The sequence below is a fragment of the Cloacibacterium rupense genome (genome assembly GCF_014645495.1).
Taxonomy (GTDB): domain Bacteria; phylum Bacteroidota; class Bacteroidia; order Flavobacteriales; family Weeksellaceae; genus Cloacibacterium; species Cloacibacterium rupense.
Genome location: NZ_BMLV01000002.1, coordinates 403,546 through 461,216 on the forward strand (window position 1 = coordinate 403,546; position 57,671 = coordinate 461,216).

Annotated in this window: 52 protein-coding genes (2 of these 52 only partly in view); 29 read left to right on the forward strand and 23 right to left on the reverse strand. The window is 32.0% G+C overall.

Going from position 1 to position 57,671, the window contains the following annotated elements; all coding sequences use genetic code 11:
- The 6 genes from IEW40_RS05835 to IEW40_RS05860 form a co-directional block, all read left to right on the forward strand.
- Positions 1-207: the final stretch of a DMT family transporter gene (locus tag IEW40_RS05835; protein ID WP_188617138.1), read on the forward strand. It extends 669 nt beyond the left edge of the window; the window shows 207 of its 876 coding nt (coding positions 670-876); the start codon falls outside the window, past its left edge; it ends in the stop codon at positions 205-207.
- 176 nt (positions 208-383) lie between these two features.
- A complete protein-coding gene (locus IEW40_RS05840) occupies positions 384-1,037 on the forward strand; it encodes a CBS domain-containing protein (RefSeq protein WP_188617139.1) in 654 nt (217 codons plus the stop codon).
- Between the two features lie 33 nt (positions 1,038-1,070).
- Positions 1,071-1,937 (forward strand): NAD kinase, encoded by an 867-nt coding sequence (locus IEW40_RS05845; RefSeq protein WP_188617140.1) that lies wholly within the window; start codon positions 1,071-1,073, stop codon positions 1,935-1,937.
- A gap of 72 nt (positions 1,938-2,009) precedes the next feature.
- A complete protein-coding gene (fbaA, locus tag IEW40_RS05850; protein ID WP_188617141.1) occupies positions 2,010-3,080 on the forward strand; it encodes a class II fructose-bisphosphate aldolase in 1,071 nt (356 codons plus the stop codon).
- A gap of 68 nt (positions 3,081-3,148) precedes the next feature.
- On the forward strand, positions 3,149-4,000 hold the full coding sequence (gene accD / locus IEW40_RS05855; RefSeq protein ID WP_188617142.1) for an acetyl-CoA carboxylase, carboxyltransferase subunit beta: 852 nt from the start codon (positions 3,149-3,151) through the stop codon (positions 3,998-4,000).
- Between the two features lie 106 nt (positions 4,001-4,106).
- Entirely contained in the window at positions 4,107-4,646 is a 540-nt protein-coding gene (locus tag IEW40_RS05860) for a DUF6973 domain-containing protein (protein WP_308421285.1), read from the forward strand.
- Between the two features lie 15 nt (positions 4,647-4,661).
- On the opposite strand, the gene IEW40_RS05865 is transcribed toward IEW40_RS05860, so the two are convergent.
- The 5 genes from IEW40_RS05865 to IEW40_RS05885 all read right to left on the reverse strand — a co-directional run bounded on the left by IEW40_RS05865 (position 4,662) and on the right by IEW40_RS05885 (position 10,987).
- Positions 4,662-5,738, reverse strand: coding sequence for a mannose-1-phosphate guanylyltransferase (locus IEW40_RS05865; protein WP_229663390.1), 1,077 nt, complete (start codon positions 5,736-5,738; stop codon positions 4,662-4,664).
- Between the two features lie 6 nt (positions 5,739-5,744).
- Positions 5,745-6,326 carry a SprT-like domain-containing protein gene (locus tag IEW40_RS05870; RefSeq protein WP_188617143.1) on the reverse strand — a complete coding sequence of 194 codons (582 nt, stop codon included), beginning with the start codon at positions 6,324-6,326 and terminating at the stop codon, positions 5,745-5,747.
- Between the two features lie 86 nt (positions 6,327-6,412).
- Positions 6,413-7,759, reverse strand: a complete 1,347-nt coding sequence (locus IEW40_RS05875; RefSeq protein WP_188617144.1) for a TolC family protein — start codon at positions 7,757-7,759, stop codon at positions 6,413-6,415.
- 117 nt (positions 7,760-7,876) lie between these two features.
- Positions 7,877-9,484, reverse strand: a complete 1,608-nt coding sequence (locus IEW40_RS05880) for an NADP-dependent glyceraldehyde-3-phosphate dehydrogenase (RefSeq protein WP_188617145.1) — start codon at positions 9,482-9,484, stop codon at positions 7,877-7,879.
- Positions 9,485-9,586: 102 nt separating this feature from the next.
- Positions 9,587-10,987, reverse strand: coding sequence for a spore maturation protein (locus tag IEW40_RS05885; RefSeq protein ID WP_188617146.1), 1,401 nt, complete (start codon positions 10,985-10,987; stop codon positions 9,587-9,589).
- Between the two features lie 331 nt (positions 10,988-11,318).
- On the opposite strand from IEW40_RS05885, the gene IEW40_RS05890 reads away from it, so the two are divergent.
- Positions 11,319-13,445, forward strand: a complete 2,127-nt coding sequence (locus IEW40_RS05890) for an elongation factor G (protein ID WP_188617147.1) — start codon at positions 11,319-11,321, stop codon at positions 13,443-13,445.
- Positions 13,446-13,479: 34 nt separating this feature from the next.
- Here IEW40_RS05890 and IEW40_RS05895 read toward each other — a convergent pair whose 3' ends face one another.
- The 3 genes from IEW40_RS05895 to glmM all read right to left on the reverse strand — a co-directional run bounded on the left by IEW40_RS05895 (position 13,480) and on the right by glmM (position 16,866).
- On the reverse strand, positions 13,480-13,989 hold the full coding sequence (locus tag IEW40_RS05895; protein WP_188617148.1) for a hypothetical protein: 510 nt from the start codon (positions 13,987-13,989) through the stop codon (positions 13,480-13,482).
- Between the two features lie 23 nt (positions 13,990-14,012).
- Complete coding sequence (locus IEW40_RS05900; protein ID WP_188617149.1) at positions 14,013-15,383, reverse strand: tetratricopeptide repeat protein; 1,371 nt, start codon at positions 15,381-15,383, stop codon at positions 14,013-14,015.
- A 100-nt stretch (positions 15,384-15,483) separates the two neighbouring features.
- Positions 15,484-16,866 (reverse strand): phosphoglucosamine mutase, encoded by a 1,383-nt coding sequence (gene glmM, locus IEW40_RS05905; protein WP_188617150.1) that lies wholly within the window; start codon positions 16,864-16,866, stop codon positions 15,484-15,486.
- A 503-nt stretch (positions 16,867-17,369) separates the two neighbouring features.
- Here glmM and IEW40_RS05910 point away from each other — a divergent pair.
- Positions 17,370-17,873, forward strand: coding sequence for a ferritin (locus IEW40_RS05910; protein ID WP_188617151.1), 504 nt, complete (start codon positions 17,370-17,372; stop codon positions 17,871-17,873).
- A gap of 38 nt (positions 17,874-17,911) precedes the next feature.
- Here IEW40_RS05910 and feoB read toward each other — a convergent pair whose 3' ends face one another.
- Entirely contained in the window at positions 17,912-19,954 is a 2,043-nt protein-coding gene (gene feoB, locus IEW40_RS05915; protein WP_188617152.1) for a ferrous iron transport protein B, read from the reverse strand.
- Positions 19,955-19,984: 30 nt separating this feature from the next.
- Entirely contained in the window at positions 19,985-20,215 is a 231-nt protein-coding gene (locus tag IEW40_RS05920; protein WP_188617495.1) for a FeoA family protein, read from the reverse strand.
- A gap of 155 nt (positions 20,216-20,370) precedes the next feature.
- Between IEW40_RS05920 and IEW40_RS05925 the strand changes: the two genes are divergently transcribed.
- The gene (locus IEW40_RS05925; protein WP_188617153.1) at positions 20,371-20,883 is read left to right on the forward strand and encodes a methylated-DNA--[protein]-cysteine S-methyltransferase; all 513 of its coding nucleotides are present in this window, start codon (positions 20,371-20,373) and stop codon (positions 20,881-20,883) included.
- Between the two features lie 50 nt (positions 20,884-20,933).
- On the opposite strand, the gene IEW40_RS05930 is transcribed toward IEW40_RS05925, so the two are convergent.
- On the reverse strand, positions 20,934-23,048 hold the full coding sequence (locus IEW40_RS05930; protein WP_229663391.1) for a carboxy terminal-processing peptidase: 2,115 nt from the start codon (positions 23,046-23,048) through the stop codon (positions 20,934-20,936).
- A gap of 150 nt (positions 23,049-23,198) precedes the next feature.
- A complete protein-coding gene (locus tag IEW40_RS05935; RefSeq protein WP_188617154.1) occupies positions 23,199-25,478 on the reverse strand; it encodes a DUF5686 family protein in 2,280 nt (759 codons plus the stop codon).
- Between the two features lie 177 nt (positions 25,479-25,655).
- On the opposite strand from IEW40_RS05935, the gene surE reads away from it, so the two are divergent.
- The 3 genes from surE (at position 25,656) to guaC (ending at position 29,213) form a co-directional block, all read left to right on the forward strand.
- Positions 25,656-26,426, forward strand: a complete 771-nt coding sequence (gene surE, locus IEW40_RS05940) for a 5'/3'-nucleotidase SurE (protein ID WP_188617155.1) — start codon at positions 25,656-25,658, stop codon at positions 26,424-26,426.
- Between the two features lie 609 nt (positions 26,427-27,035).
- Positions 27,036-28,100 carry a hypothetical protein gene (locus IEW40_RS05945; protein ID WP_188617156.1) on the forward strand — a complete coding sequence of 355 codons (1,065 nt, stop codon included), beginning with the start codon at positions 27,036-27,038 and terminating at the stop codon, positions 28,098-28,100.
- A gap of 69 nt (positions 28,101-28,169) precedes the next feature.
- Complete coding sequence (gene guaC / locus IEW40_RS05950) at positions 28,170-29,213, forward strand: GMP reductase (protein ID WP_188617157.1); 1,044 nt, start codon at positions 28,170-28,172, stop codon at positions 29,211-29,213.
- Between the two features lie 386 nt (positions 29,214-29,599).
- Here the strand turns inward: guaC and IEW40_RS05955 are convergent, their stop codons facing one another.
- The 10 genes from IEW40_RS05955 to IEW40_RS06000 form a co-directional block, all read right to left on the reverse strand.
- The gene (locus IEW40_RS05955; protein WP_188617158.1) at positions 29,600-30,166 is read right to left on the reverse strand and encodes a 5'-methylthioadenosine/S-adenosylhomocysteine nucleosidase family protein; all 567 of its coding nucleotides are present in this window, start codon (positions 30,164-30,166) and stop codon (positions 29,600-29,602) included.
- A 244-nt stretch (positions 30,167-30,410) separates the two neighbouring features.
- The gene (fabG, locus tag IEW40_RS05960; protein ID WP_188617159.1) at positions 30,411-31,154 is read right to left on the reverse strand and encodes a 3-oxoacyl-[acyl-carrier-protein] reductase; all 744 of its coding nucleotides are present in this window, start codon (positions 31,152-31,154) and stop codon (positions 30,411-30,413) included.
- A 109-nt stretch (positions 31,155-31,263) separates the two neighbouring features.
- The gene (locus IEW40_RS05965; protein WP_188617160.1) at positions 31,264-31,842 is read right to left on the reverse strand and encodes a YdeI/OmpD-associated family protein; all 579 of its coding nucleotides are present in this window, start codon (positions 31,840-31,842) and stop codon (positions 31,264-31,266) included.
- Positions 31,843-31,848: 6 nt separating this feature from the next.
- Positions 31,849-33,690, reverse strand: a complete 1,842-nt coding sequence (locus tag IEW40_RS05970; RefSeq protein ID WP_188617161.1) for an ATP-binding protein — start codon at positions 33,688-33,690, stop codon at positions 31,849-31,851.
- Positions 33,691-33,692: 2 nt separating this feature from the next.
- Positions 33,693-34,367, reverse strand: coding sequence for a 16S rRNA (cytidine(1402)-2'-O)-methyltransferase (gene rsmI / locus IEW40_RS05975; RefSeq protein WP_188617497.1), 675 nt, complete (start codon positions 34,365-34,367; stop codon positions 33,693-33,695).
- 194 nt (positions 34,368-34,561) lie between these two features.
- Positions 34,562-35,023, reverse strand: coding sequence for an IS200/IS605 family transposase (gene tnpA / locus IEW40_RS05980; protein WP_188617162.1), 462 nt, complete (start codon positions 35,021-35,023; stop codon positions 34,562-34,564).
- Positions 35,024-35,158: 135 nt separating this feature from the next.
- Complete coding sequence (locus tag IEW40_RS05985) at positions 35,159-35,803, reverse strand: DUF4395 domain-containing protein (RefSeq protein WP_188617163.1); 645 nt, start codon at positions 35,801-35,803, stop codon at positions 35,159-35,161.
- A 75-nt stretch (positions 35,804-35,878) separates the two neighbouring features.
- On the reverse strand, positions 35,879-36,337 hold the full coding sequence (locus IEW40_RS05990; RefSeq protein WP_188617164.1) for a hypothetical protein: 459 nt from the start codon (positions 36,335-36,337) through the stop codon (positions 35,879-35,881).
- A 112-nt stretch (positions 36,338-36,449) separates the two neighbouring features.
- On the reverse strand, positions 36,450-37,820 hold the full coding sequence (locus IEW40_RS05995) for a UDP-N-acetylmuramate--L-alanine ligase (RefSeq protein WP_188617165.1): 1,371 nt from the start codon (positions 37,818-37,820) through the stop codon (positions 36,450-36,452).
- A 71-nt stretch (positions 37,821-37,891) separates the two neighbouring features.
- A complete protein-coding gene (locus IEW40_RS06000) occupies positions 37,892-38,863 on the reverse strand; it encodes a DUF8457 domain-containing protein (RefSeq protein ID WP_188617166.1) in 972 nt (323 codons plus the stop codon).
- A gap of 56 nt (positions 38,864-38,919) precedes the next feature.
- Between IEW40_RS06000 and IEW40_RS06005 the strand changes: the two genes are divergently transcribed.
- The 6 genes from IEW40_RS06005 (at position 38,920) to IEW40_RS06030 (ending at position 47,594) form a co-directional block, all read left to right on the forward strand.
- Positions 38,920-39,507, forward strand: a complete 588-nt coding sequence (locus IEW40_RS06005) for a thymidine kinase (RefSeq protein WP_188617167.1) — start codon at positions 38,920-38,922, stop codon at positions 39,505-39,507.
- Entirely contained in the window at positions 39,504-41,954 is a 2,451-nt protein-coding gene (locus IEW40_RS06010) for a bifunctional UDP-N-acetylmuramoyl-tripeptide:D-alanyl-D-alanine ligase/alanine racemase (protein WP_188617168.1), read from the forward strand. Before IEW40_RS06005 ends, IEW40_RS06010 begins: the two co-directional genes overlap by 4 nt.
- A gap of 19 nt (positions 41,955-41,973) precedes the next feature.
- Positions 41,974-44,127, forward strand: a complete 2,154-nt coding sequence (locus IEW40_RS06015; protein WP_188617169.1) for a patatin-like phospholipase family protein — start codon at positions 41,974-41,976, stop codon at positions 44,125-44,127.
- 41 nt (positions 44,128-44,168) lie between these two features.
- Positions 44,169-44,579 carry an rRNA maturation RNase YbeY gene (gene ybeY, locus IEW40_RS06020; RefSeq protein WP_188617170.1) on the forward strand — a complete coding sequence of 137 codons (411 nt, stop codon included), beginning with the start codon at positions 44,169-44,171 and terminating at the stop codon, positions 44,577-44,579.
- 239 nt (positions 44,580-44,818) lie between these two features.
- A complete protein-coding gene (mnmG, locus tag IEW40_RS06025) occupies positions 44,819-46,681 on the forward strand; it encodes a tRNA uridine-5-carboxymethylaminomethyl(34) synthesis enzyme MnmG (protein ID WP_188617171.1) in 1,863 nt (620 codons plus the stop codon).
- A gap of 94 nt (positions 46,682-46,775) precedes the next feature.
- A complete protein-coding gene (locus IEW40_RS06030; protein ID WP_188617172.1) occupies positions 46,776-47,594 on the forward strand; it encodes a class I SAM-dependent methyltransferase in 819 nt (272 codons plus the stop codon).
- Positions 47,595-47,769: 175 nt separating this feature from the next.
- Here the strand turns inward: IEW40_RS06030 and IEW40_RS06035 are convergent, their stop codons facing one another.
- Positions 47,770-48,960 (reverse strand): phosphoglycerate kinase, encoded by a 1,191-nt coding sequence (locus tag IEW40_RS06035; protein ID WP_188617173.1) that lies wholly within the window; start codon positions 48,958-48,960, stop codon positions 47,770-47,772.
- Between the two features lie 660 nt (positions 48,961-49,620).
- Here IEW40_RS06035 and rpiB point away from each other — a divergent pair.
- From rpiB to IEW40_RS06090, 11 genes are all read left to right on the forward strand, one after another.
- The gene (gene rpiB / locus IEW40_RS06040) at positions 49,621-50,052 is read left to right on the forward strand and encodes a ribose 5-phosphate isomerase B (RefSeq protein WP_188617174.1); all 432 of its coding nucleotides are present in this window, start codon (positions 49,621-49,623) and stop codon (positions 50,050-50,052) included.
- A gap of 68 nt (positions 50,053-50,120) precedes the next feature.
- Positions 50,121-52,268 carry a ribonuclease R gene (gene rnr / locus IEW40_RS06045; protein WP_188617175.1) on the forward strand — a complete coding sequence of 716 codons (2,148 nt, stop codon included), beginning with the start codon at positions 50,121-50,123 and terminating at the stop codon, positions 52,266-52,268.
- A gap of 42 nt (positions 52,269-52,310) precedes the next feature.
- Positions 52,311-53,000: a LysE family translocator gene (locus tag IEW40_RS06050; protein ID WP_188617176.1), complete on the forward strand. Its 690-nt coding sequence runs from the start codon at positions 52,311-52,313 to the stop codon at positions 52,998-53,000.
- A gap of 51 nt (positions 53,001-53,051) precedes the next feature.
- Positions 53,052-53,981, forward strand: coding sequence for a S66 peptidase family protein (locus IEW40_RS06055; protein WP_188617177.1), 930 nt, complete (start codon positions 53,052-53,054; stop codon positions 53,979-53,981).
- Between the two features lie 39 nt (positions 53,982-54,020).
- Entirely contained in the window at positions 54,021-54,392 is a 372-nt protein-coding gene (locus tag IEW40_RS06060) for a YraN family protein (protein ID WP_188617178.1), read from the forward strand.
- A gap of 3 nt (positions 54,393-54,395) precedes the next feature.
- The gene (locus tag IEW40_RS06065) at positions 54,396-55,154 is read left to right on the forward strand and encodes a prolipoprotein diacylglyceryl transferase family protein (RefSeq protein WP_188617179.1); all 759 of its coding nucleotides are present in this window, start codon (positions 54,396-54,398) and stop codon (positions 55,152-55,154) included.
- Positions 55,155-56,567 (forward strand): radical SAM protein, encoded by a 1,413-nt coding sequence (locus IEW40_RS06070; RefSeq protein WP_188617180.1) that lies wholly within the window; start codon positions 55,155-55,157, stop codon positions 56,565-56,567. It begins immediately after the preceding gene.
- Positions 56,555-56,755, forward strand: coding sequence for a hypothetical protein (locus tag IEW40_RS06075; RefSeq protein ID WP_188617181.1), 201 nt, complete (start codon positions 56,555-56,557; stop codon positions 56,753-56,755). The genes IEW40_RS06070 and IEW40_RS06075 overlap by 13 nt, the downstream gene beginning before the upstream one ends.
- A gap of 16 nt (positions 56,756-56,771) precedes the next feature.
- Positions 56,772-57,131, forward strand: a complete 360-nt coding sequence (locus tag IEW40_RS06080) for a hypothetical protein (protein ID WP_188617182.1) — start codon at positions 56,772-56,774, stop codon at positions 57,129-57,131.
- A gap of 7 nt (positions 57,132-57,138) precedes the next feature.
- Entirely contained in the window at positions 57,139-57,336 is a 198-nt protein-coding gene (locus IEW40_RS06085; RefSeq protein WP_188617183.1) for a hypothetical protein, read from the forward strand.
- Positions 57,337-57,427: 91 nt separating this feature from the next.
- Positions 57,428-57,671: the start of an SDR family NAD(P)-dependent oxidoreductase gene (locus tag IEW40_RS06090; RefSeq protein WP_188617184.1), read on the forward strand. It continues 506 nt past the right edge of the window; 244 of the gene's 750 nt are visible here — the first part of the coding sequence; the start codon lies at positions 57,428-57,430; the stop codon falls past the right edge of the window.

The following is a 57,671-nucleotide window of genomic DNA, read 5'->3' on the forward strand; positions in this document are numbered from 1 at the left end:
GTACTGGGAACAGGTCTTGCGATGATGCTGCATTACAGATTGATGAGTGTTTCTAATCCTCTTTTTGCTTCTACAGTAACTTTGTTAATGCCAGTAGTAGCGGTAATGTGGGGCGTAATAGATGGTGAGAGTTTTACTTTTTTGCAAGCTATAGGTGCGGTAATTATTTTCGCGGGATTAATTTTCTTGAGAAAGAAAAAGGTCTAAAAAAAGAAAACTGCAAAACTCTAATGAGCTGTGCAGTTTGAAATAAATCTAATAAAAAGTAAAAATGAAAGGCTACAAAGATAGAAATAATTTTCAATCATTTGCAAAATTTTTTGTAAAATTTGTATGATTTTCATCATTTTTTTGTTTTCATCAGAATTGAGTACCTTTGCAAAATGTTAATTCAAGAATATATTTCTAAGGATTTCCCTGCTTTTGAGATAGATGCTCCTGTAGAAGAAGCACTCTTGCAAGTGGAAGAGTTTGGTTTCACGCATGTTTTCGTGAAAAAGAAGAACGTTTTCTTAGGCGGAATCTGCAAAGAATTTTTAGAAGAAAACTTGGATAAAACACTTGAAGCATTAGAAATGCATTTAGAAAAATTTGCTATTTTAGAAGAAAACACCATACTAGACAGCGTAAAGCTTTTCTATACTTTTAACTCTAATATTATCCCTATAATCAACAACAAAGAAAAATACTTGGGGTATATTGCATATGATGATGTTTTCGGAGATTTGTCAAAATATCCTTTGTTTTCTGAAAGAGGAGCCGTTTTAACTGTAGAAACAAGTCTGAAATCTTATTCAATGACAGAGATTGCCAAAATAGTAGAAAGCAACAATGCAAAATTTTATGGTTCTTTTATTAGTCATATCAATGATGAAATAGTACAAATTACCATGAAAATAAGCAATGATAACCTAAGCTCTATAAACGAAACCTTCGAAAGGTATGGGTATCATGTCGTTAGAAAGTTTTATAAAGACGATAAAGAAGATTTGATAAAAGACAGATATCAATATTTTCAAAAATATTTAGAATTTTAGCGTATTTTTGAATAAACAAAAAAGATAATTATTTTGAAAGCTGCCATATATTCCCAGAAAAAAGACCTAGATACTTTTCTTTATCTAAGTAAGTTTATTTCGGAGCTTACCAATAAGGGAGTAAAACCAATTTTATATGAGCAACTGCACAAAGACCTAGAATTTTCTAAAGATTTTGCCACTTTTAAAGACAAAAAAGATTTAGAAGCAGACGTGGTAGATTTCTTTTTTAGTTTCGGTGGAGATGGTACTATTCTCAATGCACTGCAATTTATCCAAGAATTAGAAGTTCCTGTAATTGGTGTAAATACAGGTAGATTAGGCTTTTTGGCAAGTTTTTCAAAAGAAGAAATTTTCGACCATATCGATGAAATCATCAACAAAGACATGAATTTCAGCAGAAGAAGTGTTCTAAAGGTTACCTCATCTGGCACGCCTTTTTCTCTTCCTTACGCTCTTAATGACGTCTGTGTTTCTAGAAACGAAACTACTTCTATGATTACCATAGAAACGCATATCAACGACCAATTTCTTACTTATTATTGGGGAGATGGTCTTATTGTTTCTACACCTACAGGTTCTACCGCTTACTCTCTTAGTTGTGGCGGACCAATCATCTCACCAGGAAACGGAATTCTAGCTCTTACACCTATTGCACCACATAACTTGAATGTAAGACCCATAGTTTTAAGAGACGATATAGAAATCACCTTAAAAGTAGAAAGTAGAGTTCCTCAATTTTCGGTTTCTCTGGATTCTAGACTGTATCACATGAAAACAGGTGATGTAATTACTATCAATAAAGCACCATTTCAATTGATTCTTATGCACCCTAAAGATTTAAGTTTTTTTGGAACGCTAAGACAGAAATTACTCTGGGGCAAGGACAAGAGGAATTAGTATTTAATGCATAAATTCATTAACTTTACAAATTATAAATTAACTGATTATCAACAATAAAATAAAAGCAAAATGAGTAGAATTTTCCCGGCAGGAGTTGCCACAGGTTCTTTAGTTTCAGAAATTTTTGCACACGCAAAAGAGAATAAATATGCGCTTCCAGCAGTAAACGTTATTGGTTCTAGTACCATTAATGCAACCATGGAAACCGCTGTAAAACTTAACGCTCCTGTAATCATTCAGTTTTCAAATGGAGGTGCCGCTTTTAACGCAGGTAAGAGCATGAGCTCAGAAAATCAAAAATCTGCTATCTTCGGTGGTATAGCAGGAGCTAAGCATATCCACGCATTGGCAGAAGCATACGGTGCTACTGTAATTTTACACACAGACCACTGTGCTAAAAAACTTTTACCTTGGGTAGATGGTTTATTAGACGCGAGCGAAGCTCACTACAAAGCTTATGGCAAATCTCTTTTCTCTTCTCATATGCTAGATTTATCTGAAGAGCCTATTGAAGAAAATTTAGATATTTCTACCAAATATTTCGAGAGAATGGCTAAAATGGGCATGACTTTAGAAATAGAATTAGGAGTAACAGGAGGTGAAGAAGATGGTGTAGACAATTCAGATGTAGACTCTTCTAAACTATACACACAACCAGACGAAGTAGCTTATGCTTATGAAAGATTAAAAGCAATTTCTCCAGACTTTACAGTTGCAGCAGCATTTGGTAATGTACACGGTGTTTACAAACCAGGAAACGTAAAATTAACTCCGAAAATCTTAGATAATTCTCAGAAATTTGTTCAAGAAAAATTCGGTGTTGGAGAAAAACCAGTGAATTTTGTATTCCACGGTGGTTCTGGTTCTACTTTAGAGGAAATTAGAGAAGCTATTTCTTATGGAGTTATCAAAATGAATATTGATACTGACCTTCAATTTGCTTATACAGAAGGTATTAGAGATTACATGGTAAACAATATAGAATATTTAAAATCTCAAATTGGTAATCCTGAAGGCGAAGAAAAGCCAAACAAAAAATTCTACGACCCTAGAGTTTGGGTAAGAAAAGGTGAAGAAACTTTTGTTACAAGATTAACTCAAGCTTTCGAAGATTTAAATAATATTGATACTTTGAAATAATTTTAATTTGAGGTTTCGAAATTTATTCTTAGTTTCGAGGCTTCAAATTTTAATTAAAATTATAAACAATGGCTTTCGATTGGTTTAAAAGAAGTAAAAAGAACATCACAACCTCTACTGAAGAGAAAAAAGATGTTCCAAAAGGACTTTGGCACCAGACACCATCTGGAAAAATAGTAGAGCACGACGAGCTCAAAAGAAATAATTTTGTTTCTCCCGAAGATGGTTTCCACGTAAGAATTGGCAGTGCTGAGTTTTATGATATTCTTTTTGATAATGGTAAGTTTACAGAGTTAGACGCAAACGTAGAAAGCATTGACATGCTGAAATTTGTAGATTCCAAGCCCTATGCAGACCGTTTAAAAGAGGTAAAAAGCAAAACCAAATTGAAAGATTCTATCAGAAACGCAAGAGGTACGGTAAATGGTGTAGATATGGTAGTCTCTTGTATGGACTTTGCATTTATTGGTGGTTCACTAGGCTCTGTAATGGGAGAAAAAATAAGAAGAGCTGTAGATTATTGTATAAAAAACAACCTTCCGTATATGATTATTTGTCAGTCTGGAGGTGCTAGAATGCAAGAAGCAGCTTATTCTCTAATGCAGTTGGCCAAAGTACAGTCTAAACTGGCTCAGCTTTCTGATAAAAAGTTACCTTACATTGCTTATCTGTGCGACCCTACTTTTGGTGGAATTACCGCATCATTTGCAATGACAGCAGATATCATCATGGCAGAACCGGGTGCTTTAATCGGCTTTGCTGGCCCTAGAGTAATCCGCGAAACCATAGGTAAAGATTTGCCAGAAGGTTTCCAAACTTCTGAATTTATTCAGGAAAAAGGATTTGTAGATTTCATTGTAAAAAGAACTGAAATTAAAGAAACCGTTTCTAATACGGTAAAACTTTTGATGAATAAGTAATCTGAAAAACAACTTTATATCCTTAAAATCGTAAAATCTTCTTGATTTTACGATTTTTATTTGACATCTTTAGAAACAATTCAAGAGAAAAAACGACCTATAGAAAGTGAAAAAGCTGTTTTCAACCATTAGAATCATTTTTTTAAATCTGAAAAGATTAAGTTTTAAAAATCTTTTCAAGTTATTCTCTATGGTGCTATCTCATCCTCTTTTTTCAATTCTTACGTTTTGGGCAACTGTGAAAACTTACGCCATTTCTGAGAAATTATTTCCCATTACACACAGCACAGACGGTGCAGGAAACGCCTTTAGACATGCTCTTTGGAACTGCTTAATTATGATGTATTGTTGTAAGATTTCTTCCGTTGAAAAATCTCTACAATGGGCTGAAAAAATAACAGGCCTGCACGAAGACCTATTCCCGAATGAGCCTTTGCAAACCAAAATGGATTTGCATAACAATGAAATCGGAAGACAGTATTTTATGAGTTTACTGCCTGGTATTCATCGTCAGTTTTTTGAAACCAGTTTTTTTGTAGATCATCTTTTAGAGCTTACTAAAAAAAGTGTCATTTTAGAAAGCGAGGGTCAAGAAATTGGTTTTAATTTAGTAAGATTAAAAGAAAAAAGAGAAACTTTGGGCTAAGTCTCTCTTCTTTATTTACATATATTTATCCCCTTTTTTGAAATTTTTGAGGTCTAGTACATAGTCCTTTATCATTTGGTCATTTTTCCTAGGACAGATTAAAAGTGCTTTGTCTGTATCTACAATGATATAATCTTCTAAACCATCAATAATTGCCGCTTTTCCTTTTTTCAGCCTTACAATATTATTTTTAGCATTATAGGTAAGTACAGATTTAGAATCAAGAGAATTATTGTTGTCATTCTTTTCAGAATTTTCGTATACAGAGGTCCAAGTTCCTAAATCACTCCATCCTAAATCTGATGGAATTACGTAAACATTCTGAGCTCTTTCTAAAATCCCATTATCAATAGAAATTTTTTCTACTTTAGGATAAATGGTTTCTATGCACACTTTCTCTTGATCAGAATTGTACTCGCATGCAACAAATTCTTGAGTCATTTCTGGCAAATACTTTTCAAATGCTTTATGAATAGCATTAACATTCCAAACGAAAATGCCTGCATTCCAAAGGAAATCACCAGTTTCTAAAAATGATTTTGCTATTTCTAGACTAGGTTTTTCTGTAAAAGTTTTCACTTTATAAAAATCCTCACCATTTTTCTCTGCAAATTGTATATAACCATAGCCTGTGTCTGGCCTTGTAGGAGTTATTCCTAAGGTAATTAACACCTCATTTTTACTAGCAAAATCGAAAGCAAGATTAACTTTTTCTATAAATGCACTTTCTTTTAAAATAAGGTGGTCTGCTGGCAAAACAATCACATTTGCGTCTTTATTGACATCAGCAATTTTATTGATCATATAGATGTTGCAGGCTGCAGTGTTCTTCATCACTGGTTCTCCTACAATATTCTGAAAAGGAATATCTGGCAATTGCTGATGAGTAAGCTCTACATATTCTTGATTGGTGATTACGTATATGTTTTCTGCTGAAACCGCTTTTTGTATTCTATCATAGGTCTGTTGAATCATGGTTCTTCCAGTTCCTAAAATATCTTGAAATTGCTTAGGGAATTTTTGGGTAGACATTGGCCAAAATCTGCTACCAATTCCACCTGCCATTATTACACAGTAGTTGTTCTTGTTCATAAATTTTTATAATTTCTCAACTTTACTAACGGATTTAAAGAGATATTGTTTTCCGCTAGAAAGATTTTTGCAAAGATAACGTTTTTTAATTTTTTCTTTTATGATATATGTTTCCTCTCTGAAGATAAATTTTTCACCTATTTCAAGATTTTCAATATAATAAAACCCTTCTTCCTCTTTATGGAAATACTTTACCAATTCTGGGCTGGCCATAAAATTGGCTTTCGGTGATTTAGAAAACTTTTTAATAATTAATTTTAAATCTTCCTGATAAACTTCTAAGCTTTCTAAAAGCATTTCTCTGAAGGTTTGTTTCCACTCTTGTCCGTGTGGTGAAATTCTTCTTCCATATTTCTCAAAAGCCAGAAGATGCGCCAATTCATGGGTTAATACAAAGAAAAACAATTGTGGTTCTAATGTTCCGTTAACGGTAATTTGATGAGAATTATCGGGCATTTTTCGGTAATCTCCTAGTTTAGAGTTTCTATTTCTAGTTATTTTTAGATGACAATTGTAATGACCAAACCATTCCTTAAGAAAAGGAAGTGCGTTTTCTGGTAAAAATTTTTCTAGAATATGGGCTGGCATTATATCATTTATAAGTATTGCTTTACGAAAATAAAAAATCTCCATTATAAAATGAAGATTTTTGAATAAAGTCTTAATTAAAAATTTTAAAGATTTTCAGTTAAAGGAATTCCTGCATAGAAATTAAGCAACTTCATACTGAAAATATAGTTGTATTTGGCTTGCGAAACAGTGCTTTGTGCGTTTACATAGTTGTTTCTTGCATTGTTTAGGTCATAAATGGTAGATCTACCCGCTTCATAACTTTTTTCTGCAAAATCCAGAGCTAATTTGGTGGATTTTTCAGCTTCTACAGCCGCCATAAAGTTTTCATAATTGGCATTGGCATCAAAATAGGCTTTCTGCACATCTTGCTTTACAGAAAGTTTTTGTTGTTCTAATGTGTTTTTGGCGATATTTTCAGAGATTTTAGCTTGTTCTACTTGGAGTTTTGTATTTCCTTTATTAAAAATTGGAATATTTAAACTTAATCCTAAATTTTGTCCAAAATTGTCTTTGTATTGTTTCATGAAATCATCCTGAGAAAGTCTATTTCCTTGACCATCAAAAACCCCTGAAAGTCTATTAAAATAAAAAGATCCAATTCCTGCACTTGCTGTAACTGTAGGCTGAAAAAGTGTTTTGGCAATTTCAATTTGTTTCTGCGCAGAAAGAATTCTGGTTTCAGCTGCTTTTACTTGCGGTTGATTTTCATAGGCCTTTTCAATAATATTGTCTGTAGAACTTAATGGAGCTGCTAACATACTTGGAAGTGGCACTTCTTGTATATCAAAATCTTTAAAATCTGTTAATTGAAGCACCATGGCTAAATTAAACAACGACCTTTCTATATCTATTTCTGCAGATTTTTGTCTTTGTTTTTCTCTAGCTAAACTTGCAGCAGCTTCTGCTTCTACTGTTTTGGCGGTAGAGCCTACTTCTGTAGTAATTTTAGCTCTTTTCAATACCTTTTCGGCATTACTTACGGATTCATCGGTAATTTTTTTAACTTCTCTATTGAGCAAAATCTGCAAATAAAGCTGCGCTACTTGCAAAGAAATATCATTCTTTGTCTTTTCGGTGTCTAAAAGAGAGGCATCTAGGTCAAACTGAGATTTCTCTGCAGTTTTTCTAATTCTACCTCCGTTGTAGACTTGCATATTTGCACCTATATTAGCACTATTATTGAAATTATCATTACGCCCAATACTTCCGGTAAAACCTTGGGTTTGCCCAAAGCTAGCGCTGTTATTTACGTTTGCTGAAACAGTAGGCAAATAATCATTTTTAGCGATTGCTAGATTTTTGCTCTGGATATCGTTATTGTATTGATTATTGATTACCTGAAGGTTATTCTTCACCGCGTAATCTACACACTCTCTAAGAGTCCATTTTTTTTGTGAAAAAACGAAAGTGCTTGCTAATAAAATTGATAGTAAAAAAAGACGTCTCATTGTTTGCTTTTGAGTGATAAGTAATGTTAATAGATAAAATGTTACAATTCTCAACAAAAAAATCAGAATAAAATTGCTTTTACTCTGATTTCAGTTTCTAATTGAATTAAAAAAACATTAAAACAAGAACTTTGTGCTTAAGAAACTAGATTCTTGTTCAGACACTATATTGTTAAAAATATCTTTGTTTAGTTCGCTGTCTTTGGTGGCAACCATGGTTCTGATAGAGAAAGAGCGCAGTGCATCTGGAACAGAAAGAGTACCTTCGGCAGAGTCTTTTCTCCCTGTAAAAGGAAAAACATCTGGCCCTCTTTGTGATTGGGTATTTACGTTTACTCTAGAAACCAAATTTACAAAACCATCTACCATTTTGGCAATTTCTAAATGATTTTTACTGAAAATACTTACCTGTTGCCCAAAGTCGCTTTCAATCATATAATCTATAGGTTCTTGTAAATTTTTAAAAGGAACTATTGGAACTATTGGCCCAAATTGCTCTATATGATAAACCTTCATTTTTTCACTTACAGGATACAAAACCGTAGGCGCAAAAAGATTTCCTACAGATTGACCACCGGTTTCATTTACAATTTTTGCTCCGAAACTTTCGGCATCTTTGATTAATCCATTTAGGAATTCTACTTTCCCTTCTTCTGGAAGTGGCGTAATAATAGGGTTATTCCAAGGCATTCCCACTTTTAGAGCATCTACTTTTGCGCTAAACTTTTTGATAAATTCATCTGCAATATCTTCGTGTACAAAAAGAATTTTAAGCGCAGTACATCTTTGTCCATTAAAAGAAAGCGAACCCGCTACACATTCTTCAACTGTAAGGTCTAAATCTGCATCTTTTAAAATAATTCCAGGATTTTTAGCATCAAGACCTAAAATAGAACGCAATCTGTTTACTTTCGGGTGTGCTTTTTTTAATTGGTCTGCCACTCTACTAGAAGCGATTAAGGTAAGAACATTTATTTTCCCTGTATTCATCATAGGTTCTATTACTTCTGCTCCTTTTCCGTAGATGTAATTTACTACTCCTTTAGGGAAACTTTTTTGTAAAGCCTTACTTAGCGCATAGTGCAAAAGACAACCATATTTTGGTGGTTTGAAAAGCACCACATTACCCATAATCAGTGCCGGAATAAGCAAGGTATACGTTTCATTAAGAGGATAATTATATGGGCCAATACAAAGTGTAATTCCTAAAGGAGAACGACGGATTTGCCCAATAATTCCGCCTTCTATGGTAAATCTAGAACTTCTACGGTCTAGTTCTTTTAAGGCATTGATGGTATCATAAATATAGGCGATGGTTCTGTCAAATTCTTTTTCAGAATCGGCTCTGTTTTTCCCGATTTCCCACATCAGCAATTGTACCACCTCTTCACGAAGACCAATCATTTCCTTAATGAAATTTTCTACATGTTTTATTCTTTCTTCTACAGAAAGTGTAGGCCAATAACCGAAACCGTTGTCGTAAGCTTTTTCTGCTGCATCTAAGCATTCCATCGCTTCATTGAGACCTCCATTTGGGATTTTTCCTAAGTAAATATCTTCCAAAACGCCGTTATTATTAACTTTGATTGCGGAATATACTTTCTTGAAATCACCATCCCATTGCTTAAATTCACCATCCACCAAATACTCAGTTTGCTCTACTACAGGATGGTTTAGCCATTCCGTTCCCGGAAATAGCGAAATGTTTTCAGAAAATTGTTGCATAATTTTATTATTTGAAGAATCAAAGGTAAAAATTATCAACTTAGAATTTGTAATAAAAGAATGAATTTTTTGATAGATAGAATGAATAAAGAAGCTTTTTTCCTAACCGAAAAATAAATACGCCATCAAAACAGAAACCGTAATTCCAACTAAATCTGCCAAAAGCATTGCACCAACAGTATAACGCGTATTTTTGATACCCACTGCTCCGAAATATACCGCAATTACATAAAAAGTAGTATCTGAACTGCCTTGTAAAATCCCAGAAAGTCTCGCAGGAAAAGAATCTACCCCAAAAGTAGTCATTGTATCTACCATCATTCCTCTTGCGCCAGAACCTGACAATGGTTTGATGAGCGCAGTTGGTAATCCGTCAACAAATCTGGTATCTAAATTGGCAATTTGAGCAAACCATTTCATTCCATCTATAATCACATCAAAAACGCCAGAAGTTCTAAGGAGTGAAATCGCAATCAACATTCCTACTAAGTAAGGAATAATCTTAACACAGACATTAAAACCTTCTTTAGCACCATCAATAAAAGCATCAAAAACATTTATTTTTTTGTAAACCGCACCAGCAATGATAGCAAAAAATATCAAAAGAATCATTCCGTTGCTGATGAATTTACTGGCATTGTCTAATTCTTCTTTGTTGAGTTTTACCAAGTACCAAACCAAAAGCGCGATTAAAGCAGAAACACCCCCAATAAAAGCCAAAAGTCTAGGCTGAAAAAGATTAATTTTCTGTTTGAAGGAAACAATAATCATCGCCGCCATTGTAGCACAAAATGTAGCAATCATCGTTGGTAAGAAAATATCTGTTGGCGTTGCAGAATCCATAGAAGCTCTAATGGCAATGATAGAAACCGGAATCAGCGTAAGACCACTTGCGTGCAAACAAAGAAACATAATTTGTGCATTAGAAGCTCTGTCTTTGTCGGGATTTAGGGTTTGTAAACTTTCCATCGCTTTTAGTCCAAATGGAGTTGCCGCATTGTCTAAACCTAATAAATTGGCGGCAAAATTAAGCGTCATATGCCCGAAAGAAGGATGGTTTTTAGGAATTTCGGGGAATAATTTTGAAAAAAATGGTTGAATCATTCTTGACAAGAAATTAATTCCTCCTGCTTTTTCAGCAATGCTCATAAAACCCATAAAAAGCGTCATAATTCCTATTAATCCTAGAGAAATTTCCACGGCAGTTTTACTGGTAGAAATTACACCATCTGCTTTTTGCACACGGTAAACAGAAACGGTATTGGTAGAATCTTTTTTGTAGTTAATTCTAGAAATTTCGGCTTCAGGTTTTTCAGAAAGAGATTTTTGAATTTCCGCAGAAAGAGATTGTAAGGGTGCTTTGGTAATTTGTACGGTGTCTCCACTTTTACCAACCACCAAATCATTGTAAATTGCTTTGTAGTTATCGCTGAACAAATATTTAATACTTGCCACCACAATCGCTACAATAATAAATGCGCTCCAAATTCTGCTTAAAACCATTTCCTTGAAAATTTTGGATAAAAGTAAGATTTTTTGTTGGATGTTGGAAGTCTGGAATTTTTTACGACTATATTTTTCCTATTTTTTAACATCAAGCATCCAACTTCCATCATCCCGCTAATGCAAACCTTTCAAAAATCATATCAGACTTATTATATCGTATTAAAAAACTTTGTAACTTTAGATTCCTAAATTTTTATACAGAAGTGCCTTTTAAGACATTTTTGGTTTTAAAAATTTTCGCCTTATAAGGAATTGCAGTATGCATTCAGTCTGAATTTTAGTTAAATCAGACTTAATAGATGAAAATAATTTTAAAAAATCAAAAGATATGAGCACTAACACCAAAGACCTTCGCAACGTAGTTTTACTCGGACATTCAGGAAGCGGTAAAACTACCTTTATAGAGACTATGCTTTTTGAAGGCGGCGCTATCAAAAGACGTGGAACTATAGAAGCACACAACACCGTTTCCGACAACACAGACCTAGAACATCAGCGCGAAAACACCCTATTTTCTCACCAAATGTTTGTAAACTGGAGAAAAAACAAAATCAACGTTTTAGACACTCCAGGTTTTGATGATTTCGTGGGCGAAGTAATCGCTTCTCTTAAAGTAGCAGATACCGCACTTATCCTCGTTAATGCTTCTGCTGGTGTAGAAGTAGGTACAGAATTGGTTTGGGAATATGTAGAAAAATACCAAACTCCTACCCTATTTGTTGTCAACCAAATAGACCATCCAAAGGCAGATTTCGAAGCGTCTTTGGAACAAATTAAAAATAGATTTGGAGCAAAAGCATTGCCAATTCAGTATCCATTAAATTCTGGAGAAGGATTCAATCAAATTATTGATGCCTTGAGAATGGTAATGTATGAATTTCCTGCAACTGGTGGTAAGCCAGAGAAAAAACCAATCCCAGAATCTGAACTGGCAAGAGCTAATGAAATGCACAACGCATTGGTAGAAATAGCCGCAGAAAACGAGGAAGGTCTAATGGAAAAATATTTCGAAGAAGGAAATCTTTCAGAAGAAGAATTGGCTCAAGGTCTTAATATTGCCTTAGCAAAACACGATTTTTTCCCAGTTTTTGTAGCTTCAGGACTTAAAGATATGGGTTCTGGTAGAATTATGGGCTTTATAGATGATATTGCTCCGTCTCCTGCCGATAGAGCTGGCGAAAAATTAGAAAACGGCGAATTGCTAAAATGTGACTCTAACGATAAAACCACCTTATTTATTTACAAAACCCAAAGTGAACCACAAGTAGGAATTGTTTCTTATTTCAAAGTTTATTCTGGTGAATTAAAACCTGGTGATGAATTGGTAAATGCAGAAAACGGCGAAACAGAAAGAATTTCTCAGATTTTCTTAGCCGAAGGTAAAGACAGAACTCCTGTAGATAAATTAGTTGCTGGTGATCTGGGCGTTACCGTAAAATTGAAATACGGACATTCTAATAACACCCTGAATACAAAAGGTGTAGATAGAAAAATAGAGCCAATGCAGTTCCCTGAAAGCAGAATCAGAAAAGCCATTTTTACTGAAAACGCTGCCGAAATGGAAAAACTTATTTCTTCTTTACACAAAATTCAAGAAGAAGACCCTACGCTACAAGTTTTGCAATCTAACGAAACCAAAGAAACCATCTTGAGCGGACAAGGACAATTGCACCTAGATTTGGTAAAATTCCGTTTAGAAAAAGAATTTGGGGTAAAAATGGAAATGAAAAACCCTAAAGTCTCTTACCGCGAAACCATCACCGGAAAAGCAGATGCAGATTACCGACACAAAAAACAATCTGGCGGCGCAGGACAATTTGGTGAAATACATATGAGAGTAGAAAATTACTACGAAGGAATGCCAGAACCAGAAGGTTTCAACATTAGAAATAAAGAATTTGAAGATTTATCTTGGGGCGGAAAATTTGCTTTCTACTGGTGCATTGTAGGCGGAGCTATCGATTCTAGATACATTGGCGCTATTAAAAAAGGAATAATGCAACAGATGAAAGAAGGGCCATTAACAGGTTCTCATTGTCAAAACATTAGAGTTTCTGTCTATGACGGAAAAATGCACAGCGTAGATTCTAATGATATTTCTTTCCAATTGGCAGCTTCTGGAGCTTTCAAAGAAGCTTTTCACAATGCAAGACCTCAATTGTTAGAACCAATGTACCACGTAGAAATTCTTTGCCCAGACGAATGTACTGGTGATGTGATGGGAGATTTACAAACCAGACGTGCAATGATTTCTGGAATGGATACCGAAGGTCATTATCAAAAAATTATGGCAGAAGTTCCACTAGCCGAAATGAATGATTATGGTTCTACCTTGCGTTCTTTAACTGGTGGTAGAGCTAAATTTACGATGAAATTTAGTGACTATCAATTGGTTCCTGCCAACGTACAACAAGAATTGGTAAAACAACATTCTCTAGAAAAAGCAGAAGCTTAGTTTAAATAAGAAAATCAATTTAAAACCTCAACTTTTAGGGTTGAGGTTTTGTTATTTTTAAAAGATTATCAACTCTTTCTTTCCAAATTTTTTGTTTTTCAATATTAGTCCCATAGCTAGTTTCTTCTTCAAATAAGTTTTGAAAATCAATATACTCTTGATAAACCTTGTCATATAATATTTGAAAGTCCCTATTGAATTTTTCTACTGTATCAACCCTCTCTAATAATACCTTTGACAATTTCCGTGAAAAAAATTCAGCAATATCAAAATGAATTTGCTCATGTTCCAATAATCCATTTTGATTTAAATATTGTAGACTAACCCAAGACTTTTCAGAATCAAAAGTTGCAAAAATTTTAATCTTAATTTTTCCTGTCCAAATTGATTTTGATAAAACTTTATAGTTTATGCTTATCATTGAATTAGCGGCAAAATTACTAATAGCAGGAGGTTTTCCCTTAAAATCAGAAAACTCTATTTTTCTTGTCTCTTGCCATTCTATCTCTTGAGAAAAAAGAAAAGAATTTAAAAGTAATGACAATATAAAAACAAAATTCCTCAACTTTACTTCTTCTTACTTTTCACTTTTTTTACTTGATCTTTGATGTAAGGATACTTTTGCTCCATATCATCTGCAATTGAAGAATCTAGTTCTAGTGCCATTGTAAGGGCGTTTTGTCCGTGTTCTTCTTCACCAATGTTAAAGAAAGAATTACTCATTTGGTAATACAATTCTGCTCTTTTGTGTAATTTCAGGGCTTTCTCTAAGACCGTAATTGCATCTTCGTAATCACCAATCAACATTAAAACTTCGGTGTAAGCATACCAATTGTAGAATCTTTTGGGTTCTGCTTCTACCAATTTTTTAAGACAAGTAAGAGATTCTTCGAATCTGCCAGAATCTATATATAAAAATGCTAATTTCTTCTGAAAATCAAGGTTATTTTCGTTCAAAGCTACCGCCTCTTTAGCGAAATGTAGTGCTTCTCTATTACTGCCCATTTCTAGATAAATATCACTTTGCTCCATCATCGAAAGATAAAATTGAGGGTCTTCTTTCAGAGATTTTTGAAAAGCTCTCAGTGCTTCCAGATTCTTTTTATCTTCCTTGTAGCACAACCCTATTTTGTAATAGGTAAAAGCCTTGGTATATTCTAATTCTAACTGTTCTTCATACACTTCTATTGCTTTTTGCCATTGTTCTAAAGCTTCGTAACATGCTGCTTTATTGGCATAAACGCCCGTTGCATCAGAATTGATGGCAAGTAAATAATCAAACGCAAGAATTGCTTTTTCGTAGTTTTTTCTATTGAAATAAAACTGTCCCATTTCGAACCAAGCGGTTTCTGAAAAAGGAAACTGATTGATGTAATTTTGGGCAAATTCTTCTGCTTCTTCGTGTCTGTTAAGTTGTTGGTAACACATCATCGCACTTTCCAGAGAATAATCATCTTGAGGATCGTGCTTAAGTGCTAATTTATAATGCTTTAGCGCATTAAAAGGATCGTCTAGATTATGATATTCGTCTGCAATAAAATTATGAAGGAAATTTTCTTCTTCTTCTAATTCTAAAGCTTTGAGACAATAATCTATAGACTTTCTAGGATTTCCGTTGTTAGAAAAATATTTAGCACAACAAACCAAATAATCTGTGGTTTCTGAACACGCTGGTTCTAGCTCATTGATTAACTGACGAGCCTGTACATATCTTTCTAAATCCAAAAGAACTTCTAGTTGTTTTACTTTAAGTTCAAGAGAATTAGGGTGGAGTTTTAATCCGTAATTTACGGCAGTTTCCGCAAAGTGCGTATCTCCCATTTCTAGGTAAAAAATAACCAAATCTTCTATTTCTTCTGAATCGAAATAGTAATTCTCGTTATTCTCTATCATTTCTTCGAACTTTTTAGAAAGTTCATTTTCAAAAAATTCTTCCAAATTCTTTATTTTTTGTTTGAAGGTTTGAAAAAGTTTGATTTTGTTTGAAATAGTTAAAAGTAGTCAATCAAACCACTTCAAACGTTCAAACCTTATCAAACTAGATAAAACTCTTAATTTTTTCTATCATTTTATCTGCCAAATCATCTGCTTCTTGCTGAGAAAAGGCTTCTGTATAAATTCTAATAATTGGTTCGGTGTTAGATTTTCTTAAATGCACCCAATTTTCTGGGAAATCTATTTTCACACCGTCAATCGTAGAAATTTCTTCGTTTTTATATTCTTCTTGCATCTTTACCAAAAGTGCATCTACATCAATTTCTGGAGTAAGCTCTATCTTCTTTTTGCCCATATAATATGCTGGATATGTAGCTCTTAACTCAGAAACAGTTTTGTTTTCTTTTGCTAAATGGGTCAAAAACAATGCAGCACCAACCAAAGAATCTCTTCCGTAATGCAAATCTGGATAAATAATTCCGCCGTTTCCTTCACCGCCAATTACTGCATTTTTTTCTTTCATTAAAGTTACTACATTTACTTCTCCAACTGCACTTGCAAAATATTCAGAATCTAGATTTCTAGCAACATCTCTCAAAGCTCTGCTCGAAGAAAGGTTAGAAATCGCAACTCCTTTCTTATGTCTCAGCAAATAGTCTGCCACCGCAACTAAAGTGTATTCTTCGCCGAACATTTCGCCATTTTCGTCAATCAATGCCAATCTGTCAACATCAGGATCTACCACAATTCCTACATCTGCTCCTTCTTTTTTGATTAAATCACAAATGTCCGTCAAATGCTCTTTCAAAGGTTCTGGATTGTGCGGAAATTGTCCGTTTGGTTCGCAATATAATTTCACGACTTCGCAACCTAATTTTTCTAAAAGTGGCGGAAGCGAAATTCCTCCTGTAGAATTTACAGCATCTAAAACCACTTTGAATTTTTTAGCTTTCACGGCTTCTACATCTACCATTGGTAAATCTAGAATTTTTTGAATATGAATATCAAAAGCATCTGTTCTGGTTTCATATTTCCCTAAATCATCTACTTCAGCAAAGTTGAAATCTTCCTTTTCGGCAATTTCCAGCATTTCTGCACCATCTTTTCCACTGATGAATTCTCCTTTTTCGTTAAGCAATTTCAGCGCATTCCATTGTTTTGGGTTATGAGAAGCAGTGAGGATAATTCCACCGTCAGCATTTAACTCTGGAACCATTACTTCTACAGTTGGTGTAGTTGATAAACCTAAATCTACTACATTAATTCCCAGGCCTTGTAAAGTAGCGGTAACCAATGAATTAACCATTGCGCCAGAAATTCTAGCATCTCTACCAATGACTAAAGTTAAATCTTTTTTATTTTGAGTTTTTTGAAGCCAAGTTCCGAAAGCTGCGGTAAATTTTACTACATCTACTGGTGTAAGATTATCATCTACTTTACCACCTATTGTTCCTCGGATTCCTGATATACTTTTGATTAAAGACATCTTTTGATTAAAGTTTAAGGTTTAAAATCTAAATTTCTGCAAAATTACTGAAATTAACAAGAGGAAATTGTTTTCTGTGGATAAATAATAGAATCTAAAAAAACTAACTGCAACCGCAATCTTTATCACAATGTGTTCTTTTGCTATCAAATTTTTTTTGTGTGAAGTTTTTCTTCAGAATAATAAACAATGAATAGCAAGACGCTAACACAACGACAAAAATGATAATATACTGAATAACAAGTGAATTCATGTTGCAAAGATACAAATATTATTTTTAATTTTATTTGTATTTATTCTAAATAAACGTTAATTTTGCCAAATGAATGAATTTAGAGCTAACCCATATTTTAATTTGATTGTTCCAGCGATAGATACCAACGCCAATCAAGAATTATATTGTGGCAAAAAGAAATGCTGCAAAAAATTCAAAAAGGGAAAAAGGTGTAAAAAATGCCCAGGAAGAGATAAAATTTCATAATTTTGAGTAAAATATATTCAAGATGAACAGAGACATAATCTATAATTTGCTCAACTCACAAATAGCAAAAGAACAATATGCCGCGCAATTATACTTATCTATGAGCGCTTGGTTTTACGAAAGAGATTTAGACGGAATCGCTAATTATTTTAGAATTCAATCTAAAGAAGAATTAATGCACGCTGAAAAATTCTTTGATTTTCTGAATGACCTTGGCGGAAAAATTGTTTTACAAAGTGTAGAACAACCTCCACACGATTTCACAGATGCACAAGCTATCTTTGAAAAAGCTCTAGAACATGAAAAACTGGTTACTCAAAGTATTTTTGCCATCGTAAAAGCTGCCAATGAAATTGGTGATTATTCTACTGCTTCATTTCTTCAATGGTTTGTAAACGAACAAGTAGAGGAAGAAGCTACCGCATCTCAATTAATTACAAAAATTAAATTGGTGAAAGATAATCCTTCAGCGCTTTATCTATTCGACCAAGAATTAGCACAAAGGGTTTTAACTCCTGGAGAATAAAAACAAAAACTGCTTTCTGAAGCAGTTTTTTTATGGATCTATTTCAAAATCTGATAGGCTATCATGGAAACAAAATACGCTAAACCAGACATAAACACCAGTTGTATTGCCGTCCATTTCCAAGATTTGGTTTCTCTGTAAACTACTGCAATGGTAGAGATACACTGCATCGCAAAAGCATAAAAAATAAGGATGGAAATTCCTGTAGCAAAGTTAAAAACCTTTTCGCCATTTGGTTTTACATCTGCCCTCATTTTTTCTATTACCGTCTGTTCTTCTGCTTCGTCGTCTAAACTGTAAAGCGTTGACATTGTGCCAACAAACACTTCTCTTGCCGCAAAACTAGATAAAATTCCTACTCCCATTTTCCAATCGTAACCTAATGGTGCAATGGCAGGTTCCATTTGCCTTCCGATTTTTGCTAAATAAGAGTTTTCTAGTTTTACTTCGCTTTGAACTTGAAATAATTGTTTCCCATCTTTCGGGCCGAAATAACTTAATACCCAAAGAATAACACTTACAGCCAGAATAATTTTACCAGCTCCTGTGATGAATTCCCAAACTTTACCCAAAACCAATTTAAAATCATACGCCCAAAGTGGCATTTTATACGCTGGCAAATCCATTACTAAAAATGTTTTCCCTTTATTTTTAATGAAATATTTGAGTATAAATGCAGAAATAAGAGCGGTAGCAAAACCTAAGAAATACATCGCAAAAAGAGCTAAAGCTTTATACTGAATTCCCCAAATAGTTTCATTCGAAAAGATAAGTGCAATAATGATGCTGTACACCGGAAGTCTGGCAGAACAGGTCATAAAAGGAGTGATTAAGATGGTGATTAATCTTTCTTTTACGTTTTCTATGTTTCGGGTGCTCATAATAGCAGGAATAGCACACGCCGTTCCAGAAACCAAAGGAACTATACTTTTTCCGTTTAAGCCAAAAGGTCGTAAGAATCTGTCCATCAAGAAAATAACTCTCGCCATATATCCAGAATCTTCTAGCAAATAGAGAAAATACAAGAGAATCCCAATTTGCGGCGCAAAAATGACAATTCCACCAATTCCGGGGATTATTCCGTCTGAAAGTAGAGAATTGATAGGCCCTTCCGGAAGATGTGTTTTGCTAAACTGTGATAGCCAAGCAAAAGAACCATCAATCCAATTCATAGGATATTCTGCAATGAAAAAAACGCTTTGAAAAATAATCAACAAAATCAAGGCAAACACCAAGTATCCTAAAATAGGGTGAACCAATACTTTGTCTAGTTTCTCTGTCAATAATTCTTTAAACTGAGGCTTTTTAGAAATTATTTGAGACATATAACCATCTATCTGCTGATATCTTCTAATGGTTTCTTGCACTTGTAATCTCTTCGGAACCATACATTTTCGGTCTTCTTGGTTCAGTTGAGTTTTTACACTTTCTAGTTTTCCTAAATAGGTGTCCGCTGCAATCAGTGTCCAAACTTTGTAAAAGTTTTTCTCATTAATTTGTCTCGAAATTTTGAAAACTAAACCTAAATTCTCTGAAGGAATATCAAAAAAAGGCTTTTCTGAAACCGAAAATTCATTGTTTTTGATGGCATTTCTAATTTCATCGATGCCAATATTAGCTTTGGCATTCGTTTCTAAAATTCTATTACCAATGAGGGTTTCTAGTTTTTTAGAATCGATGTGTAAACCTCTTTTCTCTGCCAAATCCATTTGATTAAGAACCACCAAAACTGGAATTCCTAAATCTTTGATTTGCTGAAAAAGCAATAAACTTCTCTTTAGATTAAGCGCATCTGCGATGTAAATTACACCACTATATTTCTCTTGCTCTTCAATTAAATATTTGGTAAAAATAGCTTCGTCTTCCGAAGTAGGATAAATGCTGTAAGAACCTGGCAAATCTACAATTTCAACTTCTTCGCCTTGGTGTATGTAAGTTCCTTGGTGAGAAGCTACCGTTACGCCCGCATAATTTCCTGTTTTTTGATTTTTATTACAAAGCAAATTAAAAATGGTAGATTTCCCCACATTAGGATTACCTACCAATAGAATATGTTTTACTTTTTGAGGTTCAGTTTGCATTATATTTTCCAAAATTTTTAAAAATTCTGGTTATTTTTCGGGTTCTACGAAAATAAATCTTGCCTCTTCTTCTCTTAGTGCCACTCTGGTTTTTTCTTCACCATATTCTATATAAAGAGGCCCTCTGAAAGGCGCCTGATGCAGAATTACAAAAGAGGTTTCTGGCAACAATCCCATTTCTATAATCTTGTTGGGCATTTGCAGGTTTTCGTTATCATAACCACAAATTTTTCCCTTCAATTTTTTGGGGAAGCAGCACATTTTATTTGAGTTGATATTTTTCAAGATTTTTCTAAAAAATTATGAGTTGCAAATATACTTTATTTATTTTAATTCTAAATAATATGCTCGCTTTTTTTACCTTTTGTTCTCTATAAAACCTAAAACTTGATTAAATTTGTAGAAAACAATACATTATGAAGCTATTGTACACCAAATCTTACGACACTCCATTAGGAAAAATGGTCGCTTTTGCCAATCAAGACGCACTTCTGATGTTAGATTTCGAAGATAGTAAGTATTTTGAGAAACATTTTGAGGAAATTTCTTCTCAATATGGAGTCATCAAGAAAACAGGAAATAAAGTCCTTTCTCTTTTAGATAAAGAGTTAAAGCAGTATTTTAAGGGAAAACTCAAGGGTTTTACAGTTCCTGTAGAATTTTCTGGAACAGATTTTCAAAAAAAAGTGTGGCAAGAACTTCAGAATATCCATTTCGGAGAATACAGAAGTTACCAATCTCAAGCTGACACAATGAAAAGACCAAAATCTGTGCGTGCAGTAGCAAATGCCAATTCTAGAAACAAACTCTGCTTGGTAATACCTTGTCATAGAGTGATTGGTAAAAACCTTTCATTAACTGGCTATGCAGGCGGAATCGAAAGAAAAGCGGCCTTATTGAAATTAGAAGGTATAGAGCTGGAGTTTTAAAACAAAAAACCACCGAAAATTTCGGTGGCTTCTTTGTGTATTTTACTATTTTATTTCATTTCAGAGATGATATTTACGGTTTCTTGAAGGTAAATATCTCTTTTTAGATTCTTTAACCAGTTTTCAGATTTTTTAGCAAAAACCTCATCTGTTTTACCTCTTTTGGCTTCGTCTGCGTGTAGTGTAAAATTAAGTCCATTGTTAAATTTAACCAATGATTTGAATTTTTCTATTTGCTCTTTTCTAGCTTTCATTAAACTTTCGAAGTCTTTAAGATTAAGAGTTACTTTCTCTTCTTTGTCTAGTTTTTCTTTCCACTGTGCAGATTCTAGCAACAATTGGTAATTTTTATTCTGGGTCAATCTTTTTGCACTATTGCTTACCAATTCAGACATATTAAGAGTATTCAAAGGTGCAAAACCAGAAGTAGAAACTTGGTCCCAAGGCAATGCATAATTATCATAACGCTCCCCTACTTCTTCATAAGAAAAAAGGTCTTTCATAGGAATATCAGAATCTACCCCTTTTAGCTGAGTAGATTTACCGTTTACTCTATAGAATTTTTGTATGGTTAATTTCAGAGCTCCAAAATCATCGCTGGTATTTAAGAATCTGTTTAATTCTACAAAAGTCTGTACAGTTCCTTTACCAAAAGATTGCGGAGAACCTACAATTACCGCTCTACCATAATCTTGCATGGCACCTGCCAAAATCTCTGAAGCAGAAGCAGAAAGCTCGTTTTGCATGATTACCAATGGGCCGGTCCAGATAGGTTCGTCTTGTTTGTTTTTTAGCACTTGTATTTTACCATTTCCATCTTTCACTTGTACTACAGGGCCGTTTTTCATAAATAAACCCATAATATCTACTACTTCAGTTAGAGAACCTCCACCGTTATTTCTAAGGTCTAGGATAATTCCTTCTACATTTTGTGCTTTTAACTTAATCAGTTCAGCTTTTATGTCATCAGAAGCGTTTCTGCCTTTGGCATCTTCAAAATCTGCATTGAAACTAGGTAAATTAATGAAACCGTATTTTTTACCATTTGGTGTATTTACAATAATACTTCTAGCAAAAGTATCTTCTATGGCAACTTCTTCACGAATCATTTTCACTTCTTTGATGCTTCCGTCTTTTTTTCTAAGCGTAAGAACTACTTCTGTACCTTTCTCACCACGGATAAAACGCACTGCTTCATCTACCAACATTCCACTTACATTAATAGGTTCTTCGCCCTTTTTAGACTGAACTTTTAAAATTTCATCACCTTCAGAAACTTGTTTTGATTTCCAAGCTGGAGCGCCCACCACTAAAGTTCCTATCAATATTTTACCTTTCTTTTCTTGAATAGTAGCACCTATTCCTATAACTTTTCCTTTAAAATTAACATCAAAATCTTCTTTGTCTTGTGGTGAAAAATAATTGGTATGTGGATCAAAAACTTCTGTGTAGGCATTCATATAGAGAGAGAACCAGTCCATTTTTTTTCTCTTTTCATATCTTTTGAACATCGAAGTCAAAAGATCTTTCACTTCTTCTGTAGCTTTGGCTTGTTTCTGTTGAGGAGTTAAAATATTTAATTTTATCGTGTCCTTCAATTTAAATTTAGTAACGCTATCTTTTTTCTCTTTCTGCGTTTCTTCTTTAGCATTAAGCGTTTCTATTTCTTGCAAAATATTATACTTGATGAATTTTTTCCATTCTGTTCTAAGTTCTTCTTGGTTTTTAGGATAAGTTTTTAACTTTGGTTCAAGAATAAGTTCCTCTTTTTCATCAAAATTAATAGGCTTACTTAAGATATCTTGAGAAAGTTTTTCCACTTCTTTGGTTCTAGCATTCAATCTATCTACGGTAAGATTAAAGAAAGTTAAATCTCCTTTGTTTAGATAATCGTCAAGCTTTGTTCTATGCTTTGTAAACTCATCTACATCTGACTGCAAAAGAAATTTTTTCGCAGGGTCCATCATTTCTAGATACTTATCATATACATCTGCAGAATATGCGTCATTAATTGGCTTTGGAGAATAATGTAGATATGACAAGGTGTTCTTTACACTAATCATAATGGTTTGCATCTTTTCCTCATCATTTTGAGGAGAATTGAAGCAAAACATCAGCGTCATCAAGGGTGCAAAAAACAACAATTTTTTTAGATTGAATTTCATATTAGTATGTAATATTTTTAGAATTAGTTTTATAAAATATCCGTTTTGTTACAAGTTTAAGAAAACTTTAGCAAAAGTACTATCTTATTCTGTTTAAATAATGAATTTTTCTATATTTTTCAATAAAAGCAAAAAATTATTTCAAAGAAATTAGAAATTATACTGAAAGCCGAATTTAATGCCGAATTTTCTAGTATCTATATTTTCTAGATAATTACCTCTCCAATTAAAGTCTATTCTAAGGATTCTAATATTCCCAAAGCCAATATTTTCTATACCAAAACCATATTCATAATAAGGTTTATTGGGTGCTTTAAGCAATATATTGGTGGAATTGATATTTTTAGAATAATCACTAAGACTACCGATAGCTGTTCTATAAAAAGCGACTTCCCTTAATTTCAACTTTTTAATCAAGGGAATGTAAGATAAAAGTTTCCCATTAAAATGATGCTCTGCATGGAAAGTGGCATATTGGTCTGTAACAAATTCATAATAATCTAGCAACGCAAAGGTATTGGGGATTAAAGAATAAGATTGGTTGCCCGGAATTACATTTTGCAAAGCTAGTGGAACTGTACTGAAGTTTTTTCCGGCTTCTACATTTAGCAATAATCTACCAAAACTCTTCAACATAATCGGTTGGAAATAATAAAACTGAAGTTTGCTGTAATTAAAATCAGACCCGAAAACACCTTTTAAACCTTGGGTATATTTCAAAACTAAAGTTGGTGCTAGTGTGCTATGCTCATATCTGTCTACTCCATATTGTGAAAACTTAGCACCTGGTCTTGCCGTGATACTAAAAGCCATTTTAGTGTCTTCTAATTCAGAAAATAGTTGTCCGTTTTTGTAATAATCAAGAGAAAATTTTTCTGGATTGGCAGATTTTATGGTTTGATAAGTGGCGTCTAATCTTAACGTAAAATTTTTCAATGGGTCTATCGCTGCAAAAGCACTGGTCTGATTTACGGAACTCAAATTAAAATTGTTTCCCACGTTGAGAACGCCAGATGAAGCAAAAGAACGGGTCATAATTCCTTCGTCTGTGGTTAATTGTGCGCCTAGCTGCATTACGTCTCTTCTAGTACCAGCGCCAATGGTAAATCTATTGTCTCTGTCAAACATTTTTCTAGCTTCGAAGCCATATTTTAACTGCCTGTCTTTGAAACCATAAGCTGTATAAAATGCAGCCCTCCACATATCATTTGGAGTGAAATAAGTTCTAGCTCCTAGTCTTAGCCTAAAGCCTTCTACATCATTAAAACCTACAATAGAATATATATCTCCGATATCTACAGAATTAAAAACATTAAAATATCCTGAAGCCAACGTTTCATAGAGTTTTACTGCTTTTTTAAACTTCGGAACTTTATTAAGCTCGTCAATCATTTTATAGATATTCTGTTCAGATTCTGTAAGGGGTTCTTTTCTTTCTAATTCCCAGTAATCATCACTTTTTTGAACGCTTGCATCGCTTAGAGATTCTGTACTTCTCTCAAAAATATCGTCTTCTAAATTTTGGTCAAAAGAATATTTAGAAAAAAGAGTCGTTTTCTTTGCCAAAAGACTTTTAGATTTCTCATTTTTCCCGAAAATAGACATTTGAATTTCCTGATAATTTCTCCTTGGGAGAAAAATAGAGTCACTAGGATTGTAGTATTCTAGTTCGTAATAAAAATTATTAACAAAATTGACATTGATGTTTCGGGTAGACTTCAATGTAGAACGCACCACGGCATAATTTTCTTTAGAAATATAAACAACTCCATAAATAGACAAAACATCTTTTCTTTTTGGGGTATATTTAATTTTATAACAATCTGTTCCAGAGATATTTTCGTCATTCAACAGCACATAGTCATAACTCGCAAAACCATCTCTGGCAATAGGACTGGTAAAACCTATATTAAAGAAATTTAAGGTGTTGTCATAAATATTAATTTCTTTATAAAGATTCTTGGCGGTATTGGCTACAACTTCATTATTAGAAAAGCCAGATGATTTATTGGCAATAACGTCTCTTTTCTCTTTTTTAGGATTGTTTTTTCCAAAATTTTTATAAACAGATTCATTGAAATAGATAGGAAGCGTAAGATTATTCCCGTTATCAGTAGAGTCTGCATATTGAAAAACAAAATCTAATCCTTTGAAAATCTTTTTCTTAGTAAATGCACTATCAATATTGGTAACATCTACTTCTATTTTTTCATATTCATTAAATTGATAGTCCTTAAATCCGCCCAAGCCATTGCTTTTTTTGCGTTTCCATACTTCCTGCAAAATTTCGTAAGCAGGATTTTCTTTTTTCTTCAGTTTCTTTTTGGTAGATTTCAACTCAACGCTTTCTATAGATTTTTCTTTAATCTGGGCAGTCAAAACAGTTGAAAACAATATAATAAACAAAAATATTATTCTTCTTAAATTCATTTTTCATCGGCATTTAAAGAGCAATTGTTGCCCCAAACAAACTCGCAATATACTACAAATATTGTTCCTATTGTGTAACCTTCATCTCAAAAAACAATTTTTAGCATTACTTAATATTAACGCAGAAAAAAACCAAATCTTGCTAAAAAGAAGTAATTTTGTGTAAAATGAAAAAAAATGACAAACAGACCTTTGATTTTAGTTACCAATGATGATGGAATTACCGCACCGGGAATTAGAAATCTCGTAAGTTTTATGAACGAAATAGGAGATGTAGTAGTGGTAGCGCCTAACTCTCCACAATCTGGAAAAGGACACGCCATTACCATTAATTCTACCCTTACTTTTGAAGAAATCAATTTAGAAGGACCTCAACGTGATTATTCATTAAGCGGAACGCCAGTAGACTGCGTAAAATTTGCATTAGATAAAGTGCTAGACAGAAAACCAGATTTGGTGGTTTCAGGAATTAATCACGGTGCTAATTCTTCTATCAATGTAATCTATTCTGGCACCATGAGTGCTGCTGTAGAAGCAGGTGTAGAAGGATTGCAAGCCATAGGTTTTTCTTTACTAGATTTTGCATGGGATGCAGATTTTTCTCAAAGTAAAGAATTTATACAAAATATTGTAAAAAAAGTTTTAGAAAATCCTCTGCCTAAAGGAATTGTACTCAATGTAAACATCCCAAAACTTAAAAAAGAAGAAATAAAAGGCATTAAAGTTTGCCGACAAGCCCACGCAAAATGGGAAGAAAGTTTTGATGAGCGTGTAAATCCTCACGGGAAAAAATATTATTGGCTTACTGGTTATTTTAACAATATGGATTCTGGTGATGATGCAGACGAAAGAGCTCTAGCCGATGGTTATGTTTCTGTAGTTCCAGTGAAATTTGACCTGACCGCTCATGAATATTTGAAAGAATTGGGAGAGGTTTTGAATGGGTAGAATATCATTAATTCATCAATTGACAAATAACTTTCATATTCTTTTTTTAAATAAATTTCGAAATCCGCTTTTTGAGGATTTTTTCATTCCAAAACTTCCAAAATTTTTCCCTAATTTTACCACAGAAGCGCTCAGAATAATAGATAAAATCAAATTGAAAAGATAAATAGTTCTTAAGTGTATATTGTACAAATTCTAAAAATGTTAATAAAAAAATATAATTATCAAGCATTTTTTTTTCTAGTTGTTTTTATGACTTTCTTATTAGGAAGTCTTGTAAAAAACAATATTTTATTAACAGATGATCTTGCATTTGTAGACAATGCTAGATTTGCAAAACATAAAAATTTTTTTGAATATATTTATTCTTTCATGAATACAGAAACTATGACGTCTAGACCGGTTTCTGCTTTTATCACTGCACTTATAACTTATGCCAGTAGTTATTATGAACGTTTTTATTATGTAGCTTACCTTTTTTTTATCATATCTGTCTTCTTTGTTTTCAAAATCACACAGATTTTTACCAAAAATTTTTTCTTCTCTATTGCTACCGTCTTTTTATATGTTTTCTTGCCTGTAGGAAATGCTCTTGTTTTTTCACCGATAATGCTGAATTCTGCACTAGCAACTATTTTTTATTGTAGTAGTTTAATTTTCCTTTTAAAAGAACAAAAACATAAATATGATGTCATTTATAGTGCTTTATTTTTTCTTTTATCAATTTTATCATACGAGATTTTTTTGCCTCTTATATTATCTAATCTTTTTTTGATCAAAAAAAGAAAAATATCATATTTGGCAGGTATCATAATCACCTATCTTATCTATAAAAAAATTATTGAACCAAGCCTTTTTGAAAATTATTATCATAGAGAACAAGTAAATATTTTATTAAATATCAAAAGAGATTTTAAAATTTTATTAAAATCAATAAAAGTTATAATATATGATTTGTCCATAAGCGTTATTCGTGCAATAAAAGCAATTAGATATTATTCTTTCCAAGATTTTATATCCCTTATTTTAATAAGTACTTCATTTTTATATTTCATTTCTAGAAACAAAATTGAAGGGAAGCCTTTTGAAAAAACTCCTAATCTTATTCATTTCCTAATTTCTTCCTTAATACTTAGTTTTACCATTTTTTTAGTCTCTAACTACGAACCATCTATCAAAGGTTTTTCAAGTAGGACCATGGGAGGAATCAGATTATATTTCTCATTTTTTTTAATGTACATTTTTATAAAATATAGGTTAAAAACATTATTTAGTATCACTATTATTATTTTTATCATAAATTCTATCAGTGTAAAAAATGCATGGCAATATAGCTCTGAAATAAACAATGAAATTTTTAAAAAAATTTCTTTAAAAAAAATAACGACTAAAAAAGCTCCTTATCTTTACATTGTTTTTAATAAAGAAAATATCAATTTAAAAAAAGAATTTTCTGATAAACAAAAAGAAGATAGAAATTATTTTTTTAGAAGAGACCAATTTGTAGCAGAAGAGCCCTTGTTTTATGCTCCTTGGGAATCAGACTACTTGAAACATAAATTTAATATAGAAAAAAAAATAAATATTGAATATTATTTTTATAACGATAAAGTAAAAACAAAACCATATTATTTATTTGATTTCCATAGAAATAATTTACTTTTAATAAAATAGAGTTAACCTTATTTAAAAATTTCTTTTTTTTATCTTTTAATTTTATTTAATTTTATAAAAAATACCAAAATGCGCATAGAATACGAAATAAAATTAGGTTTCAAAGATGTAATGTTTCGCCCAAAACGTTCTACACTTAAGTCTCGTTCTCAAGTAAGTCTTGAAAGAGTTTTTACTTTCAGAAATTCTAAAAAAACTTGGACTGGCGTTCCTATTATTGCCGCAAATATGGATACCGTAGGAACTTTTGAAATGGCAACTGCTTTATCTTCTGAAAAAATAATGACGGCAATTCATAAACATTATTCTATAGAAGAATGGACAGCTTTTCTAGAGAACTCGCCAGAAAGCATTTATCAATACATTGCCATAAGCTCTGGAACTGGCAGTGCAGACGAAGAAAAAATAAAACAAATCATCGGTAAATTCCCTAAAATAGATTTTATCTGCATCGATGTGGCCAACGGTTATTCTGAACATTTTGTGAATTTTGTGAAAAAAGTAAGAGCAGATTTTCCAGATAAAACCATTATCGCAGGAAATGTGGTAACTGGTGAAATGGTAGAAGAACTTATTTTGGCAGGTGCAGATATTATAAAAGTAGGAATTGGGCCTGGTTCTGTTTGTACTACCAGAGTAAAAACGGGTGTTGGTTATCCTCAACTTTCTGCCATTATAGAATGTGCAGATGCGGCTCACGGTTTGGGTGGTCATATTATTGGAGATGGTGGTTGCAAAGTTCCGGGAGATGTTGCAAAAGCGTTTGGTGGCGGTGCAGATTTCGTAATGCTTGGAGGAATGCTAGCTGGTCACGATGAAAGTGGAGGAGAATTGATAGAAGAAAATGGTAAAAAATATAGACTTTTCTACGGAATGAGTTCTAAAACAGCCATGGATAAACACAGCGGTGGTGTTGCAGAATACCGTGCTTCTGAAGGAAAGACTGTGAAAGTAAAATACAAAGGTCCAGTTTCTGAAACCGTGAAAGATATAACAGGTGGTGTGCGCTCTACTTGCACTTATGTAGGTGCTTCTCAATTAAAAGAGCTTTCCAAAAGAACAACTTTTATAAGAGTTCAAGAACAACACAACGAAGTGTTTGGAAATGAATAATTTATATAAAAAACGTAGAAAAAGCTCATCAATTGGGCTTTTTTGGTCTTTATATCTTATTTCTTAGTTAATTTTAAATTAATCATAATATCAAAATTATTGATTTTCAAGAAAATAATTAAGCAAAGGCATTGTGTATTCTAAATTTTATTTTTATTTTTGCAACCACAAAACACAAATGCTAACATATATTATAATTCTCTGAATTATACTATTTTAAATCCTCTCTCATGAGGATTTTTTTATTCTATTATATAAGATTCTTTACTTTTAATATTTTCTATAACTAGATTCATTTTGTTACTTAGTTTAGCAAATTCATAAAAAAAAATTGATTTTTTGAAAATTTAACAATAACTTTTTTGTTAATTTTTTTTCAAAAATTCCTAAAATAAAATCTCTCTAAAAGCTGAAGCAGCAAATTTCACTTGTTCTACCCAATCTTCTGCTGCGCCACCATCTGCACCATCTGAAATATATTTTAAACAAAGAAAAGGGATGTTTTCTTCTTTAGAAACTTTAGCTAAAGCAAAAGCTTCCATTTCTATTACATTATATTCTGGATTTTTATGTTCCATTTCGAATTGGTCTCCGCTTCCGCAGATTCCTTTTGGTAAATTTTCTATTTCTATACCGTAATTTAAAATGACTGGGTCTGTAGAAAATGGTGTCTCAAATTTTTGGAAACCCAATGCAGTAACTTCCATATCACGTTGTATAAATTCTGTGCAACAAACTACACATCCTTTGTTAAATTCTGTACTTCCTGCTGTTCCTAGGTTGATGATAAGGTCTGGCTGGTGTTTTTGGATGGCTTTCAATAGATTGTAGGTTGCATTTATTTTCCCTACGCCTACAAAAGCTACATTTTCTTGTGAAAATTCTGTTCCGGCTTCTTTTTCTAGCGCAAAAACAAAAAGTGGATTTTTATAGGTGACATTATTGATTTTCATTGATGGAGATTTTTCTAAATTTTCTAAAAAAGTAATTCTAAAGCCCGCGCGTATCTGCGTGAGGGATGCGGAAGGTGCGACCGTAGGGAGCAGTGCGGAGCGAAGCGGAGCACCGAAACGAAGTGTAGCCTGTAGAAGCCCGACCCGAAGTTTTTGGAATGGAAAACCTCATAGATTTCTGGAAAATCTATGAGGTTTATGCTGCTGGGAAAACGTAGGGACACGCCCAAAATATTTTAAATTTTTAAGTCAACATTCCGCCATCTACGTTGAGCACTTGCCCTGTAATGTAGGCAGACATCTCTGAACCAAAATAAACGCAAGCATTAGCCACGTCTTCTGGTTGACCACCACGTTTTAGAGGAATAGCGTCTCTCCAACCTTGAACTGTTTTTTCATCTAAAACTGCCGTCATTTCTGTTTCTATAAAACCTGGAGCGATTGCATTACAACGGATGTTTCTAGAGCCCAATTCTAGCGCTACAGATTTTGTAAAACCGATAACTCCCGCTTTAGAAGCCGCATAATTGGCTTGTCCGGCATTTCCTTTTACACCAACCACCGAAGTCATATTGATAATAGAGCCATTTCTTGCTTTCATCATTGGTTTAATCACGGCTTTGGTAAGGTTAAAAACGGAATCTAAGTTTACTTTGATAATGGTATCCCAGTCTTCTTTTGACATTCTAAGCATTAAATTATCTCTGGTAATTCCGGCGTTGTTTACCAAAATATCAATTTTACCAAATTCTGCTAAAACATCTTCTACCAACTTCTGAGCGGCATCATAATCTGAAGCGTCTGATTGATAACCTTTGATTTGGGTAACGGCGGATAGTTCTTCTTCTAAAGCCTTGGCTTTATCTACAGAACCTGCATAAGTAAATGCGATTTTGGCACCTTGAGCTGCAAAAACTTCTGCAATTCCTCTACCAATTCCTCTGGTTGCTCCGGTAATGATGGCAACTTTTCCTTCGAGTAGTTTCATAACAATGTATTGTTTTTTATTTGTGTTATGAATTGCGCTTTCGCTTAATTCATTATACTTTATTTATTATTCTCTAAATAACTTTTGCAAATTTAAAAGAAATTATTAACTATTCATTCAAACCTTTTCCTGCAAAAATTTGGGGTTTTGCTTTTTCTATTCTAGCAATTCTGGTTGATGATTGTTTAGCAGACGAAAAGTGCAATAAATAAGCGCGTTGTCTTCCTGGAGTTAATGATTTAAAAGCTTTTTCAAAATCTTTATCTTGTTTAAAAAATTCTTCTAATTCTTCAGGAAGTTTTTGTTCTTCGATTTTTTTAAAAGTTACTTTTGCGCCAGATTTTTCTAGCTCAATCATTTCTTTGATGTAGTCTTTCAAAACCGACTCTAAATCATTGATTTTTTGAAGATTAGTAAATTTTACAATTTTTGCAGACTGGGTATTTTCGCCAGCAAATTCTAGAATTTTTTGCTCATCTTTCAGCAAAACTCCTTTGAAGAAACTCAGTGTGCAAAATTCTTTGAAACTTCCAAGAATAATGAGATTTTTACCGTTGTAAGAATAGCACGGTTGATACCATTTTACTTCTTCGGCTAAACCACAATCAAGAACGATGGAACGAAGTTTTGTGAGTTCTTCTCTCCAATTTTTAGATTTTTCGATAAGTTCTTCTACGGTTGGTTTCATTTTGTTTTAATATCTCTCGCAGAATTTACTTTTTATAAAATTTAAAAAAGTATTATTTCTTGAATCAGCATCATTAACAACAGCATCTAAATCCCATACATAAATTCCTATAGGAACCTTTACAATTGGATTTTTAGAAATTGCTACTTCTGTATCTCGATAAAACATTTTACCTGTCGAATATAGCTCATTATATGAACCTAACAAAGATAATTCAGTTTCTTCATCGATTTCAATAATTGCATAATACCAAATCCTTTGGATTTTATTATTATAATATTTCATCAATTTTTGTGCTCTAGTCTCAAGTTGATTTATAGCTTTTAAATTTTCATATTTTCCAACTCCCCTCTTTTTTAGTTCCACTATAACAATATCAAAAGGAACATTTTCTTCTGGATTATTTGAAAAAACAAATGCTAAATCAGGTCTATCAATATCTTTTTCTATATTTTCATTTTCAGTAATGATTTTCAATAAGTCTGTTGTTTCTCTATTACTCAATACAAATTCGTATGTCATATACTTATCATCCAAAAGCCAAGAATTGTTTTTATATATATCATTTGTTTGATTATCCTTTGAAAAAAAACCATCTTTTCCCATAGTTGCAAACAACTTATGTAACTCAGACTCGCTATTGTCTTTTGTAGATTTTTTTAACTTATTAATTGTTAACTGTCTAAATAAAATATACTCTGTTAAAGCTCTTGAAGAAAGTTCTAAAGATTTCTTAAATTGTTCATCATTTAAACTTGATGCTTCTAATAATTCCTTTTGCTCTTTAAAGAATTCGTCTTGAGCTTCTTTTAAAACATCGTTCTTCTTTAAATATCCTACATTATCAGTATTAAAATATCCTCCAAGATGCGGGTAAGTATTAAACAAATCTTTTCTAATATTTTCGTTCCTTTTTTTTATTTTTGGAACGTTTTGTTCAATTATTTCAGCAACTTCTTTTCTAAAAACGTTTTGAATAATGTATAAGTCTTGTTTTGTTAAAGCTAAATTTTGGCGGTTGGCATCTACTTTTCCAATAAAAAAATCAGATAATAAAAGAAATACCATCTTGTAACCTGTAGGTGTATTTTCTTGGGCAATTAAGTCAATCTTATAAGTCCTATTGTCGACCGAAATAGCAGCTATTAAATTACTTTCGAGTGGATTTTCAGTCTTTTCAATTGAATAAAATAGCTCAAATTTATCATATAAATTTATTGGGCTTTCTATATCTTTTTCATAAAATTGCGGAATATCACTTGCATCCAATATTTGAGAAGTAGCTTTATCACTTACTAAAGTTTCTATATTAATTCTAAATTCTTGTTTACTTCTTTTTTTATTAAATAGTAATGTGTAAAACTCTTCTAATATTCTGTTTTTTAAAAATGCAGGATTAATGTATTCTCTTTTTGCAATTTTCTGCAAAGTGCACCCAGAAAACAAAAATTTACTTCCGTTACTTTCCGTTGTTTCTTCTATATTTGAAATACTTTCATCAAAATTTTCTGAAAAAATAAACCTTCTTTTTTTATTTTCGAATATACTTTCAACCTCTACTTTTTCAAAATAACATAAATAAACTAATCGTCCTAATCCTTTGTGTGAGCTTTCTTCAACATCAAATAAGTTTGAAAATTTTTTATATCTTTCATTTGTAAAACCGTCACCATTATCTTCAATTGTAAATTTCAAGGTATCTATCTTATTAATTTCATCAAGAGAAATTCTTATATTAATTTCTGAGGCATTTGCATCAAAAGCATTCGCTATAGCCTCAAAAAATACCATTTCCAAAGAAGAGTTTGTAAAAAACATTTTTACTGCCTGAGCTAGTTTTACTTTCATATTCAAATACAATTATTAATTATCAAAACAATCTCTCCTTTCAAGGTCTTGCTTTTAGAAAAAGCAATGAGTTCATCGATAGTTCCTCGTTTGGTTTCTTCGAACTTTTTAGAAATTTCTCGACTTAAACTTACTTTAGTATGTTCCCCAAAAAATTCTTTGATTTGTTCTAAAGTGGTATTGATTTTATGTGGACTTTCATACAAAACAATGGTTTTTTTCTCTTCGGCAAGTTGCTTCAGTTTGGTTTGTCTGCCTTTTTTTTGAGGCAAAAATCCTGCAAAATAAAAATCGTGATTGGGCAAACCAGAAACTACCAAAGCTGGAACAAAAGCAGTTGCACCAGGAAGACAAATCATTTCCACATCTTCATCTGCACACGCTTTCCCAAGTAAATAACCTGGATCTGAAATTCCGGGAGTTCCTGCATCGGTAATTATGGCGATGCTTTGTCCGGATTTTAAATCGGTGATTACTTTTTCTGTTGCAGTATGTTCATTATGAAGGTGATACGATTTTAAAGGTTTTGAAATTTCGTAATGTTTCAATAAAATTCCCGAAGTTCTGGTGTCTTCACAAAGGATATAATCTACTTCTTTCAAAACTTTTATCGCTCTGAAAGTCATATCTTCTAGGTTTCCAATCGGAGTTGGAACAAAGTATAGGATTCCGCTCATTATGAATAAATTCATAACTTCTAATATCAGTCGTTCCTACGGAACTCCCTATAAAAGCTATGTTTGTTTTTTTCTTTTTTCTATGAATAAATTCATAGGTTCTAAAATCGTTCGTTCCTACGGAACTCTCTAATGTTTCAGAGTCGCAGAGCGACGAAAGATTTCAAAGCCTGAGATTTTAATCTTAGGCAAATTTAAGTTAATTCTTCAAACCAATAATCTTCATCGTATTTCACTTCAAATTTCTGCAAAAGTTTTAAATATTCATCTTTAAAGTTTTCTTTTTGATGATGTTCTTCTTGGTTTTCAATGTATTTATAAACTCTATCTATTGAATTTTGATTATAACTAAAACCACCAAATCCACGTTGCCATTCAAATCTTTCTTCTAAAAATTGATTTTCATTAATCCATTTTGAAGATTTTGCTTTTACACTTTTCATTACTTCCGAAAGAGAAAGTGTAGTTTTTAAAGTTAAAAAACAATGAACATGGTCTTCTACTCCATTTACAATAATGGTTTTACAACCTGTTTCATTAATTAAATTTCCTATTACGGCAAACAACTCTTTTCTGAAACTTTCTTTAATAAGTGCATTTCTATATTTTACGGCAAAAACAGTTTGCACGTATAATTTTACATAAGTATTTGGCATCGTTATTAGTTTTTTATGAATAAATTTATAACTTTTAATATCGTTCGTTCCTACGGAACTCTCTAATACTTAGAGTCGCATCACGACGACCGATTTCTAAGCCTGAGATTTCAATCTTAGGCAAATTATAAATATTTAAAGTTTCTTAAACAAATCTGTCGGCATTATTTTAAAAGCATCATTAAAAACGAAAGCTAAAATTACCACAAAAACAACAAATCCTAAAAATATAAACCATTGATTTACAGAAATTTTCTGAATATCTTGCTTCTGGTTTACTTCACAGATTTCTCCTGGACAATATTGCGCTTTTTCTTTATTTATCCATCCGTATAATTTACAGCCGATACAAACTCCGAAAGCAGATTCGAAGAACATCAAAATCAGGCAAACAAAACAAGTAAGCCCTGTAATTACACTATAAGTGTTAAGCAAAACCAATAAAAGAAACATCAGAATTGAAAGAAATAAACCAATTCCCCAGGCAAATTTTTTCTGTGGCGCTCCTACATATTCTGGATTTTGATTTCTCACGAAAAATCTTCCCAAAATAAGAAGTGGTGAAAATTTCGGGCTAACAAATAATCTGATAGAAAAATCTATCATAAAAATAATAATGACGTATTTTATAGGTACAAAATCATGATTATGTATAATTAAAAAAAAGGAAATAAGCGTTGCCAGAAACATAATTCCTGCAGTTGCTCTTATTTCTCTTTCGTTTACTACGGGAATATTATAACCTGAGACTGTTTCACCAAATTGTAGTTTGTTTTTCATATTTTTAAAGTTTAAATTTTGAGATAAGTCTCACTTTTTCAGAAATTTGTTACAATTGTATATCAATTACTGGTTTTAGTCTATTTTAATTTTAAAAATTTGTTTGTTATTATCTTCAACAAAAACAAAACTTATATTTATACAAACAATTCGGAATATAAAATGCTCCGAAATGTTTTCTAATTTTTTTATCAAACTTATTTTATCGAAATCATAGGAATATATTTCTATTATTTGTTTTTCATCGGTATAAGGAATATTTACCGTCGCAAAATATTTATAATCAGAACTAAATATCGGAAAACCATTTAATTTATATTTTTTCCCAGATTCCTTGCTGATAAGAAAATAATATTCGCCATTATACTCTGTAACTTTAATTAAATCAAAATTATGATAAAATTGAAAAGTTCCTTCAAATTCATATTGAATATAATTCTCGTCTGAATTGTTATTTACAAACTTTAAAGTTCCTTTATTTGTTTTGATGACAAAACCATTTTCAATCTTTTTAACAAATTGTTTATTTACCAATTTATTTAAGTAAGAATGACAAGTATCTCTCTTTTCAGTTTTAATAAATTCTGCACTTTCAGTCTTTTGGCAGAAAATAAAAATTGAAAAGAATAAAAAGGGGATTGATAAACTATAATTTCTCATACAAATCCTTACAAAATTCCTCCAAACTAGGATCTCTCGCTCCCATCAAAAGAAGCACAGAACTTTCTGATAATGAAGATTTAACCTCATTTAAAAAATCATTTCTATCTTCTACAAAAAACGCTTTTTTACCTCTTGCTTTGATGTCTTCTATTAAATCGTTTGCAGAAATATCTTTCACGGCAGTTCCACCAGCGTAGAAAATTTCACTCATCCAAATTTCATCATTTTCACGAAGCGAAGCCGAAATTTCTTCCACAAAATCTTTTCTCAAAAATCTCGTCGGTCCATAACCATGAGGTTGAAACCAAGCTATTACTTTTTCAGCCAAAGGTTGACAAGCCTTAATGGAAGCAGCACATTTTGCAGGATTGTGCGCATAATCATCAATCACCCAAACTCCATTTTTTTGTCCGAGAATTTGATGACGACGATAAATTCCTTCGTATTTTGATAAACTTTCGGCGCAAGTTTTTAAATCAACTCCAATTTGATGAGCCACTGCAATTGCGGCAGTTGCATTTTCTACAGAATGTTGGCCAATAGCATTCATTTCAAATTTTTGATTCAATACTTCAAAACTCAAATGAAAACCATTTTGTTCAAATTTTTTAGCATTAAAACCTGCATTTTCTTTCTCAAAACCAAAATCATTTTTAGAATTCTCCGACAAAGATTTGGCTAATGCATTTGATTGATTTACAATAAATAAGCTATTGGCATTATTTTTAAAAATCGTAAAAAGTTCTATCAATTCATCAATTTCTTGATGGTCTTTGTCTATATTAAGTAAAAGTCCGATTTCAGGTTCGTATTGAACTACAGAACCATCGCTTTCGTCAGCTTCTATAATGAGCCAATCTCCTTTTCCAACGTAAGCATTTCCGATTTTTCCTTGTTTGATAATGGAAGTTAAACCTGCTCCAGAAATTATAGAAGGCTCTAAACCCGCATCCAACAAAATTTGAAATAACATCGCCGAAGTGGTTGATTTTCCAGAAGTTCCAGCAACTGCAATGGTTTTCTTGCTTTTGGCAATCATCGCCAGAAGCTGACTTCTTTTAATTATAGGAATTCCGAGTTCTTTGGCTTTTTTTACTTCGTAAACCGTGTCTTCAATCGCGGTAGAAACTACTACCAAATCAGTTTCCTCGGTAATACCGCTTCCATCTTGAACAAAGCACTTAATTCCTTCATTTTCAAGTTGTTCTTTGGTTTTATTGTACTCGCCTTTATGGAAATATCGGTCACTTCCCGAAACTTGCATACCAATGCCTTGCAAATATTGAGCAATAGCACTCATACCAACGCCTGCAACTCCTATGAAAAAAGGATTTTTGAAATTTGAAATATTCATATTTTGTTAGGTGTTAGATGATGGATGATGGATGCTTTTCTTCATACATCCAGCTTCCAACATCCAGCATTTTATAAAAATTTATTCTCTACCAAGCTCCACAATCTTTGGGCATATTCATCTACTTTTTCCCAATTTCTTTCGTAGTAAACATCACTTAGATAATCTTTGGCTTGATCTAACTTTTTAAAGGAATTCAATTTTGTAACTACCTCATTCAGTTCTACTTGACTGCCATCAAAAAGTACTTTTGTAAAGGCAATTTTGTCATTAATATCCAATTTAAAATCTGGCAATTGCTTTTCTGCTTCCAAATAATCTGTTGGCATATTATTTTTTAGCAAACTAGGATTTTTATGTGGAGTTTCAGGTTTTTGTTCTTCTTTTATTTCTTCTGGAATATTCATTAAATGGTCATCATCAAAAAGACTTTGTACTATATTCAAACCTTTGATGTGAGACAATTTGAATTTCTTAGAATGATGCGGAGATTCGTGTATTTCCGTTGGTTCTACAGATTTTTCAGTATGAATTGGTTTTTCTATATCTAAGATTTTTCTTCTTTCTTGGTGAATTCTTTCCTCTTCTTCTAGCTTTTCAATTTCAATTTTTTTATTCGAAATTTGTTCCAGCTCTTCATTGACTTCATTTTGAATATTTTCGGATATAGTATTTTGTTCCGCTTCTTTTTCAAGGAAATATTCATCATCTATATTTTCTGAAACAACAGCTTCTTCAATCACAACTTCTTCTATATCAGAAACTTTTATTAAATTTTCTTCTTCTTGAATATCAATAATTTGTTTGGTATCAATTTCAAAATTAATGACATCTCTTACAACGTTTTCTTCTAAAGCCTTCTCTTCAGAAAGCCATTTTTCTACTTCACCATAAATTTTTAATTCAGAAACTTTTTCTGAAAATAACTTAATTTTATCTACATTTTTTATGAAATCTTCCTCAGAAGAATATCCAGAAAACTCTTGCAAGAGCAATTTAACCTCTTGATATACTTTATCTTGAGTTTCTTTTAAATTTTGCATATTAAATCTTTTAAAATTGCTTAATTTTGAAACTAATTTATCTGCTAATTTAGACAATGTTTTTAGAAAATACAATAAACCACGCAAAACAAAGTGGCTGGATGGAAGTAATCTGTGGATCAATGTTTTCTGGGAAAACCGAAGAATTGATACGAAGATTGCGCCGCGCAGAAATGGCTGGGCAAAAAGTAGAAATTTTTAAACCAAAAATTGATACAAGGTATGATGATGTAGAAGTGGTTTCTCATAATCATAATAAAATTATGAGTACACCTGTAGAAAGTTCTAACGAAATTCTTCTGCTAGGTTCTACTTGTGATGTGATAGGAATAGATGAAGCACAGTTTTTTGACGAAGGAATTGTAGAAGTAGCTAATCAACTGGCAAACAACGGAGTACGCGTAGTAATCGCAGGTCTAGATATGGATTTTCTGGGCCGACCTTTTGGGCCAATGCCTTTTTTAATGGCTACTGCAGAATATGTAACCAAAGTGCACGCCATTTGTAAAAAAACAGGAAATTTAGCTAATTATTCCATGAGAATATCTAAAAACCAAAATTTGGTACAACTCGGAGAAACTGACAGTTACGAAGCTGTAAGCAGAAGAGTTTTTGTAGATGATGTTTTGAATAAAAAAGAATGAACTACACCACAAAAGAAATCGCCGAAATTACTCAATCTCAATTAATTGGAGATAAAACTCTGCATGTTCAGCATATTGCTTTTGATAGCAGAAATATCTATTCGGTGATAAAAACCGCTTTTATTGCCATCAATACGCCTACCAATACTGGAGAAAAATACATTCCGCAAGCGATAGAAAAAGGAATTAAAATTATTATTTCAGAGAATTTTTATTCTGAATACGAAGGAATTACGTGGATAATTGTGGAAAATTCTGTGAAGTTTTTACAAGATTTAGCCAAATATCACGTAGAAAAAAATACTCAACTCAATACCATAGGAATTACTGGAAGTAACGGAAAAACCATCGTAAAAGAATGGCTCTACCAATGTCTTTGGAACGAAATGCCTACGGTAAAATCACCGAAAAGTTTTAATTCACAAATCGGTTTGCCCCTTTCTTTGCTTCAAATCTCTAGCAAACATCAATTAGGAATTTTCGAAGTTGGAATTTCTAAACCATCAGAAATGGCGGTTTTAGAAGATATTTTCTCACCCAAAATTGGCATTCTTACTCATATTGGAACGGCGCACTCTTCTAATTTTAAGAATGAAGAGCAATTAATTGAAGAAAAAATTCTTCTTTTTAAAAACTCTGAAACTATTCTTTTTAATGGAGATAATGTATTGGTTTACAACAAAATAAAAGATATTTATCCTGATAAAAAGTTGATAAGTTTCGGATTAGAGAATAGAAATGATGTAAAAATCATCTCCAATCCGGAAAATCTGCAAGAGGAAATTAAGGTTCAGTATTTCTCTGAAGAATTTTCTTTTCCTGCCAACCAAAGAGACGAAGCTACACTTACCAATGCTCTGGCTTTGGTCTGTGCAATGAAAGAGCTTGACTTCACCAACGAAAAAATTGTAGAAAAAATCAATGCTTTAAAAGCGGTAGAAATGCGTTTGGAAAGCGTAAATGGCGTTCGTAACAATTTGATTATCAATGATTCTTTTAACCTAGATTTAGATTCATTAATTATTGCTTTTCAGTTCATTAAACAATACAATAAACCAGAAAAAACACTTATTCTTACCGATATTATAGATGTAAAAGAAGACGAATTTTCTCTTTATAATAAAGTGGCAGATCTTACTAATGAACAGAATTTCAGTCAAGTTTTTTTGGTAGGAACACAAATTTCGAGATTTCAGGAAAAATTTAAGGCAAAAACATTTTCTTTCAAAAAAACAAAAGAACTCATTGAAAGTCAACAACTTGAACAATTAGAAAATCAACTCATTCTATTGAAAGGTGCTAGAATTTTTGAGATTGAGAAAGTAAAACAGTTGCTGGAACTTCAGAAACATGATACGGTTTTAGAAGTAAACTTGAATGCTATTTTGCATAATATCAACGTTCACAAAGCTTTATTAAAACCAGAAACTAAAATTTGTGCCATGGTAAAAGCCTATTCTTATGGATTAGGAGGTTATGAAATAGCAGAATTTTTACAACACCATCATATTGATTATCTGGGAGTTGCGTATGCAGACGAAGGTGTAGATTTGCGTAAAAATGGTATTACTACGCCTATTTTGGTGATGAATCCTGAACAAGGCAGTTATGATATAATTATTGATTACAATCTAGAGCCTGAAATTTATAGTTTACGTGTTTTAGAACTCTTTACCACACAACTTCAATTAAAAGGAATTCAAAGAAAATATCCTATTCATCTAAAGATAGAAACAGGAATGCATCGTCTTGGTTTTAAGGAAGATGAAATAGATGAGCTTCTAGAGTATTTGAAAAAATACAATATCAAAGTTGCAAGTATTTTCAGCCATCTTTCATCGTCAGACATTCCTGAAGAAAGAGAATATACGCTGAACCAAATAGAAACTTTCAAAAGAATTTCTGAGAAGTTAATTTTGGGTTTAGGTTATCAGCCTATGAGACATATTTTAAATTCATCCGGAATATCTAATTATACTGATTATCAGTTTGATATGGTAAGAATAGGAATAGGTATGATAGGGATTTCACCAACTCCAGAAATTAAAAATCAACTACAAAATGCGGTTACATTTAAAACGGTAATTTCACAAATTTCTGAAGTCAAAAAAGGAGATTCTATTGGTTACAGTAGAAAGTATAAAGCAGAAAAAGACACCAGAATTGCCACTTTACCAGTAGGTTATGCAGACGGAATTCCTAGGCTAATTGGCAATAAAAATGGTTTTGTAGGAATTCACAAACAGAAAATTCCTATTGTAGGAAATGTATGTATGGATATGCTGATGGTAGATTTAGAAAATTTACCTGCCAAAGATGGCGACAAAGTTATTATATTTAATGAAAATCCTTCATTAGAGGAATTTGCAGAATACTGTAAAACAATACCTTATGAGGTATTAACTTCCATATCTAGAAGAGTAAAAAGAATTTATATCAAAAACTAAAAAACTAGCCAAACACAATATGAAAAAATTAATCTTCCTTTTTTGTTTACTTATTTTTATCCTTAATTATACTCAGGTCAAAGAAAATCTAGTTATACCAAAAAATCCAAAAATAGGCCTTTCGTTAGCCGGTGGTGGTGCCAAAGGTTTTGCTCATGTTGGTGTTTTAAAAGTTCTAGACTCATTAGGAATAAAAGTAGATTATATTTCTGGTACCAGTATGGGAGCTATTGTAGGAGGTTTATACGCTTCGGGGTATACTGGCAAGGATATAGAAAAAATTGTAATGGATACTGATTTTTATAACCTTCTAAGCAATGCAAATAACAGATCCGAAAGTTCTTTTTTTAATAAATCTGTTGATAAATATATACTGAAAGTACCTATCAAAAACGGAAAAGTTACTTTACCATCTTCTATATCTTCAGGACAAAAAAATATTTATATGCTGAAAGAACTTTTTAAAAATGTTTCTAATATAGAGGATTTCAATAAGTTACCAATTCCATTTATGTGTGTAGCCACCAATCTAGAGAGTGGAAAAATGAAAATTTTTGAAAAGGGAGATCTTTCAGAATCTATTTTAGCAAGTTCTGCATTTCCTTCTCTAATGGACCCTGTAAAAATTGAAGACAGTATATACATAGATGGAGCTATGACAGTAAACTATCCCTCAGAATTATTAAAAAAGAAAGGTATTGACATTGTAATAGGTGTAGACCTTAACCAAGGTCTCAACACTAGAGATAAAATTAATAGTATTGTAGATATATTGAACCAAGTTATAGATTTCGGGATTGTAAAAGAGACAAAAAACCAGTTAAAATTTACAGATGTTAATATAAAACCTAATTTAGAAGGTCTAGGAGTTACTAGTTTTGATGAAAAAGATAAAATATTAAAATCTGGATACTCTGAAGCATTAAAATATGTTGACATACTTCATCAACTTCCAAAAAAGAATTATGATTATCTCAGAATACCAGTAAATCCAATTTATTCTAATATTTATAAAATAGATGATATAGAAGTAGAAAATAATATAATCTTTAACAAAGATTATATTATTGGAAAAATGAATTTAAAATTACCATCATCACAAACATATGGTTCTATTAATAAAATGCTAGACAAACTCTACGCAACCAACAATTATAAAATTATTAACTATGATATTGTTCAAAAAGAAAATAAAAATATTTTGAAGCTTAATGTTAATGAAGATAATAACAGATTTTTCCTGAAATTTGGTCTACATTATGATGAAATTTTCAAATCTGGATTGCTAGTAAACACTACTATTAAAAGACTTTTATTTCGAAATTCTAGCCTATCTATTGATGGTATAATTGGTGATAAACCTAGATATTACCTTAATTACTTTATTGATAATGGTTATATACCAGGTATAGGAATTAATGCTTCTGGTATGAGTTTCCAACTAAAAAAACAAGATAAATTTGCTTACGAAAGTTGGAAATGGTACAGGACAGAATTATTTTTACAATCAGTATTTAAAGATAAATTTGCCATTGGTGGTGGTATTAGTTATGATATTTTCAATGTTACTGACCTTGTTTCAGATTCCAAAAAAAAAGGAAAATTCCTCAATCCCTATTTTTTCTTAAAAGGAGATACACAAGATAGTAAAATGTTTCCAAAAAGAGGATATTATACCTACATAGAAGCAAAAGCATACAATTTTCTAAAAAAGGGCTTAGAAGAAAGTTCTTTACAGATTAAAGCTGATATAAGAGGTAATTTTCCTATAACTAAATATCTTAGCTATAGACTTAATACTATTTATGGGATTTCTATAAATAAAGTAGATGATTTCTATCTATATAATCTTGGTGGTATATTTGAGCAAAATATTGTAAACTTCGTAAGGTTTAACGGATATCAATTTGGTGAACATAAAAATAACAATATATTTAAAATATCAAATGACTTTCAGTTTAATTTTTTCAAAAATTATTATCTTATTGGTAATCTAAGTTTAGGAAATTTATTCAGTGATTTTGAAGATTCCCAATTCCTTAAAATTAATTATTCATCTATTGGAATCACCGCAGGATATGACTCTCCTTTCGGTCAAATAAAAATTAATTATAGCTATGCTCTACCAAACTCCTCAGGTCTATTTAATGTAGTTCTTGGGCATTGGTTCTAAAAAAATAATTTCTAAATATTAAATCCAGAATCATAAGTTCAATGATACACTTCTTTTACGAAAATACAGAAGAAAAAATACCAGAATATCTAAAATTTTGGATAGAAAAAATAATCATTTCCGAAGAAAAAAAACTCGGTGAAATCAATTATATTTTCTGTGATGACGAATATTTACTCAAAATAAATCAAGATTTTTTAGACCACGATTACTATACAGACATCATCACTTTTGACCAAGTTCGTGGAAAAACAATTTCAGGAGAGATTTTTGTATCTTTGCAACGAATTAAGGATAATGCAAGTCTTATTTCAAAAAATTACGAAGAAGAGAAAAAAAGAGTAATCGCTCACGGAGTTCTTCACCTTTGTGGTTACAAAGATAAAACCGAAGAACAACAAAAAATAATGCGTGCAAAAGAAGATTTTTATTTGTCACTACAAACAGAATGATTTTCTTTAGAAGCTATTTCCCGCTTTCCACTTTTACTCCTCACTCCAAAGCTAAATCCAACGCTTGTTGCGGGGTAACCGTTGCAAAACGAGGAACGAGTTTAGACGACTCAATTAAAAATAAATTAATTTGGAGTCAATCGGGGCTTGTTACAATTCGTAATTTTAATAAAATTGATAGAATGTTTCACGTGAAACATTACTTTAAAATCTAAAATTTATAATTTAAAATTATATAAATGTTATTTAACGAAATATATGATGTAATCGTAGTAGGAGCTGGTCACGCTGGTTGCGAAGCCGCTGCTGCTGCAGCCAATCTTGGCTCTAAAACCATCCTCATTACGATGAATATGCAAACCATCGGACAAATGTCTTGTAACCCAGCAATGGGCGGTATTGCAAAAGGACAAATCGTAAGAGAAATAGATGCAATGGGCGGTTACAGCGGTATTATTGCCGATAAATCTGCCATTCAATTCAAAATGCTTAATCTTTCAAAAGGTCCTGCAATGTGGTCACCAAGAACACAAAATGACAGAATGAAATTCGCAGAAGAATGGAGATTAGCATTAGAAAACACTCCAAATCTTGATTTTTTTCAAGATATGGTGAAATCATTAATCATAAATAACGGAAAAATAGAAGGTGTTATAACCTCTTTAGGAATTGAAATCAAAGGAAAATCTGTAGTTCTCACCAACGGAACTTTCTTAAATGGTCTAATCCACGTTGGTGATAAGCAACTAGGCGGCGGAAGAATGGGAGAACCAAAAGCCTACGGAATTACAGAACAATTGGTAGATTTAGGCTTTGAAGCTGGTAGAATGAAAACAGGAACACCTGTTCGTGTAGACGGTAGAAGCCTAGATTATTCTAAAATGGAAGAACAAGCAGGAGACGAAAATCCACAAAAATTCAGTTATTTAGATACTCCAAAACTAATAAAACAACGCAGTTGTTACATTACTTATACAAATGAAACCGTTCACGAAATTTTAAGAACAGGATTTGATAAATCTCCAATGTTTAACGGTACTATACAAAGTATTGGCCCTAGATATTGCCCTAGTATTGAAGATAAAATCAATCGTTTTGCAGAGAGAAATCGTCATCAATTATTCGCAGAACCAGAAGGTTGGAATACTGTAGAAGTTTATGTAAATGGTTTCAGCTCTTCACTTCCAGAAGATGTACAATTAAAAGCTTTACACCAAGTTCCAGGTTTTGAAAAAGCAAAAATTTTCAGACCAGGTTACGCTATTGAATATGACTACTTCCCTCCTACTCAATTGAAACATACATTAGAAACAAAATTAGTGGAAAATCTCTATTTTGCTGGACAAATCAACGGAACAACTGGTTATGAAGAAGCAGCTGGACAAGGTTTAATGGCAGGAATTAACGCTCACAACAAAGTCCACGAAAAAGACGAATTTATCTTAAGCAGAGACGAAGCTTATATAGGTGTTTTGATAGATGATTTAATTACCAAAGGAACTGAAGAACCTTATAGAATGTTTACTTCCAGAGCAGAATACAGATTGCTTCTAAGACAAGATAATGCAGATATTAGATTAACTGAAAAAGCTTATAATCTTGGTTTAGCACGTGAAGAAAGGCTTAGAAAAATGGTGGAAAAAGTAGCAAAATCTACAGAATTAGAAGAATTTTTGAGAGAAACTTCTTTAAAACCTGGCGTTATTAATCCAATTTTAGAAGCTAACGAAAGTTCTTTGGTAGATCAAGCTTATAGAGCAGCTCAAATTCTTACAAGACCAAACATCACTTTAGATAAACTTTCAGAGATTGATCTTATCAAAGAAAAAGCAGATGAATACAATGAAGAACAAAAAGAACAAGCCGAAATCAACATCAAATACAAAGGTTATATCGAAAAAGAAAGAGATAATGTAGCTAAATTATTAAGATTAGAAACCATCAAAATACCAGATGATTTTGATTACAGTAAATTAGGTTCTTTATCTATGGAAGCTAGACAAAAACTTAATAAAATTAAACCAAAAACTATAGCACAAGCAGGAAGAATATCCGGAGTTTCTCCAGCAGATATTAATGTTTTATTAATCTATTTAAAATAATGTTTCACGTGAAACATTCAATTATTTGAAATTAAAATTTTGAGATTTGAAATAATTAATCTCAAATTTCAAACTTCAAATATCAAATCAATTTATGAAAATCAAAGACCATTTTCTTTCAAAAGAAGAATTCGAAATTAGAGAAACTGAAATAGAAGGTATTTTTAAAACCTACCCTATTCCAGAAAATTTAGGCAAATATTATGATAGCAAAGAGTATATTTCTCATCACCAAGATTCTAATTCTTTGAAAGAAAAAATATACAAATTTGCTCAATCTTTTAATCTAAACTACAAAAGAAATATCCTTTCGAAAGTAACATTTGAAAATGCAAAAGTTTTAGATTATGGTTGCGGTGCTGGTGAATTTCTAAAACATATAGAAAATGATGTAGAAACTTTCGGTTTTGAACCAAGTGATGCAGCCAGAAATTTTGCAAAGCAAAAAACTACAAAAACTAAATTTGTAGAAAATCTAAATGAAATAGAAAATGAAAGTTTAGATGTTATTACGCTTTGGCATGTTTTCGAACACATCGAAAATCAGAGTGAAATACTCTCTTTATTTTATCAAAAATTAAAACCCAACGGATATTTGATTATTGCTGTTCCAAATCATACTTCGTATGACGGAAAATATTACAAAGAATTTTGGGCAGCTTATGATGTTCCAAGACATCTATTTCATTTCTCAAAAAAAGGAATGCAAAAATTATTCAATACAGAAAATTGGAAATTAGAAAAAATAAAACCTCTTCTACTCGATTCTTATTATATTTCTATTTTGAGTGAAAAATATAAGAAAAATCCTCTTTTTTTAATTTTTGGAGGAATTCGTGGGGCGATTTCTAACATAAAAGCCTCAAAAACGGGCGAATTTTCTAGCTTGATATATATTATCAAAAAAATCTAGAAAATCGATTTTTAACCTATTTATGAAAGTCAATTTTTGAGCATTTTAAGTTTTTTTTCTTAAATTTTAAAAAAATTTTTCTTTTTACTTTTAAGAAATTTAATAAGAAAAAAAATACATAAAAAAATCTTCAGAATAATTTCTGAAGATTTTTAATTTTATAAAAATTATTTATTTAATTATTTATCGCAGCAACTCCTGGAAGTTCTAAACCTTCTAAAGATTCTAACATTGCTCCACCTCCTGTAGAAACATAAGAAACTTTATCAGCATAACCGTTTTGTTTTACAAACGCTACAGAATCTCCTCCACCAACTAAAGAGAAAGCACCTAGTTTCGTTGCTTCATAAATACTATCACCTAAAGCTTTAGTTCCTCCAGCAAAATTAGACATTTCAAAAACTCCTACAGGTCCATTCCAAAGAATTGTTCTAGAATTCATTAAAACATCGTGATTAATTTCTCTAGTTTTACTTCCTGCATCCATACCCTGCCATCCTTCTGGAATATGGTAAATATCAACTTCTTTTCTATCAGCATCATTACTAAAATCGTCAGCTACAACAACATCTACAGGTAAAAATACTTTTACATTATGCTGCTTTGCTTTTTCTAAAATTTCAAGAGCAAGATCCATTTTATCTGCTTCTAATAAAGAATTACCAATATTTCCTCCTAAGGCTTTGATAAAAGTAAAAGACATACCTCCACCAATAATTAAGTTATCTACTGCAGGTAAAATATTCTCAATAATAGTAATTTTAGTAGAAACTTTAGAACCTCCTAAGATAGCAGTTACAGGCTTTTCACCACTCCTTAACACTTTATCAATCGCTTGAAGTTCATTTGCCATCAATAAACCGAAAAATTTAGTTGAAGGGAAAAATTTAGCTATTACTGCTGTAGAAGCGTGAGCTCTATGTGCAGTACCAAATGCATCATTTACATAAACATCTCCCAATTTAGCCAATTTACCTGCAAATTCTTCATCACCTGCTTCTTCTTCATTATAAAATCTAAGATTTTCAAGCAAAAGAATTTCACCTGCTTGCAATTCTGCCGCAGCTTTCTCTGCTTCTTCACCAATACAATCAGAAGCGAATTTTACTTCTTTTCCTAGAACTTTAGAAACTTCATCTACGATATGAGAAAGAGAAAAATCTGGATTTACTTTTCCTTTTGGTCTACCAAGGTGAGTCATAATAATTACAGAACCACCTTCGTTTAGAATTTTATCAATAGTTGGCTTAGCAGCTACAATTCTGGTATTATCAGTTACATTTTTATTTTCATCCTGAGGAACATTGAAATCAACTCTAATGAGTGCTTTCTTTCCTGAAAAATTAAAATCATTAATTGTTTTCATAAACTTTATTATTATTTAAATATTATTTTTCATTCGGTTTACAAATTTAAGATTTCTAAAATGGCAAAAAGAAAATTCCTGAGAAAAATTTCCACAAACTGACGAAAAACATTTTCTAACAATATTTATCTTTTTATAAAAGAAAAAAATGAATACTATTGTTGTAGTTGTGAATGATGTGGAAAAATATTGGTTAATTTTTTCGTAACATTTAGTTGAAGTTGAATTCATATATAATTAACATTACAACCCCTTGATTTTTAGTATAAATTAACACTTATTAACAAATGTTAGTATTTATTAAATTGATAGATTATTTATAATATTTATGAGGAAAACTTCATCATAGTTTAGCCGAAACTTTTCAAAAGAAAATTGTTTTTATTCAAAATTATTTTTCCATTAAGCATTTTATTTGAATAGAGAAAGAAGTAGTTCTAAATAGTTTTCCACAAATAAATTAGAACTTGTTAACAATGATTTTTCTTAACATTTTAATTTACTTAAAGAGATGTAAATGAACATATTATGAATTAATGAATATTGTTAATATTTAGTTAAAATTCTGATAATCAATTCTATTAATTTTAAGATTAAAATAGATTTAATCCACATTTAAATTAAAAGCCTTAATTTTGTACTAAATAATCTAATATAAAAATGAAAAAAATTGCTATTGCTGCTGATCATGCAGGATTTGAATACAAAGAATACATTAAAAATCAATTAAAAGACCAATATGAATTGGTAGATTTTGGTACTCATTCTGTAGATTCTGTAGATTATCCAGATTTTGTGCATCCTGCTGCTAGTGCTGTAGAAAATGGAGATTGTGAATTTGGAATTCTTTTTTGCGGAAGCGGACAAGGTGTACAATTAAGTGCTAATAAACACCAAGGAGTAAGATGTGCATTAGCTTGGATGCCTGAAATTGCTGCTTTATCTCGTCAACATAATAATTGTAATATGGTAGCCTTACCGGCCAGATTTATTGCCAAAGAACTGGCGCAGGAAATTATAGAAAAATTTCTCAACACCGATTTCGAAGGAGGAAGACACCAGAATAGAGTAGATAAAATCACTTGTAAATAAAGAAAATCTCCAGCGAAAGTTGGAGATTTTTGTTTAAATTTATAAAAATTAAAAACACCAAATAATATATGAAACAACAACATAAATCACAAAAACAAGACCAGAAACTTCGCGATATTGGGAAGCTTATTCTGCGTTTTATGAACAAAAAAGCGTCTAAAATATACAATTATAAACAGATAGCAGACGGTATAGAATACAAAAATCCGAGACAAAGAGAACTTGTTTTACAAGCTTTGCACAAATTGCGTGCAGAAGATAAAATTAAAGAAACAGACCGTTTAAAATACATTGTAAACCTTCAAATTACGGACACTTTAACTGGAGTAATCGATTTTGCAGCCAATGGAAACGCTTATGTAAAAGTAGAAGGCATAGAAGATGATATTTTTGTGCATCAAAAAAATGTAAAAGATGCGCTACAAGGTGACACCGTTCTCATAGTAACTTATCATTTCAAAGGAAAAAAATTAGAAGGTTCTGTTTTAGAAGTTTTAGAAAGAGCTAATGATACTTTTGTGGGTACTTTTCAATATGTTCAACACAAAGATTTCGGGTTTGTAGTAGTAGATAAAAAACAAATCAACAACGATTTTTTCATCCCAAAAAATAAAATGAACGGCGCAAAAGATGGTGAAAAAGTAGTCGTAAAAATGCTGAATTGGGACGAAAATTCTAAAAATCCGGAAGGAGAAATTATTCAAGTTTTGGGTTTACCAGGTGAGCACGAAACCGAAATTCATTCCATTCTAGCAGAATATGGTTTGCCTTATGATTTTCCACCAGAAGTAGAAGCTGATGCAGATAAAATCAATAAGAAAATTACTGCTGCTGAAGTGAAAAAACGCCGTGATATGCGTAAAATTCTGACTTTTACTATAGATCCGAAAGATGCAAAAGATTTTGACGATGCTCTTTCATTGCAAAAATTACCTAACGGAAATTGGGAAGTTGGCGTACATATTGCAGACGTTTCTCATTATGTAAGACCAGGAACAATTCTCGATGATGAAGCATATAAACGGGCCACTTCTGTATATTTGGTAGACAGAGTTGTGCCAATGTTGCCAGAAGTTTTGAGTAACGAAGTTTGTAGTCTTCGCCCTAATGAAGATAAATTCACTTTTTCGGCGGTTTTTGAACTGAATGATAAAGCAGAAATTCAAAATCAATGGTTTGGAAGAACCGTGATTCATTCTGACAGAAGATTTACTTACGAAGAAGCGCAAGAACGTATTGAGACAGGAAAAGGAGATTTAGCAGAGGAAATTTTAACTTTAGATAAATTGGCAAAAATTCTTCGAAAAGACAGATTAAAACACGGAGCCATCGCTTTTGATAGAATGGAAGTAAAATTTAATCTCGATGAAGAATCTAATCCTATTGGCGTTTATTTCAAAATTTCTAAAGATTCTAATCATTTGATTGAAGAATTTATGCTTTTGGCCAACAAAAAAGTTTCAGAATTTGTTTCTTTAACTCGAAAAGGAGAGTCTACCGGAAACACTTTCGTGTATAGAATTCACGATGATCCAGATCCTACCAAATTATTGGCTTTGAAGGATTTTGTAGGCACTTTTGGGTATAAAATGAATTTGGCCAATTCTAAAAAAGTAGCAGAATCTCTCAACAAATTATTGAAAGAAGTAAAAGGAAAAGGTGAGGAAAATATGGTGGAAACTTTGGCAATGAGAACCATGAGCAAAGCTGTTTATTCCACAGAAAACATCGGACATTACGGACTTTCTTTCGACCATTATTCGCATTTTACATCGCCAATTCGTCGTTATCCAGATTTGGTTGCTCACCGATTATTGCAACATTATTTAGATGGAGGAAAATCACCGAATGCTGCAGAATATGAGGAAATGATGAAACATTGCAGCGCTCAAGAACGTTTGGCTTCTGATGCGGAAAGAGATTCTATCAAATTCATGCAAGTGAAATTTATGGAAAAACACGTGGGCGAAGTTTTCGAAGGCGTAGTTTCAGGAACAGCAGACTTCGGATTTTGGGTCGAAATACCTGAAAACGGAGCAGAAGGTTTAATAAAATTACGAGATTTGATGGATGATTCTTACTTTCATGATGCTAAAACACACTCTATTGTTGGGATGAGAACTGGTAGAACTTTCCAATTGGGTGATAATGTGAAAATTAAAGTCATTAAAGCGAATTTAGTAGCCAAACAATTAGATTTTAAAATTGTAGATTAAAATCAGTTAAATTTTAAATCTATAATTTCTTATCTTTGTTCAATGCTTGAGCTTATTCTTTCAGCAATTGGTTTAGGATTTATGTTGAGTCTGGTTTTCATCGGGCCCATTTTTTTCCTTTTGATAGAAACCAGCTTTTCTAGAGGTCACAAACATGCATTAGCATTAGATATTGGAGTAATTTCTGCTGATATTCTGTGTATAATTGCAGCTTATTTTGCCAGTTCAGATATTGTAACGATTATAGATGACCATCCTGGTTTTTATAGAATCACGGCGCTTATCGTCTTCGTTTATGGTATTTTTATGATGGTTTCTAAGACCAAAATGCACCTTCCAGATGAGGCTAAATTTATCAATCAGAATTATTTTAAAACTTTTATCAATGGTTTTTTGTTTAATTTACTTAATGTAGGTGTGATACTTTTTTGGTTGGTAACGGTAATTTCGGTTAGAAATCAATACCCAGAAACTCATAATTTTATCATTTATATTTCTTTAGTTATAGCAACCTACTTATGTATAGATTTAGTAAAAATTTTACTAGCTAAACAATTCCACTACAAGTTAACGGAGAAACTAGCCAACAATATTAGAAAAGGAGTGGGAGTTATTTTAATTATTTTTAGTTTTTTTATTTTCCTTCAAAGCTATAAGAAATTCAACCAGTTTGATAAACGTTTAGAAGAAGCCGAAAAAAAGGAAGTTAAATATAAAGAAGGCGCTCAATAAAATATTCCACTGTAAATTAATTTGCAAATACTTACTATCAAAGAAAACAAAATGAAAGAAATTATTTTTCCAAAATCTTTGAAAAAAGGTGATAAAATTGCCATTATTTCTCCAGCAGGTTTCGTAGAAGAAGCACCTTTGCAAAACACCTTAAATTTAGTACAATCAAAAGGTTACGAACCTGTTTTTGGCAAACATACTTTAGGAAAATTTGTAAACGGATACAATTATTCTGGTACCGAAAAAGAAAGAATCCAAGATTTGAATTGGGCTTTGAACGATGAAGAAATTTCTGCAATTTGGGCAACTAGAGGCGGTTATGGTTGTCAACATTTATTGAGACATCTTAAACTTTCAAAATTTAAAGAAAATCCGAAATGGTATATTGGTTATTCTGATAATACCGTGATTAACAGTTATTTATTAAAAAACGGATTTGCTTCTATACACGGACAAACCATCAAAACTGCAAGTTTCGGGGTTTCGGAAGAAGGTTATGAGAATATTTTTAATATTTTGGAAGGAAAAAAGCTGAAATATACTTTAGAAAAACACCCATTCAACAAAAACGGAATTGCAGAAGGAGAATTAATTGGCGGAAATTTAGCGTTAATTTATGCACTTTTAGGAACTAATTATTCATTTAAATTTAAAGACAAAATTCTTTTTATAGAAGATATTGGCGAGAATTTCTACGCTTTAGATAGAATGTTGATGAGCCTAGATTTGGCGGGAGTTTTTAGAAAAATAAAAGGCTTAATTATTGGTGGAATGACCAATATGGGCGACGAAAAAGAAAACAAAAACTACGAAGAACCTTTCGATGAATTTGCCTACGAAATTATTGCTCAAAGATTAAAAAAATACAACTTCCCTACTCTTTTCGGTTTCCCGAACGGACATATTTTTGATAACCGACCTTTGATAATTGGAAGAAATGTAAAGATAGAAGTTGGAGAAAAACCGAAGGTGGAAATTTAATTAAATCATTTATCAATTATCATTCATCAATTATAAAAAGTGGCAGATCACAACGAATTTGGGAAACTCGCAGAAGAATTGGCAGAGAATTTTTTAGTTCAAAAAAACTATAAAATTTTAGAAAAAAACTTCCGTTATCAAAAAGCGGAAATAGACATTATTGCCGAATTTGAAAACCAAATCATCATTGTAGAAGTAAAAGCCAGAAAAACAGACGCTTTTATGCTTCCGCAAGAAGCCATCAACAAAAGAAAAATAAAACTGATTGTTTCCGCGGCCAATTATTTTTTAGAAGAAAATAATATTGATAAAGAAACCAGATTTGATGCCATTACGGTTCTACCAAACGAGTCTGGAAAATTAGAAATTACACATTTAGAAAACGCTTTCGAAGCATTCGATGCGAATTAATACATGAATCTTCCTTGGAAAATATCGCTTTTTGGAGAATCTTTTTACCTCCATATTATTTTTGAAGCATTAGCGTTTTTCATCGGGATTCGCTATTACTATTTTCTTCGAAAACAGCAACCAGACTACATTTCAGACACTAATAGATTGTGGATTTTATTAGGAGCAATGTTTGGAGCTTTATTAGGATCAAGGATTATAGGTGTGATGGAAGTTCCAGAATTTTATAAGAATTTTACTTTTCAACTTTTATACAATAACAAAACAGTTTTAGGAGGTTTTTTAGGCGGACTTTTTGGAGTTGAAATTTTCAAACATTTTGTTGGCGAAAAACAATCTTCAGGAGATTTATATGTTTTGCCCATTATTTTAGCATTATTTATCGGGAGAATTGGGTGTTTTTCTATGGGGATTGCCGAAACTACATTTGGTACAGAAACCCATTTTTTTACAGGAATGGATTTAGGAGACGGAAAACTTCGGCATCCTGTTATGTTGTACGAAATGCTGTTTCTAACTTTACTTTTTGTTTTTTTCAAAGTTTTATATCGAAAAAAATTCAAAAATTACCAATTAGGAGATGGTTTCAAAATTTTTATGTTATTGTATTTCGGTTTTCGATTTTTGATGGAATTTCTAAAACCACGTTACGAAATCTTTTTAGGACTTACGATTATCCAATGGTGCGGGATTTTTGTTTATCTTTATTATTGGAAGTTTTTTTTAAGATTTTTCCGTTATTATAATCAAAACCAAAACTAAATGCACAAAACACGAGATTACATATACTACGATTATACCAAAAGTCTTTGCCCAGAATGTTTAGAAACTATTGATGCCAAAATTGTTTTCAGAGATAGCAAAGTTTGGATGCTCAAAAATTGTAAAAAACACGGCGAATCTGAAGTAATGATTGCTGATGATGTAGAATATTACAAGCAAATCCGAAATTATAATAAACAGTCGGAAATGCCACAGAAATTCAATACCAAAGTACATTTTGGTTGTCCTTATGATTGTGGTTTGTGTACCGATCACGAGCAACATTCTTGCCTTTCGATTGTAGAAGTTACAGATAGATGCAACTTAACTTGCCCAACTTGTTATGCTAATTCTGCCCCAAATTATGGCAGACACAGAACGTTGGAAGAAATAAACAGAATGTTTGATACCATTGTAGAAAACGAAGGAGAACCAGATGTGGTGCAAATTTCGGGAGGAGAACCTACTGTTCATCCAGAATTTTTTGAAATTTTAGATTTAGCAAAGTCAAAACCAATAAAACATTTAATGTTGAATACCAACGGAATACGAATTGCAAAAGACAAAAATTTTGTAGAAAAATTGGCTTCATATATGCCCGATTTTGAAATTTATTTGCAGTTTGATAGTTTCAAACCAGAAGTTTTAGAAGAATTGCGAGGCGAAGATTTAACCGAAGTTCGTAAAAAGGCTATTGAACATTTGAACGAATTCAATCTTTCCACAACTTTGGTAATTACGCTTCAAAAAGGATTGAATGATGATGAAATTGGTGAGATTTTAGATTATGCTTTGAAACAAAAATCGGTTCGTGGTGTTACATTCCAGCCTACTCAATTTGCAGGAAGAACAGAAAATGAGGGTGCGAAATCTGAAAAAATGACACTTACAGAAGTTCGCAGAAAAATTTTGGAACAATCTACCGTTTTTGAAAAAGAAGATTTAATTCCCGTTCCTTGTAATCCCGATGCACTTTGTATGGCTTATGCATTGAAATTGAATAACGGCGGCGAAACCGAAATTTTCCCGATGACACGATATGTAAATCCGGAAGATATTCTTAATAATTCTAGAAGTACCATTGTTTACGAACATGACGAAAGAATAAAAGAGCACATGACAAACCTTTTCAGCACAGGAATTTCTGTAGATTGTGCAGGAAGCGAAGGTGGCGAATTTCAGCAGTTGATGTGCTGTTTACCAACGGTAAAATCGGATTCGTTGGATTATTCAAATTTGTTTAGAATTATCATCATGAATTTTATGGATGCCCATGATTTTGATGTGAGAGCCGTAAAAAAATCTTGCGTTCATATTGTGAGCAATCAGTACAAAATGATTCCTTTCGAAACGATGAATTTACTTTATAGAGACGAAAAAATAAAAGAAATTAGAAAATCATGGTTGGCGTAATTATTTTACTCATTGTTTTAATATCAGCTTATTGGGTTTCTGCTTTGGTATTATTAATTTCTGGAATTTATTTGCAACGAAAAGCGGAATCAGAAGAAAGAAAAAACGTTGGAAAAACGAGAATGATTATTGGAATCATCGTGCTTATTATTGGCGGTGCGTTTTGCGGAACTATTCTTAATGTTTAATTTTAAAATATTAATTATGGATGACTTAATTACAATATTATATGTAGTTTCGCCAATAATATTCTTTGTGAGTTTATATTATTTGGTATTTAGAAAATTTGACAATAAGAATTATAGAATTTTACTAGGTGTTTTTGTTACAAATTTTCTACTTTTAATTTACTTAATTTTTAAGTCATACAAAGAGCCTTATATTTCTATTTATTATGGAATTTTAGGAATTATAGGATTTACTTTTGCATTAAGAGGTATTTATAAATACTTTTCTGAAAAAGAAATTACAAAACAACAAAAAATAAAAGTAGCAATCTACATTTTCATTTGCCTAATCATAGGTTTTGGAATGTGTTCTACCACAGGAATTTTTGGTTTTTAAAAAAGTTATGGGATTATTTATTTTATATTGGCTAATTGTAATTGTTCTTTTCCTAATAGGATTAGGAATAAGTATTTTTGCAAAAGACAATGAAAAAAGAAAAACAGGAATTAGAATGTTAATAACTTCTGTAATCATGCTCATAATCGGAGCAGGAGTTTGTGGTTACATTTTAATGAATCTCAATTTAGGCAATATGCATTAATCATTTATGAAATCGCCATGATTAACAAACGCAAACACCGATGAAGATTAGGCGATTCCATATGACCTTTAAAAAACAATAAAAACTACATATGAAAACAATATTCATCACAGGAGCAACTTCAGGAATCGGCAAAGCTACCGCCGAAATTTTCGCAAAACAAGGACATAGATTAATCATCTGTGGACGAAGAAAAGAAGTTTTAGAAAATTTACTAATTCAGTTGAGTAATTTCACTGAAGTATATAGTTTGGTTTTTGATGTAAGAAACCAACAAGAAGTTGTAAACGCCATCAATTCTCTTCCTGAAGAGTGGAAAAACATTGATGTTCTAG

Bases quoted from the DNA above. Each gene is read 5' to 3' on its own strand.
- IEW40_RS05840 (WP_188617139.1), top strand. From the start codon at position 384: ATGTTAATTCAAGAATATATTTCTAAGGATTTCCCTGCTTTTGAGATA.
- fbaA (WP_188617141.1), top strand. From the start codon at position 2,010: ATGAGTAGAATTTTCCCGGCAGGAGTTGCCACAGGTTCTTTAGTTTCA.
- accD (WP_188617142.1), top strand. From the start codon at position 3,149: ATGGCTTTCGATTGGTTTAAAAGAAGTAAAAAGAACATCACAACCTCT.
- IEW40_RS05865 (WP_229663390.1), bottom strand. From the start codon at position 5,738: ATGAACAAGAACAACTACTGTGTAATAATGGCAGGTGGAATTGGTAGC.
- IEW40_RS05870 (WP_188617143.1), bottom strand. From the start codon at position 6,326: ATGCCAGCCCATATTCTAGAAAAATTTTTACCAGAAAACGCACTTCCT.
- IEW40_RS05875 (WP_188617144.1), bottom strand. From the start codon at position 7,759: ATGAGACGTCTTTTTTTACTATCAATTTTATTAGCAAGCACTTTCGTT.
- IEW40_RS05880 (WP_188617145.1), bottom strand. From the start codon at position 9,484: ATGCAACAATTTTCTGAAAACATTTCGCTATTTCCGGGAACGGAATGG.
- IEW40_RS05885 (WP_188617146.1), bottom strand. From the start codon at position 10,987: ATGGTTTTAAGCAGAATTTGGAGCGCATTTATTATTGTAGCGATTGTG.
- IEW40_RS05890 (WP_188617147.1), top strand. From the start codon at position 11,319: ATGAGCACTAACACCAAAGACCTTCGCAACGTAGTTTTACTCGGACAT.
- glmM (WP_188617150.1), bottom strand. From the start codon at position 16,866: ATGTCTTTAATCAAAAGTATATCAGGAATCCGAGGAACAATAGGTGGT.
- IEW40_RS05910 (WP_188617151.1), top strand. From the start codon at position 17,370: ATGAACAGAGACATAATCTATAATTTGCTCAACTCACAAATAGCAAAA.
- feoB (WP_188617152.1), bottom strand. From the start codon at position 19,954: ATGCAAACTGAACCTCAAAAAGTAAAACATATTCTATTGGTAGGTAAT.
- IEW40_RS05920 (WP_188617495.1), bottom strand. From the start codon at position 20,215: ATGTGCTGCTTCCCCAAAAAATTGAAGGGAAAAATTTGTGGTTATGAT.
- IEW40_RS05925 (WP_188617153.1), top strand. From the start codon at position 20,371: ATGAAGCTATTGTACACCAAATCTTACGACACTCCATTAGGAAAAATG.
- IEW40_RS05930 (WP_229663391.1), bottom strand. From the start codon at position 23,048: ATGAAATTCAATCTAAAAAAATTGTTGTTTTTTGCACCCTTGATGACG.
- IEW40_RS05935 (WP_188617154.1), bottom strand. From the start codon at position 25,478: ATGAATTTAAGAAGAATAATATTTTTGTTTATTATATTGTTTTCAACT.
- surE (WP_188617155.1), top strand. From the start codon at position 25,656: ATGACAAACAGACCTTTGATTTTAGTTACCAATGATGATGGAATTACC.
- IEW40_RS05945 (WP_188617156.1), top strand. From the start codon at position 27,036: ATGCTGAATTCTGCACTAGCAACTATTTTTTATTGTAGTAGTTTAATT.
- guaC (WP_188617157.1), top strand. From the start codon at position 28,170: ATGCGCATAGAATACGAAATAAAATTAGGTTTCAAAGATGTAATGTTT.
- IEW40_RS05955 (WP_188617158.1), bottom strand. From the start codon at position 30,166: ATGAAAATCAATAATGTCACCTATAAAAATCCACTTTTTGTTTTTGCG.
- fabG (WP_188617159.1), bottom strand. From the start codon at position 31,154: ATGAAACTACTCGAAGGAAAAGTTGCCATCATTACCGGAGCAACCAGA.
- IEW40_RS05965 (WP_188617160.1), bottom strand. From the start codon at position 31,842: ATGAAACCAACCGTAGAAGAACTTATCGAAAAATCTAAAAATTGGAGA.
- IEW40_RS05970 (WP_188617161.1), bottom strand. From the start codon at position 33,690: ATGAAAGTAAAACTAGCTCAGGCAGTAAAAATGTTTTTTACAAACTCT.
- rsmI (WP_188617497.1), bottom strand. From the start codon at position 34,367: ATGAGCGGAATCCTATACTTTGTTCCAACTCCGATTGGAAACCTAGAA.
- tnpA (WP_188617162.1), bottom strand. From the start codon at position 35,023: ATGCCAAATACTTATGTAAAATTATACGTGCAAACTGTTTTTGCCGTA.
- IEW40_RS05985 (WP_188617163.1), bottom strand. From the start codon at position 35,803: ATGAAAAACAAACTACAATTTGGTGAAACAGTCTCAGGTTATAATATT.
- IEW40_RS05995 (WP_188617165.1), bottom strand. From the start codon at position 37,820: ATGAATATTTCAAATTTCAAAAATCCTTTTTTCATAGGAGTTGCAGGC.
- IEW40_RS06000 (WP_188617166.1), bottom strand. From the start codon at position 38,863: ATGCAAAATTTAAAAGAAACTCAAGATAAAGTATATCAAGAGGTTAAA.
- IEW40_RS06005 (WP_188617167.1), top strand. From the start codon at position 38,920: ATGTTTTTAGAAAATACAATAAACCACGCAAAACAAAGTGGCTGGATG.
- IEW40_RS06010 (WP_188617168.1), top strand. From the start codon at position 39,504: ATGAACTACACCACAAAAGAAATCGCCGAAATTACTCAATCTCAATTA.
- IEW40_RS06015 (WP_188617169.1), top strand. From the start codon at position 41,974: ATGAAAAAATTAATCTTCCTTTTTTGTTTACTTATTTTTATCCTTAAT.
- ybeY (WP_188617170.1), top strand. From the start codon at position 44,169: ATGATACACTTCTTTTACGAAAATACAGAAGAAAAAATACCAGAATAT.
- mnmG (WP_188617171.1), top strand. From the start codon at position 44,819: ATGTTATTTAACGAAATATATGATGTAATCGTAGTAGGAGCTGGTCAC.
- IEW40_RS06030 (WP_188617172.1), top strand. From the start codon at position 46,776: ATGAAAATCAAAGACCATTTTCTTTCAAAAGAAGAATTCGAAATTAGA.
- IEW40_RS06035 (WP_188617173.1), bottom strand. From the start codon at position 48,960: ATGAAAACAATTAATGATTTTAATTTTTCAGGAAAGAAAGCACTCATT.
- rpiB (WP_188617174.1), top strand. From the start codon at position 49,621: ATGAAAAAAATTGCTATTGCTGCTGATCATGCAGGATTTGAATACAAA.
- rnr (WP_188617175.1), top strand. From the start codon at position 50,121: ATGAAACAACAACATAAATCACAAAAACAAGACCAGAAACTTCGCGAT.
- IEW40_RS06050 (WP_188617176.1), top strand. From the start codon at position 52,311: ATGCTTGAGCTTATTCTTTCAGCAATTGGTTTAGGATTTATGTTGAGT.
- IEW40_RS06055 (WP_188617177.1), top strand. From the start codon at position 53,052: ATGAAAGAAATTATTTTTCCAAAATCTTTGAAAAAAGGTGATAAAATT.
- IEW40_RS06065 (WP_188617179.1), top strand. From the start codon at position 54,396: ATGAATCTTCCTTGGAAAATATCGCTTTTTGGAGAATCTTTTTACCTC.
- IEW40_RS06070 (WP_188617180.1), top strand. From the start codon at position 55,155: ATGCACAAAACACGAGATTACATATACTACGATTATACCAAAAGTCTT.
- IEW40_RS06075 (WP_188617181.1), top strand. From the start codon at position 56,555: ATGGTTGGCGTAATTATTTTACTCATTGTTTTAATATCAGCTTATTGG.
- IEW40_RS06080 (WP_188617182.1), top strand. From the start codon at position 56,772: ATGGATGACTTAATTACAATATTATATGTAGTTTCGCCAATAATATTC.
- IEW40_RS06085 (WP_188617183.1), top strand. From the start codon at position 57,139: ATGGGATTATTTATTTTATATTGGCTAATTGTAATTGTTCTTTTCCTA.